Genomic DNA, 57,671 nt, shown 5'->3' with positions numbered 1-57,671 from the left:
ACGCGCTGAGGGCGGCGCGGCTGCGACCCCAGATCGAGGCCGAGCCGACGCCCCCGCCGAAGCGGCTCGCCCCTTACAGCTACGCGCTGGAGGCCGCGGTCGTCGACGGCGACCAGGACCTGGCCGACGGCCGGCTGGTGCTGCTGCACGACCCGGCCGGGCACGACGCCTGGCGGGGCACGTTCCGGCTGGTGACGCTGGTGCGCGCGGAGCTGGAGCCGGAGATGGCGGCGGACCCGCTGCTGCCGGAGGTGTGCTGGTCCTGGCTGACCGGCGCGCTCCAGACGCGCGGGCTGACGTACGGGGAACCGAGCGGCACCGTCACGCGCGCGAGCTCCCACTACTTCGGCGGGCTGTCCGCGCGCCCGGCCGCCTCGCAGATCGAGATCCGCGCGTCCTGGACGCCGCGCGAAGGCCTGGGCGGCGTACCGGACACGGCCGCCCATCTGGCGTCCTGGTGCGATCTGCTCGCCCAGATCGCCGGGCTGCCCCCGGCCGGGCCCGGGGACGCGTCGATCGTGACGCTGCCTCAGCGGCGAGGGCCGCAGTCCCGCTGATCGAACCCCCTGACCGCCCCGCACTGATCGACCTTGTGCGGGGCGGTCAACCATGTCCGGTCGACGATCACACCTGAGTCCCCCTCTTGGCCGAATCACTTTGTCGATACGGCCACTTTCGACCGCGTACCGACGCAGACCGAAACCGTTCGACCTTCGAGTGATCGACCGCGTGTCCGAATTGCACGGATTGTTATCACTGAATCGTGATCATTCTCTAAAGGCGGACGGGTTCGCTGCCGAAGACGACTGTGACCTTGAAAGCACGGTTCGTCCCGGCTTCACCCCCACGAGCCGGCCCCGTCCCGCACCCCAGGAGGCCTGGTGTCCGTTCTCCTCGAGCAGCCCGCAAGCCTGGTCGCCTACCGCCCGAACAAGCCGACCGCCATGGTGGTCGTGGCCGACCCGCGCGTCCGCTCCACCGTCACCCGCCACCTGTGGGCGCTCGGTGTGCGCGACGTCATCGAGGCCTCGTCCATCGCGGAGGCTCGTCCCCGCATCGGCAACCCCCGCGACATCTGTGTCGCCGACGTCCACCTGCCGGATGGCTCCGGCCTCACCCTGCTGTCGGAGACCCGCGCCGCGGGCTGGCCCAACGGGCTCGCCCTCTCCGCCGCCGACGACATCGGCGCCGTGCGCAACGCACTCGCCGGCGGGGTGAAGGGTTACGTCGTCACCGGCACCCGTACCAACGTCGGGCTCCCCACCCGGCCGGGCGCCGCCCCCATCGGCGCCGCCGCCGCGCGACTGCACCGCCGCCCCCCGGGCGCCCCGAGCCACCCGGGCGGCTATCGCGAACTGTCCGGCCGCGAGGTCGAGGTGCTGCGGCTCGTCGCGGAAGGCCAGTCGAACAAGGCGATCGGCGTCTCGATGGGCCTGTCCGCCCTGACCGTCAAGAGCCACCTCGCCCGTATCGCCCGCAAGCTCGGCACGGGCGACCGGGCCGGCATGGTCGCGGTGGCGCTGCGGACCGGGATCATCCACTGACCGACTCCCGCACGACCCTCAGTGATCATTCCTTCACGTGAACGGGACGGGACCCCGCTCCCGTTCCCAACACTCACGGTTCGTGAACCCGCCGCTTCCCCCGACATGACTGGTTTGCGACCCTCGGGCGCCCGTCGACGGAACGTTCCGTCGGCGGGCGCTGTCCATACATGGATACCCTTGACAGGTGACCGACGCCCACGACACCGCAGCAGACAGCTCACTGCGAACCACCGGAGGCGCTCCTCCGGACGACGGCGGATCTTCTGCTGAGGAGGCGCCGATCCCTTTGCTGGAACCGCGTGAGGGCATTCCGCCCGTCATCGCGGACGAGACCGCCCTGGCCCGGATGATCGCCGCCTTCGAGGCGGGGTCCGGGCCCGTCGCCGTCGACGCCGAGCGCGCGTCCGGTTACCGCTACGGGCAACGCGCCTACCTCGTGCAGTTGCGCCGCGAGGGCGCCGGAACGGCCCTGATCGACCCCGTGGCCTGCCCCGACCTGTCCGCCCTCGGTGATGCCCTGTCCGGCGTCGAGTGGGTGCTGCACGCCGCCACCCAGGACCTGCCCTGCCTGCGCGAGATAGGCATGGTGCCGACACGGCTGTTCGACACGGAGCTGGCCGGACGGCTCGCCGGGTTCCCCCGGGTCGGCCTCGGCGCGATGGTCGAGAGCGTGCTGGGCTTCGTCCTGGAGAAGGGGCACTCCGCCGTCGACTGGTCGACCCGGCCGCTGCCCGAGCCCTGGCTGCGCTACGCGGCGCTGGACGTCGAGCTCCTCGTCGACCTGCGCGACGCGCTGGAGAAGGAGCTGGACCGGCAGGGCAAGCTGGAGTGGGCCCGCCAGGAGTTCGACGCGATCGCCTCGGCTCCCCCGCCCGAGCCCCGCAAGGACCCGTGGCGGCGTACGTCCGGCATGCACAAGGTGCGCCGGCGGCGGCAGCTGGCCGTCGTACGGGAGCTGTGGCAGACCCGGGACCGGATCGCGCAGCGGCGGGACGTCTCGCCCGGCAAGGTGCTCGGGGACGCGGCGATCGTGGAGGCCGCGCTGGCGCTTCCGGCCAATGTGCACGCGCTGGCCGCGCTGAACGGTTTCGGGCACCGCGTGGGCAAGCGGCAGCTGGAGCAGTGGCAGGCGGCGGTGGACCGGGCGAAGGGGCTGAGCGAGGCGCAGTTGCCGCAGCCGGGGCAGGCGGTGACCGGGCCGCCGCCGCCGCGTGCCTGGGCCGACAAGGACCCCGCGGCCGCGGCGCGGTTGTCCGCGGCCCGGGCGGGGATCTCGGCGGTGGCCGAGCAGCTCGGCATGCCGCAGGAGAATCTGATCACGCCGGACACGGTGCGGCGGGTGTGCTGGGAGCCGCCGGCGGTGGTGGACACCCAGTCGGTGGCGGCCGCGCTGGCAGGGCATGGTGCGCGGCCGTGGCAGGTGGAGCAGGTGGCGCCGGTGCTGGTGGAGGCGCTGTCCGCGAAGGAGGCCTGACCGAAGGGCCGGCTACTTCGTGGCCCCCCGGGTGAAACCGTTGTAGATGAACCGCTGGAGGAACAGGAAGACGGCCAGAGTGGGGACGATGACCAGGATCGCTCCCGCCGAGATCGTCTCCCAGTGGGCGCCGAAGGGGCCCTTGAAGCGGAACAGCGACGTCGAGATCACGCCAAGATCTTCGGAGGGCATGTAGAGGAAGGGGATGTAGAAGTCGTTGTAGACGGTGATCCCCTTCACGATCACGACCGTCGCGATCGCCGGTTTCAGCAGCGGGAAGATGACCTTGCGGTAGACCGTGAAGGCGTTGGCGCCGTCGATGCGGGCCGACTCGTCCAGGGAGACCGGGATCGAGCGGACGAACTGCAGGAAGATGTAGATCGAGACGATGTCCGTGCCCATGTAGAGGGCGATCGGCGCCCAGAGACTGTCGAACATGCCGAAGCTGTTGACGATCTGGAAGGTGGCCACCTGGGTGGTCACGCCGGGGACCAGCGCGGCGACCAGGAACAGGGCCAGCACCGACGTGCGGAAGCGGAACCGGAACCGGTCGATGGCGTAGGCCGTCATCGAGCCGATGAGGACCGTGCCGCCGATGGCGACGACCAGGATGATCGCCGTGTTGGCGAAGGCCGAGAGCATCCGCCCGTCCTGGAACGCCGTCACGTAGTTGTCGAAGTGGAACGGGTCGCCGGGGAACTCGAGCGCTCCGCTGCCGTCGGCCATCTCCTTCTCCGACTTGAGGGAGGTCAGGAGCACGGCGGCCAGCGGGAGCAGGACCACCGCGGTCGCGGCGATCAGCGACAGGTACATGAGGACGCGGGTCACCGCGCGGCGCGTCATACGAGGTCCACCTTGTCGTCGGGGGCGAGGCGCCGCTGCACCCAGGTCACCGCCAGGACGATCAGCAGCAGCACGACCGCGGCCGCCGAGGCGAGCCCCGTCTTGTTGAACTGGAACGCCAGCTTCACGGTCTGGATGACGAACGTCTCGGTGCCGGTCGCGCCGCCGGTCATGATGTACGGGATCTCGAAGACCGACAGGGAGCCCGAGATCGACAGGATCACGGTGAGGGACAGGACCGGCTTGATGCCCGGCGCGATGATGTAGCGGAACTGGTGCCAGCGGTTCGCGCCGTCCAGTTCGGCCGCCTCGTACAACTCCCCCGGGATCGACTGGATCGCCCCCAGGAAGAGGACGAAGTTCAGGCCGAGGTAGCGCCAGACCGAGACGGCGGCGAGGGAGGTGTTCGCCGACGTCGGGGTGGAGAGCCAGGCGCGGTCGGTCTCCACGCCCAACAGGCTCAGCACCGAGTCGAGGGTGCCGCCGTCCTGGAAGAAGTAGAGGAAGACGAAGCCGATCGCCACGCCGTTGATCAGGTACGGGAAGAACAGCACGCCCTTGAAGAAGTTCCGGAAGCGGACGTTGAAGCTGAGGATCGTGGCGAAGTAGAGCGCGGCCACGATCTGGAACACCGACGCCGCCAGGTAGTAGCCGCTGACCCAGAAGACCTCGAACAGCTCGGAGCGGGTGAAGAGTTCGGCGTAGTTCTCGGTGCCCGTGTAGTGCAGCTCGGGGCTCACCCCGTCCCAGTCGGTGAAGCTGTACGCGACCATGTTGGCGATCGGCGCGTAGGTGAAGACGATCAGGAGGCCGAGCGGGGCGAGCAGGAAGAGCCAGGGGGTGGCCCCGCGCCACAGGAGTGCCGGGCGCGGGGCGGGAGCCGGGGTGGGGGCGGCGGCCGCCCCCGCGGCGGCCTTCACGGCCGCCGTTTCGGTCGTGCCCGTCATCAGTACCCCAGCGACTTCTGGGTCTCGGTCCACTTCTCACCGAGGCCGTCCAGGTAGTCGTCCGGGTCGCCCTTCCTCGCGCCGCGGGCCATGTCGACGAGTTCCTGGCGGTAGTCGGGCTTGTTGATGCCGACCTCGGACTGGTTCTCGATGGTCTTCACCTCGGCGCCCTTGCGGTCGTCGAGTTCGAGGAGCTTGACGCCCGCCTCCTCGTACGGCTTCAGGACACCGGGCAGCGGGGCGTCCTTGAGCGGGGACAGCGCCAGGTTGTCCTGCGCGTAGCCGGACTTCTCGGTGAACCAGTCGATCCAGGCCCGGGCGGCTTCCTTGTGCTCGGAGTGGATGTTGACGGCCTGGTTGTAGTCGGGCGACGTCACCGCGCAGAAGGTGCCGTCCTTCTGGGCGGGGAAGGGCATGAACCCGATGTCGTCCGGGTCGGCGCCGGCCTGCCTCGCCGCGCCCTGCATCTGGATGACCGCCCAGGAGCCGAGCCACATGGTGGCGATCTCGCCCTTGGCCAGCTTGGGCTTGGACGCCTCCCAGTTGGTGGTCGTCGGGTCCTTCTCGATGAGCCCCTCGTGCACGATGTCGTACAGCAGCGTGTCCGCCACCCGCAGATCGGCGCCCTCGGCCCAGGGGTTGCCCTCGGCCAGTCTGGTGGTGGCCTGCTCGTCGCAGCTGACCGAGCCGTTGACCCCCGTCCACTGGCTGAGCGGCCACTTGTCCTTGAAGTTGGTGTAGTAGGGGATGGCGTCGGTCTTCGACTTGACCGCCTTGAGGCCGGCGAGGAACTCGGCCGGTGTCGTGGGCCAGTCGGTGATCCCGGCCTCGCTCCACACCTTCTTGTTGTAGATGAACCCGGGGAGCGCGCCGAGCGGGCTCTGGCCGTAGGCCTTGCCGCCGACGGCGGTGAAGTCGGTGAAGCGGTACTTCTTGCTCCGCTCCTCCTGGCTGCCCAACGAGGCGAAGAACCTGGGGTAGTCCTTCTTCTGGATCACCGCGGGGATCATGAGGACGTCGCCGTAGTTCTCCGTGTTCATACGGATCTTGACTTCGCCCTCGTAGTCGGTGATGCCGTCGAACTCGACCTTCACCTTCGGGTACGTCTTGTTGAACTCGGCGGCGTACTTCTTCATCGTCCCGTCCTGCACGAGGTCGGTCCGGTGGGTGAGGACGGTGATGGTTCCGTCGACCTTGGCGGGATCGTCGGGCGCCTCGGCGTCGGCGCCCTTCGAGGAGCCACCGGTGCCGGTGCAGCCGGAGGCCAGCAGGGCGGCGCCCACTGCGAGGGCGAGGAAGGTACGGCGGTTCATGTGCGTCAGCTCCGTTCGCGGAGGGGAACTCGGGACGGACGAGCACGTGCGGTATGGCTGGTTCGGAACTCTGGCAGTGCGCGCTCAACCGGTAAAGTCCCAATCCCGCCAACGATGTGAAACCGTCACACGACTCTTCACTGAACCGGTTAAGGGAGTGCGCATGCTGGAGGCGACACCGCTCGGCGAGGAATGGATCCTGCGGCACGACTCGGACACGCTGCCGGCCGCCGTGCCCGGGTGCGTGCACACCGACCTGATGGCGGCCGGGGTCATCCCGGACCCGTTCCTCGGCCGGAACGAGACCGAGGTGGCGTGGGTGGGGCGCCGGGAGTGGACGTACGAGCGGGAGATCGGCGGCTCGTGGGGGCAGGAGCAGACCGACCTCGTCTTCGACGGGCTCGACACCGTCGCCGAGATCTCCCTGGACGGGCGGCTGCTGGGGAAGGTGCGCAACATGCACCGCTCGTACCGGTTCGACGTGACGGGCCTGTCCGGGCGGCTGTCCGTGCGGTTCGTCTCCGCCTACGCCGAGGCGGAGGCCATGCGGGGCCGGGTGGGCGAGCGGCCCGCCGCCTACGCCGAGCCGTACCAGTACCTGCGCAAGATGGCCTGCTCCTTCGGCTGGGACTGGGGGCCGACCCTGGTGACGGCCGGGATCTGGCGGCCGGTGCGCCTGGAGCACTGGTCGACGGCCCGGATCGCCCGGGTCCGCCCGCTGGTCACGGTCGAGGAGGGCGCGGGCGTCGTCGAGCTGGCCGTCGAGGTCGAGCGGACCCGGGTCGAGGCACCGCTCGCCGTGGAGGCGACCGTCGCGGGGGTGCGGGCGCGGGCCGAGATCGAGGGGGCCGGCGGGGTCGTACGGCTGCGGGTGCCGGACGCGGAGCTGTGGTGGCCGCGCGGGTACGGAGAACAGCCGCTGTACGACGTCGAATTGAGACTGCTGCACGGCGACGACGCCCTGGACGTGTGGCGGCGGCGGATCGGCTTCCGGACCGTGGAGCTGGACCGGCGGCCCGACGCGCACGGCACCGGCTTCACCCTCGTCGTCAACGGCGAGCGGCTCTTCGCGCGGGGCGTCAACTGGATCCCCGACGACGTCTTCCCGTCCCGGATCACCCGCGAGCGCTACCGGGAGCGGCTGGAGCAGGCGGCCGGCGCGGGCGTGGACCTCGTACGGATCTGGGGCGGCGGGATCTACGAGAGCGAGGACTTCTACGACGCCTGCGACGAGCTCGGCCTGCTGGTCTGGCAGGACTTCCCGTTCGCCTGCGCGGCCTACCCGGAGGAGCAGCCGCTGCGCGGCGAGGTGGAGGCCGAGGCGCGGGAGAACGTCGTACGGCTGATGCCGCATCCCTCGCTCGTGCTGTGGAACGGCAACAACGAGAACCTGTGGGGCTTCCGGGACTGGGAGTGGGAGCCCCGGCTGGCCGGGGACTCCTGGGGTGAGGGCTACTACCTGGGCGTCCTGCCGCGCGTGGTGGCCGAGTTGGACCCGACCCGGCCGTACACGGCGGGGAGCCCCTGGTCCGGGTCCTGGCGGCACCACCCGAACGACCCGGCGCACGGCACCCACCACTCGTGGGAGGTGTGGAACCGGGAGGACTACGCGGACTACCGGCTGAGCGTGCCGCGGTTCGTCGCCGAGTTCGGCTGGCAGGCACCACCCGCGTACGCCACGCTGCGCCGGGCCCTGCCCGGGGAGGAGCTCGCGCCGGACTCCCCCGGCATGCTGCACCACCAGAAGGCCGACGACGGCAACGGCAAGCTGGAGCGGGGGCTCGAGCGGCATTTCGCCGTGCCGGACGGGGACTTCGACCGGTGGCACTACCTCACGCAGCTCAATCAGGCGCGGGCGGTCGCGGCCGGGATCGAGCACTGGCGTGCGCACTGGCCGGTGTGCGCGGGCACGATCGTCTGGCAGCTCAACGACTGCTGGCCGGTGACGTCCTGGGCGGCGATCGACGGGGACGGCCGGGAGAAGCCGCTGTACCACGAGCTGAAGCGGCTGTACGCGGACCGGTTGCTGACGGTTCAGGGGGCGGCGGGCGGCAGGCTGGTGCTGGCCGCCGTCAATCAGGCGGCGCGGGACTGGACGAGCCCGCTGACCTTGCGGCGGATGTCCGTCGAGGGTGAGGTGCTGGGGCAGGCGGACGTGGAACTGGCGGCGGGGGCGAGGACCGTGGCGCGGGTCGAGGTGCCGCGCGAGCTGACGCCCGTCGGGCCGAAGGAGTTCCTCGTCGCCGACGCGTGGGGGTCCCCCCGCTCGGGCGAAGCCGAGAGTGTGGGAGGGCTGCGGGCGCTGCACTTCCCGGTGCCCGACCGCGACGTCGCCTACCCCGCCCCGCGGTTCGAGGTCGCGCCGGCCCCGGCCGGGATCACGGTGACGGCCCGCACCCTGGTCCGGGATCTGCTGCTCCAGGCCGACCGGCTGGAGCCGGGGGCGCGGGCCGACAAGGGGCTGGTCACACTGCTGCCGGGAGAAGAGGTGACCATCGGGGTGCGCGGCTGGAAGACTCCGGACGCGAAGACCGCCCGTTCGGCCCTGTACTGCGTGGAGCCCACCCGATGACGGCAACGCCGACCCCTCGCGTCACCATCAAGGACGTCGCCGCGCGCGCCGGTGTGTCCAAGGGTGCCGTGTCCCTCGCGTTCAACCACAAGCCGGGGCTGTCGGAGGCCACCCGGGACCGGATCTTCCTCGCGGCGCGGGAACTGGGCTGGTCGCCGAGCCTCACGGCGCGGACGCTGGCCGGATCGCGGGTGGACGTGGTGGGGCTGGCCGTGTGCCGGCCGGCGCGGGTGCTGGGGCTCGAGCCCTGGTACATGGAGTTCGTCTCCGGCGTGCAGAGCGTGCTGGCCGAGCACTCCAGCTCGCTGCTGCTGAGGCTCGTACGGAACATCGACGAGGAGGTGGGCGTCCAGGAGGCGTGGTGGCGGGGGCGGCAGATCGGTGGGTCGATCCTCGTCGACTTCCGCGCGGACGATCCGCGGGTGGCCATGACGGAGCGGCTCGGGATGCCGGTGGTCGCCGTCGGGCATCCCATCCTGACCGGGGGGCTCACATCGGTGTGGACGGACGACGCCACGGCCGTGACGGAGGCGGTGCGCTATCTGGCCGCCCTCGGGCACCGGCGGATCGCCCGGGTGGGCGGGGCGGCGGACCTCGGTCACACGACGATCCGGACGGCGGCGTTCGACGAGGCGGCGGGAGCCCTGGCGCTGGCCGGGGCGTGGCAGGTCGCGACGGACTTCTCGGGAGACGCGGGGGCGCGGGCGACACGCTCGCTGCTGACCGCGTCGTCGGCCGACCGGCCGACCGCGATCGTGTACGACAACGACATCATGGCGGTGGCGGGGCTGTCGGTGGCGGCGGAGATGGGGCTGCGGGTGCCGGAGGACGTGTCGCTGCTGGCCTGGGACGACTCGCAGCTGTGCCGGCTGACGCACCCGACCCTGTCGGCGATGAGTCATGACGTGCACGGTTTTGGAGCGGACGTGGCCAGGACCTTGTTCTCGGTGATCACCGGGGGTGAGGGCGGGTCCCATGCTGTCCCCACACCGGTGCTGACGCCTCGGGGATCCACAGCGCCGCCTCGGTAGGGGCCGTACGAGGGAGTGGGTGTCGTGGGTTGCTCGCACCCACGCGGCGGAGCCGCATATCGACACGGCCCCGCGCCCCTGACAGCGGGGGCGCCGCGCCAACCGGAGATGTGACCTTCACCGCTCCCCCCGCCAGGACTGTGCAGCTACGTTACTCATAAGTAGCATGGGTCCTGAGCGCGCGCTCAGCGCATCGCAGCAGCAATGCAGATCCTGACCCTGGAGGAGAGCCATCGTGCCTCGTACCGTCAGGGACGTCGTCTTCGTCGACGGCGTCCGCACCCCGTTCGGCAAGGCGGGCCCGAAGGGCATCTACCACGAGACCCGTGCCGACGACCTCGTCGTGAAGGCGATCCGGGAGCTGCTGCGCCGCAACCCCGGACTCGACCCCAAGAAGATCGACGAGGTCGCCATCGCCGCGACCACGCAGATCGGTGACCAGGGCCTGACCATCGGCCGCACCGCCGGGATCCTCGCCGGTCTGCCGCAGTCCGTCCCGGGCTACTCCATCGACCGCATGTGCGCCGGCGCCCTGACGGCCGTCACCGCGGTCGCCGGTTCCGTTGCCTTCGGCGCCTACGACATCGCCATCGCGGGCGGTGTCGAGCACATGGGCCGCCACCCGATGGGCGAGGGCGTGGACCCGAACCCGCGGTTCGTCTCCGAGAAGCTGGTCGACGAGTCGGCTCTCTTCATGGGCATGACCGCGGAGAACCTGCACGACCGCTACCCGCAGATCACCAAGCAGCGCGCCGACGAGTACGCCGTGCGCTCCCAGGAGAAGGCCGCCAAGGCGTACGCCAACGGCAAGATCCAGGCCGACCTGGTGCCGATCTCGGTACGCCGCACCTCCCCCGAGGCCGGTGAGACGGGCTGGGGCCTGGTCACCGCCGACGAGCCGATGCGCCCGGGCACGACTCTGGAGAACCTCTCCGGCCTGAAGACCCCGTTCCGTGTGCACGGCCGGGTCACCGCCGGCAACGCGGCCGGTCTGAACGACGGCGCCACCGCCTCGCTCATCGCCTCCGAGGACTTCGCGCGGGAGCACGACCTCCCCGTCAAGATGCGCCTGGTCTCCTACTCCTTCGTGGGCGTCGAGCCGGAGGTCATGGGCTACGGCCCGATCCCGGCGACGGAGAAGGCGCTGGCCCAGGCGGGCCTGTCCATCTCCGACATCGGCCTGTTCGAGATCAACGAGGCCTTCGCCGTCCAGGTCCTGGCCTTCCTCGACCACTACGGCATCGCCGACGACGACGAGCGCGTCAACCAGTACGGCGGCGCCATCGCCTTCGGCCACCCGCTGGCCTCCTCCGGCGTCCGCCTGATGACGCAGCTGGCCCGCCAGTTCGAGGAGCAGCCGCACGTCCGCTACGGCCTGACGACCATGTGCGTCGGCTTCGGCATGGGCGCGACGGTCATCTGGGAGAACCCGCACTTCGAGGGGGACAAGTGAGCACCACCGCCGAGCTTCTCAAGCAGGCTTCCGAGCTGTTCCCGGACGAGGTCGTCACGAGTGCGCACGTACGCCACTTCGACCTGCCCCTGGGCGCCGGCCGCTTCGCGCTGATCACGCTGGACAACGGCCACGACCACACCAAGCCGACCACCTTCGGCCCGGCCTCGCTGGCGAACCTGAACGCCGCGATCGACCAGGTCGAGAAGGAGGCGGCGGACGGCGAGATCATCGGCGTCGGCATCACCGGCAAGCCGTTCATCTTCGCGGTCGGCGCCGACCTCAAGGGCGTGGAGATCCTCAAGGAGTACGAGCACGCGCTCGCCATCGGCAAGGGCGGCCACGAGGTCTTCAAGCGGCTGTCGAAGCTGGCCGTGCCGACCTTCGCGTACTACAACGGCGCCGCGATGGGCGGCGGTGTCGAGGTCGGTCTGCACTGCACCTACCGCACCGTCTCCGCGGCCCTCCCGGCGTTCTCCCTGCCCGAGGTCTTCCTCGGCCTGGTGCCCGGCTGGGGCGGCTGCACGCTGCTGCCGAACCTGATCGGCCCCGAGAAGGCCGTCTCGGTGATCATCGAGAACAGCCTCAACCAGAACAAGCAGCTCAAGGGCAAGCAGGTCTACGACCTCGGGATCGCCGACGCGATCTTCGAGGGCGCCGACTTCCTGGAGCAGTCGCTGATCTGGACCGCGGCCGTCCTCAAGGGCGAGCTGGAGATCGAGCGCCCTGTGATCGACCGCGGCGAGGCCTGGGACCAGGCCGTCGCCAAGGGCCGTTTCATCGCGGACTCCAAGGTGCACGGCGCCGCCCCGGCCGCCTACCGCGCCCTGGACATCATCGCCGCCGCCAAGAACGGCGACCTCCAGCAGGGCTACGACGCCGAGGACAAGGCACTCGCCGACCTCATCATGGGCGGCGAACTGCGCTCCGGCATCTACGCCTTCAACCTGGTGCAGAAGCGCGGCAAGCGCCCCGCCGGTGCCCCGGACAAGTCCCTGGCCCGCCCGGTCACCAAGGTCGGTGTCGTCGGCGCCGGTCTGATGGCCTCCCAGCTCGCGCTGCTGTTCCTGCGCCGCCTGGAGGTGCCGGTCGTGCTGACCGACATCGACCAGGAGCGCGTCGACAAGGGTGTGGGCTACGTCCACGCCGAGATCGACAAGCTGCTCGGCAAGGGCCGTGTCAACCAGGACAAGGCCAACCGCCTCAAGGCGCTGGTGTCCGGTGTCCTGGACAAGGCCGAGGGCTTCGCGGACGCCGACTTCATCATCGAAGCGGTCTTCGAGGAGATCGGCGTCAAGCAGCAGGTGTTCGCGGAGGTCGAGGCGGTCGCCCCGGCGCACGCGATCCTGGCCACCAACACCTCCTCGCTGTCGGTGTCGGAGATGGCGTCGAAGCTTAAGCACCCCGAGCGGGTCGTCGGCTTCCACTTCTTCAACCCGGTCGCGGTCCTCCCGCTGCTGGAGATCGTGCGCGGCGAGAAGACCGACGACGCCTCCCTGGCCACGGCGTTCGGTGTCGCCAAGAAGCTGAAGAAGACCGCGGTCCTCACCAAGGACGCCCCGGCGTTCGTCGTGAACCGCATCCTGACCCGCTTCATGGGCGAGATCCAGAACATCATCGACGAGGGCACGCCGGTCGAGGTCGCAGAGAAGGGCATCGAGCCGCTCGGTCTGCCGATGTCGCCGCTGGTCCTGCTGGAGCTGGTCGGCCCGGCGATCGGCCTGCACGTCTCCGAGACGCTCAACAGGGCGTTCCCGGACCGCTTCACGGTCTCCCCGAACCTCAAGGCGGTCGTCGAGGCGGGCAAGCGCGGCTTCTACGTCTACGACAGCGGCAAGCCGGAGCTCGACCCCGAGGTCGCCGCGCTGCTGAAGCAGGGCGACAGCGTCCTGACGGAGGAGCAGGTCCGGGAGCGCGTCCTGGACGCGGTGGCGCAGGAGATCGGCATCATGATCGACGAGGGCGTCGTCGCCGAGGCGCAGGACATCGACCTGTGCCTCATCACGGGCGCCGGCTGGCCCTTCCACCTGGGCGGCATCACGCCGTACCTGGACCGCGAGGGTGTCTCCGAGCGCGTGAACGGCAAGAGGTTCCTGGCCCAGGGCGTCGCGAGCGTCCCGGCGTAACACGCAACCTCTGAGGGGGGTGGGGCGTGCGGTAACAATCCGTGCACCCGCCCCCCTTTCTGTATGCCGCCACAGATAGGATCCTCACACAATCCGACCATTGTTTACCTCACCCTGACGGTCTCCACCCCGGACCGCCGGGTGTCCTCGAAGGAGTCCTGCGTGGCGTCCCCTCGTCGCCGAACACCCCGACGCCGGGTCTGGCCCAAGATCAGGCTCCTGCTCCTCGTGGCGGTCGTCGCCGCCGGCGGCACCGCGCTCTATCCCGTGTGGAAGGCCGCGAACCCGGACCCGCCCGAGCTGAAGGTCCGCTACCGGACCGACACCCCGGCGACGGCAACCGCGGCCAAACCGTCGTTCGAAATCTTCAACGACACGGACAAAGCACTGCCGTTGAGCGATGTGACGCTCAGGTACTGGTTCACGGCCGACGGCGCGGCGGGCCCCTCGTCGTACGCCTTCAACTGCGTCAACGTCGTCTTCGGCTGCTCGAACGTGGCCGGGCGGATCGTCGCGATGGACAAGCCCACCGACACCGCCGACCACTACCTGGAGGTCCGGTTCACGGCCGCCGCGGGCGATCTGAAGCCCGGCGCCAACAGCAAGGGCATCGACCTGCAGCTGTTCCGCACCGACCACAAGAAGCTGAAGCAGTCCGACGACCGCTCCTTCGACGCGGAGATGACCAGCTACAAGGCGGCGGAGAAGGTCACCGCCTACAAGCGGGGCGTCCTCGCCTGGGGCGAGGAGCCGGACGGCACCAAGGCGAGCGACGACAAGAAGGCCACGGCGAAGGGCTCGGCGCCCGACCCGGTTCCGGCCCCTCCGGCCGGGGTGCTGTTCGACGACTTCACCTACCAGGGACCCAAGGACCCGGCCCTGTTCAAGCACGGCTGGCTGGTCCGCACCAGCAAGGGCGGCCCGGGCGTCGAGAACACCTGGTCGGCACAGGGCGTCAGCTTTCCCACCGCCGAGGGCTCCCACGCCGACGGCCAGGTGCTCAACCTGCGGGCGAGCACGGACGGCACCAAGGCCGGGACGAAGCAGGCGAGCCTCGGCACGGCAGCGAGCAAGTTCCGCGACGGCACCTACGCGGCCCGGATCCACTTCAGCGACGAGCCGACCACCGGGGACGCCGGCGACCACGTCAACCAGACCTTCTACACCATCGGCGGCAAGGGCTCGAAGTACAGCGAGCTGGACAACGAGTACATGCCGAACGGCGGCTGGGGCCGCTCCGGCCCCAAGCTCGACACCGTGACCTGGTTCGACCACAAGACGAACGACCGGGTCTACGAGACCACGAACAAGAGCCTCGACACCTGGCACACCGTGCTGATCAGGGTGAAGGACGGCGTCGTCGCCTACTGGCTCGACGGCAAGAAGCTCTTCCTCAGCAACGGCAAGTACGCCCCCCGCGCGGACATGTCCGTGAACTTCAACCACTGGTTCATCGATCTGCCGTTCAAGGGCGACCGCGCCTGGGACATGAAGGTGGACTGGCTCTACTACAACGCGAACGACACCCTGTCGGCGAAGCAAGTGCAGTCCGCTGTCGAGGGCTTCACCGACGAGGGTATGAACTACTTCGACACGGTTCGGGAGTCCCGGTGAGGAACAGTCGGTCCGGCGCCCACAGGCACGCCGCCGAGGCAACGGAGAACAAGCCGGTGGTGAGCAGGCGCTCCGCTCTGCTGATGGGCGGTACAGGAGGCGTCGCCATGGCCGGCGGCGGCGCGTGGCTGGGCAAGGTGGTGGCGCAGCCCGCCGCCGCCCCGGCCGCCGAGGCAGGCATCGGAGGCCTCACCACGCCTCCCCTCTACGCCCCCTCCGGCCGCCGCCCCAAGTACCGCCGGGCCACTTGGTCCCAGCAGTTCCAGTCCGGCCACGGCTGGACCCCCGGGGGCGCGGGTACGGCGTCGGCCGAGGCGAACGACAAGTCCGTCTTCGTCCGCGGCACCCAGTCGGTCCGGGTGACCACGAGCGGCACCGGCAAGCAGAGTTACGTCCGCAAGACGGGCATGCCGGCGATGAGCCTGACGGGCAAGATGATCCGGCTCGTCTTCCGCGTCGAGGACGTGACGAACCTGGCCAAGCTCGTCTTCTACCTGGGCAGCGGCTCCCTCGCGAACCACTTCGCCTGGACGCACCACGTCCACTCCAAGACCTCGGCCAACTACGTCCAGTCCGGCGAGTGGGTGACCGTCCACCTCCAGTGGGCCGACGTCAACGCGGCGGCCGGCACGTACTCCATCGGCACCGGCGGCAAGCCGTCCACGAAGACCGGCTTCACCGACATGTCGTTCGCCGTGTACGACAACGCCGGCGGTCCGGTGACCTACCGGCTCCAGGCCGTCGAGCTGATACCGGACACCGTCTCGGTCTTCCCAAAGGGCGTCGTCTCCCTCACCTTCGACGACTCCCACAAGTCGATCCACGACCTGGCCCGGCCGGTCATGGACCGCTTCGGCTTCCCCGGCACGGTCTACAACATCGCCGACGCCATCGGCACCGGCAGCTTCCTGACACTGGGCCAGATGCGGTCGATGCAGGACTTCTCCGGCTGGGAGATGGGGGGCCACTCGTACGCGAACGCCGTCCACACGGCCAGCTACCCCAAGCTCACCGCCGAGCAGGCCGACGACGACTTCCGCAAGCTGCGCGAGTGGCTGGTGTCCAACGGCTTCACCAGCGAGCACTTCGCCTATCCGCACGGCGCGTTCCAGAAGACGTCCGACGGGGTCCCGGTCGACCAGATCGCGAGCCGGCACTTCACCACGGCCCGGTCGATCATCTCCGAGACCATCGAGTCGTTCGCCCCGGCGATGCCGTACCGCCTCAAGGCGCTGACGGGCATCAACGACGGCACCGGCATCGGCGGTACGGCCCTGTCGAAACTCACGGGCGCGGGCGGCAAGCTCGACCGGTGCGTGAACAACGGCGACTGGCTGATCCTGTGTCTGCACAAGGTCGTCGACGGCGCCCCCAAGACGAGCACCGAGATCGGCACCGCGGGCCTGGAGACGCTGATGAAGGCGATCGACGACCGGGACATCCCGGTGCTGACGGTCGAGGAGGCCATGGCCTCCTACACCTGAGGCCCGAACGCACAAGAGAGGGGCGGCCCCCCGGCCGCCCCTCTTCGTTCTCCTACGGCTCTACCAGCCGCCCTGCCCGTAGCCCTGGCCCTGCTGCCACGACGGGTCCTGGGGCGGATAGCCGCCCTGCCGGCCCTGGCCCGGGTACTGCTGCTGGTACGGGTCGGGGGGCCCGGGGTGCCCGCCCTGCCACTGCGGCTGCCCGGCCGGCGCCGGCGCCCCCCAGCTCACGCGCTGCTGCGGAACGGCCGCGTGCTGCTCCTCGTCGTACCCGGGGATCGGCTGCGGCTGGGAGGGGATGCCGCCCGCCGGGCGCGGCCGGGTGCGCAGTGCCACGCCCTCCAGACGCATCAGCTGGAGCGTCTCGGTGACCTTCTTGTCGGAGTACGGGTCCTCTTCCTCGAAGATCTCCGTCACGTCGCTCTCGTGGTCCCCGGCCACGGACACCTCGACACCGCCCTGGCGGGTGCCCCAGCTGCCCTTGTGGAGGGTGAACAGGGCGTAGAAGCGCAGCGGGGTCAGCAGCGTCAGCTGGATCACACCGTAGATCGGCGCGAGCAGGAACATGCCGAACCGCTTGATGAAGCCCATGCCGCGGCGCGGGAAGTCGAGGTAGCGCACGTTGCGCAGATAGCCCATCAGCACCATGAAGATGAGGTAGTCGCCGATGTGGTTGACGAACTGCTCGGGCTTGATGATGGGCAGGATGACCATCGAGTAGAACATCGCCGAGCCGAAGACCAGCCACAGCGCGAGTTCCATGCAGGTCAGCCAGAAGGCCGGCCGGTACTTCTTCTGGTGCCGGAACGCCCACAGCGACTCGCGGAAGAAGGACTTGTTCCAGCGCACCTGCTGGCGCAGGAAGTGCGGCAGCTTCTCGGGCACGGCGGTGTAGCCGACGGCCGTCTCCTGGAAGACGACCTGGCCCTCCATCAGGCAGTAGTTGGTCATGCGGCGGTCGTCACCGAAGACGGCCGGCTTGCCCAGGAACTGCTGGTTGAGGAAGTCCGGCAGGTACTTGCGCACCAGCGTGCCGCGGTACGCGGAGAGCGCGCCGCAGCAGCACAGCACCGACTTCAGCCGCGAGTAGGCGGCCCGCTCGAAGAGGAACGAGTTGCCGTAGCGCAGGTCCTGCAGGCGGGTGAAGATGTTGCTGTCGTGGTTGAGCGCCAGCACCATGCCGGTGGAGGCCATGATCTTCTCGTCGGCCAGCGGCAGCAGCAGCTCGCGCACGGTGTCCCGGGACAGCACGGTGTCCGAGTCGACGCACAGGAAGATGTCGGAGTACGGCGCGGCCTCGAAGCCCAGCGCCAGCGCCTCGCGCTTGCCCTTGTTCTCGGGCTGGACGCTGACGGTGTACTTGACGCCCTTGGCCTCGAACTCGCGGCGCATCTTCTTCGCCGCGCGGATGCCGGAGTCGTTGGCGCTGGCGTCGTCGATGATGTGGATCTCGTTGGGCAGGCGGCTCTGCGCGAGGAGGCTGCGCATGCCCTGCTCGAACATCACCGGGTCCTCGTTGTAGATCGGGATGACCGCGGTGACCCAGGTGCTCTCCAGGTACTCCAGCTCCTCCCGCCCGGCCTTGGCCGGACGGTAGAAGAGGGCGCCGAACATCTTCAGGGCCAGCAGGCCCATGGCGCCCATCGAGTAGAGGTGCAGCGAACCGGCGTCGAGCCGGGTGGCGATCAGCGCGGCCAGGCCCAGGAAGACAAAATACGAGACCTTCAGATGCCGCCGCTTCCGGTGCGCTCGACGCCCACCGGAGTCGACGGCACCGGGTATGAACGTATCTTCGGAAGTCACAGCTTGACCACCCGCGGGTGGTCGGCGGATTTGCCCCGGGTGTCGAAGAGCGCCCGGGCACGGTCGGCCAGCTCGTCGAGGTCTATCTCGCGGTGCGGCTGGAGCAGGATGGTGAGGTCCGCGGCCTCGGCGGCGGCGAGGTAGTCCTCGGCCCGCTCGACGGGCTCACCGCCGACGCGCCAGTCCTCGACGCGCGGGTCGAAGTAGACGAGTTCGGCACCGCGGGCGAGGAGGTTCTCCGCGACGGCCAGGGCCGGGCTCTCGCGCTGGTCGGAGATGTCCGGCTTGTAGGTCACACCGAGCAGCAGGACCCGGGAGCCGCGCACGGCCTTGCCCTGGTCGTTGAGCAGATCGGCGGCCCGGTTCACCACGTGCACGGGCATCCGCTGGTTGATCTCCTGCGCCAGCTCCACGAACCGGAACGGGATGCCCAGCGAACGCACCTTGTACGACAGGTAGTTGGGGTCGATCGGAATGCAGTGCCCGCCGACGCCGGGGCCCGGGTAGAACGGGGCGAAACCGAAAGGCTTGGTGGACGCGCACCGAATGGCATCCCACAGATCGACGCCGATCTCACGGCAGAACATCGACATCTCGTTGACGAGCGCGATGTTGACGTGCCGGTACGTGTTCTCCAGCAGCTTGGCCATCTCGGCCTCGCGGGTGCCCTTGGCCTCGACGACCCGGTTCACGAACCGCTCGTAGAGGGCGCGGGCGGCCTTGGTGCAGTCGGCCGTGATGCCGCCGACGACCTTGGGCGTGTTCTCCAGGCCGAAGGAGGCGTTGCCCGGGTCGATGCGCTCCGGGGAGAAGGCGAGGTGGAAGTCGATGCCGACCCGCAGGCCCCCGGCCTCCAGACGCGGCCGGACGACCTCGTCGGTCGTACCCGGATACGTCGTCGACTCCAGGACCACGAGCGTGCCGGCGGTGAGGTGGGCGGCGATGTCGTCGACGGCGGCGTGCACCGCGCCGAGGTCCGGGGCGCCGTGATCGGTGAGCGGCGTGGGAACACACACCACGACAGCGGCGGCGTCCGCGATCACGTCGGCCCGGTCGACGGCCTCGAAGCCCTGCTCCAGCATGGCGCGCACTTCGGCGTCGGTGATGTCGTCGACGTGTGAACGTCCGGCGTTCAGTCCGTCGACCACCCGGCGGCTACGGTCGAGACCGACCACCTTCAGACCCGCGGCGGCGGCGGACCGGGCCAACGGCAGTCCCACGTAACCGAGTCCGACAACGACAAGATCCACCGTGGAGGATCTGCTCACGACATCATTCCCCAACCCCGTTGCCACGGCGTCGGCCAGACGCAGCAGCAACCGGCCCCCCGAGCAAAATCGAACAAGTCCGAGGAGGTTAACAAGACCTTCACTTTTTGACCATGTTCACCCGAGGTGCGCCTTGTCACGCACACATCTCTACAACCGTTGACACACTTCGTGTGTCTGGAGCGACAAGAGCCTCAAGTTGAAAGGGCCGGTTCCCCTTCTGGTGGGGCTCAGATCTCCCGCCAGGCCTCCAGCGCGAGCCCCGGCTCGTCCTTGCGGCGGGTGAGCAGCACGGTCCCGGTGGACGGTGACTGGGAGGCCGCGACGACCTCCTCGTGCTCGTCGAGCGCCACCGACACCATGGCGTCGGCTGGCAGCTGGGGCCCGGACTCGGTCCACCAGGCACCGGCCGACTCCTGCTCGGTCGGATACGCGGCGAAGGCGACCCGGCCACTCGCCGACCGCTGCGCGAGCACGGTGCAGTCGTGCCCCTCGATCTCACACCGTACGGCGGAGACCGGACCGGGGCCGGCGGACGTGAGGAGGGTCGCCGGCTTCTCACCGGGGCGCCAGGCGCACAGGTCCCCGGAGCTGTCGGTGAAGAACAGGGTGGTGTGCTCGGCGGACGTGGCGAGCGCGCGCAAGGTCCCCGGACGGACGGGGGCGTCGACGCCCTCGGTCCGCACCGGCTTCTTACCGTCCCCCTCCTGCCGCCAGTGCAGGATCCCGCCGGGCACGCAGGCGTACACCTCCACCAGCCCCGACTCCCCCGTGACGGCGGCCAACTCCCCCTCGACGTCATGCCCTTCGAGGTCCAGCCAGCCGCCCCAGCCGCCCTTGACCTTCTGGTTGCGCAGGCTCACCCCGCCGCTCTTGTTCCGGACGAAGACATAGCCCCGCCCCGCCCCGTCGACGGCGACGGCCGGCCGGCCCGTCCGGTCGCCCTTCTGGTCCGGGTGCCCGATCGGGACCCAGTCCAGGGGCGCGAGGCCGGGCCGGAAGTGCGTGGAGTGCACGAGCCCCGACTCCCCCGGCACGGTGGGCCGCCAGGCGGCCAGGTGGGCGTACCCGTCGGTGCCCTGGCCGACCGCCGCGTCCGGGTGCAGCTTCTGACTGCCGCCGACGGTGCGGGGGGCGTCCTCCCAGAGGCCGGCGGGTCCGCGTTCCGCACGGCACCGGACGGCGTCGCCGGAGGGCAGGTAGACGGTGAGGCGGCCGTCGCGGCCGCGGATGAGCCAGTCGCCGTTCACCTGTTCACTTTATGCGGCCGACGGGCCCGGCGCGCCCGCCCCGCCCTGCCTGGCGGGCATCTCCCGTGCGACCCTGGCCACATGAACGCCAACCCGCCCGTCCTGGTCGTCGTCGACGCCGCGAATGTCGTCGGGTCGGTGCCGGACGGATGGTGGCGGGACCGTCGGGGTGCGGCGGAACGGCTGCGGGACCATCTGGCATCGGAGGGGGTTCCCGCCGTGTCCGGCCCGGTGGAGATCGTCCTGGTGGTGGAGGGGGCGGCACGCGGGGTGGAACCCGTGCCAGGGGTACGGGTGTCGTCGGCGCCGGGCAGCGGAGACGACCACATCGTCGAGGTCGTCGCGTCGGCCGGTGACCGTTCCGTCCTGGTGATCACGGCGGACCGGGAGCTGCGGAGGCGGGTCGGGGAGCTGGGGGCCGAGGTGGCGGGACCGCGGTCTGTTCGTCCCTAGCCAGCCGGGCGTGGGGGCCGGGGTGGGCCCGCAACCCGGCGGAGCGGGGTACCGCTGCGGGCACGGAGGGCGTTGAGCGTGCTGTGAGGACCGCAGGGCTCGGCGTCGCTGCTGGTGCCGGGTGGGTGCGCAACCCGGCGCAGCGGGGTGCCGCTGCGCCCACCCGTGCCGCCCTTAGCGGCACTCATGCCCGCAGCGGGGGCGGCCCGCACCCGCCGTCGTACGCAAGGGGCCGTGTCGGGGGGTGTCCGCCCGCAGCGGTTGGCGCGTCAACGAACAGTCAGTCGGCGTGAGACCCCATCGCGCCGTTCCGAGGACGGACACCCCCCGACACGGCCCCGACCCACCACCCGGCGACCAGGCGCAGCCACGCGAGCAGCCGGGGCCGCAGTCACCTACGGCGTGCCGCCGCCGCCCGCGCTCGGCTGTTCCTCTGCCGCTTCGCCGCGCGCGAGACGGCTGTGGGTGCGGCCGTAGAGGAAGTACACGAGGAAGCCGGCGGCCATCCAGATGGCGAAGCGGACCCACGTCTCGGCGGGGAGGTTGATCATCAGCCACAGAGAGGCGCAGACCGACAGGATCGGGATGACCGGAACCCACGGGGTGCGGAAGGCCCGGGGCAGGTCGGGGCGGCTCTTGCGGAGGATGATCACGCCGATGGCGACGACCACGAAGGCGAACAGCGTGCCGATGTTCACCAGCGCGGCGAGCTCCGTCAGCGGTGTGAACCCGGCGAGGACCGCGATGACCACGCCGAGCAGGATGGTCGGCCGGTGCGGCGTCTTGAACCGCGGGTGGACGCGCGAGAAGAACCGCGGCAGCAGCCCGTCCCGGCTCATCGCGAAGAACACCCGGGTCTGCCCGAGCAGCAGGATCATGCACACCGTCGTCAGGCCGACCGCGGCGCCGAAGCTGATGAAGCCCGCGAACCACGGATGCCCGGTGGCCTTGAACGCGTCGGCGAGCGGGGCGTCGACGGACAACTCGCTGTAGTGCTGCATGCCGGTGACGACGATCGACACGAGGACGTACAGCGTCGTGCAGATCACGAGGGAGCCGAGGATGCCGCGCGGCATGTCGCGCTGCGGGTTCTTGGTCTCCTCCGCGGCCGTGGCCACGACGTCGAAGCCGATGAAGGCGAAGAACACGACCGAGGCGGCGGTGAAGATGCCCATCACGCCGAAGTTGGAGGGCGCCCAGCCGAACATGAGCTGGATCAGCGGGGAATCGAGACTGGACCCGGCCGGTACGGGCTTCTCCTTCGGGATGAACGGGTCGTAGTTGTCGCCCTTGATGAGGAACGCGCCCGCGATGATCACGACGAGGACGACCGTCACCTTGATGGCGACGACGATCGACGTGATCCGCGCGGACAGCTTCATGCCGACCACGAGGATGCCGGTGAGGACGAGGACGAGCGCGGCGGCGAGGATGTCGAAGCCGAAGGCGTCGGCGCCCTCGCGGCTGCCCAGGCCCGCGGGCATCGTCCAGCCCGCGTTGTCCATGAGCGACTGGATGTAGCCGGACCAGCCGACGGCCACCACCGCCGTCCCGAGCGCGAACTCCAGGACCAGGTCCCAGCCGATGATCCAGGCGGGCAGTTCACCGAGAGAGGCGTACGAGAACGTGTAGGCGGACCCGGCGACCGGGACCGTGGAAGCGAACTCGGCGTAACACAGCGCGGCCAGGGCGCAGGCGACGCCGGCCGCGACGAACGCCAGAGCCGTCGCGGGCCCGGCGTTGTCCTTGGCGACAGTGCCGGTGAGGACGAAGATGCCGGTGCCGATGATCACGCCGACGCCGAAGACGGTCAGATCCAGCGCGGACAAGGACTTCTTGAGCGCGTGCTCCGGCTCTTCGGTGTCGCGGATGGACTGTTCGACTCTCTTCGTCCGGAAGAGGGTGCTGCTCACGGGGTACCTCCCACGCTTGTCGTCCTCGACATGATCGAGAGGGGGCACCATCCGTATGCCCCAGCGGGGAAGGATTCACGCCAATGGGCCGGTTTCACCACCCTTCACGGTGGCGGAACCGGCCCATTCAGCGGTGTCAGTCGCGCGCGGGCTCCACCGAGTCCACGGCGTCCGCGGCGCCGCGTTCGGTGGGGAGGCCGTCCAGCTTGGCGACCAGCCCGGTCACCTGCCGGGCGATGTCCGGCGCGGTGAGACCGATCTCGGCGAGAACCTCGGCACGGGAGGCGTGATCGAGGAAGCGCGGCGGGATGCCGAAGTCCCGCAGCGGCACGTCCACTCCCGCGTCGCGCAACGCCTGGGCGATCGCCGAGCCGACACCGCCGACCCGGCTGTTGTCCTCGACGGTGACGACCACGCGGTGCTGTTCGGCGAGCGGGGCCATGGCCTCGTCGACGGGCTTGACCCAGCGCGGGTCGACGACGGTCGTGGAGATGCCCTGCTTGTCGAGCAGTCCGGCGATCTCCAGGCACATCGGCGCGAGGGCGCCGACGGAGACCAGCAGGACGTCCGGCCGGTCGGTGCCGGGTTCACGCAGGACGTCCATGCCGCCGACGCGGCGCACGGCGGGCACGGCCGGGCCGACGGCGCCCTTGGAGAAGCGGACCACGGTCGGCGCGTCGTCGACGGCGACGGCCTCGCGCAGCTGGGCGCGCACCTGGTCGGCGTCGCGCGGCGCCGCCAGCCGCAGACCCGGGACGACCTGAAGGATCGACATGTCCCACATGCCGTTGTGGGAGGCCCCGTCGGTGCCGGTGACGCCGGCCCGGTCGAGCACGAAGGTGACGCCGCACTTGTGCAGGGCCACGTCCATCAGCACCTGGTCGAAGGCGCGGTTGAGGAACGTGGCGTACACGGCGAACACCGGGTGCACGCCGCCGGTGGCCAGGCCGGCCGCGGAGACGGCGGCGTGCTGCTCGGCGATGCCGACGTCGTAGACCCGCTTGGGGAAGCGCTTGGCGAACTTGTCCAGGCCCACCGGCTGGAGCATGGCGGCCGTGATGGCGACGATGTCCTCGCGCTCCTCGCCGAGCTTGACCATCTCCGCGCCGAAGACGGAGGTCCAGTCGGCGCCGGAGCTGGCGATCGGCAGGCCCGTGTCGGGGTGGATCTTGCCGACGGCGTGGAAGCGGTCCGCCTCGTCCTGGAGGGCGGGCTGGTAGCCGCGGCCCTTCTCGGTGAGGCAGTGCACGATGACCGGCCCGCCGAACCGCTTGGCCTTGGCGAGCGCGGACTCCAGGGCTTCCAGGTCGTGCCCGTCGATCGGCCCGACGTACTTCAGGCCGAGGTCCTCGAACATGCCCTGCGGGGCGATGAAGTCCTTCAGGCCCTTCTTGGCGCCGTGCAGGGTGTCGTAGAGCGGCCGTCCCACGACGGGGGTGCGCTCCAGGACCTCCTTGGTGCGGGCGAGGAACCGCTCGTAGCCGTCGGTGGTGCGCAGGGTCGCCAGGTGGTTGGCGAGGCCGCCGATGGTCGGTGCGTAGGACCGCTCGTTGTCGTTGACGACGATGACGAGCGGGCGGTCCTTGGCGTCGGCGATGTTGTTCAGCGCCTCCCAGGCCATGCCGCCGGTCAGCGCGCCGTCACCGATCACGGCCACGACGTGGTCGTCGCGTTCGAGGATCTGGTTGGCCTTGGCGATGCCGTCGGCCCAGCCGAGGACGGTCGAGGCGTGCGAGTTCTCGATGACGTCGTGCTCGGACTCGGCCTGTGAGGGGTAGCCGGACAGTCCGCCCTTCATCTTCAGCTTCGAGAAGTCCTGGCGGCCGGTGAGCAGCTTGTGGACGTAGGACTGGTGGCCGGTGTCCCAGAGCACCTTGTCCCGGGGCGAGTCGAAGACCCGGTGCAGGGCGATGGTGAGCTCCACCACGCCGAGGTTGGGGCCGAGGTGACCGCCGGTCTTGGAGACCGCTTCGACGAGGAAGCTGCGGATCTCCTCCGCCAGCTGGTTCAGCTCCTCCAGGTTGAGCCGGTCCAGATCGCGCGGTCCCCTGATACGGGTCAGCAGCGGCACCCGTGCCTCCTTGCAGTAGAGCTGTTGCCGGGCTTGTCGAGTCTAATGTTCCGCCTTCGCGGGCGGCGCCGAGGCTGTGCGTCGTACGTCACGCGTTCGGCTGTACCCATGGTGCGCCACGCCCATGACACAGCTGTGCCCGGTACCTGGGAGGTACCGGGCACAGGGGGTGTTCCTCGGCGCTACGCGCGCCCTGCGGTCTTCTGCGTCTTACGGGTGACGGCGTCGATGACGACCGTGGCCAGCAGCACACCACCGGTGATCATGTACTGCACCGGGGAGGCGATGCCCTCCAGGGCGAGGCCGTACTGGATCGACACGATCACGAGGACACCGAGCAGCGCGTTCCAGGTGCGCCCGCGGCCGCCGAACAGCGACGTGCCGCCGATGACCGCCGCGGCGATCGCGTTCATCAGCAGGTCACCGCCACCGGCTCCCTGGTTCGCCGCGGCGATCTTGGAGGCGATGAACAGGCCGCCCACCGCGGCGAAGGTCCCGGAGATCGCGAACACCGAGATCCGGACCATCTCCACGTTGATACCGGCGCGGCGCGACGCCTCGACGCTGCCGCCGAGCGCGAACACCTTCCGGCCGTACGCCGTGCGCCGCAGCACGAAGTCCGTGACCAGCAGCACCGCGATGAAGATCACCACGGCGAGCGGCAGGCCCTTGTACTGGTTGAAGACGATGGCGACGGTGAAGGCGAGCACCGCCAGCAGCACGGTCCGCACGATGGTCTCGCTCAGCGGCCGCGACGGCACGCCCGCGGCCTCGCGGCGCCGGTTGCCGAGGAAGGAGCTGAGGAAGAACCCGGCGGTCACCACCGCGGCCAGACCGTACGCGGCGGCCACGTCGGAGAAGTAATAGCTGGTCAGTTGGGCCACGACCCCGTCCGGGTCGAGGTTGATGGTGCCGTTGCTGCCCAGGATCTGGAGCATGAAGCCGTTCCAGAACAGCAGACCGGCCAGGGTGACGGCGAACGCGGGCACGCCGATCTTCGCGAAGAAGAAGCCGTGCAGCGCGCCGGCGACCGTGCCGGTGAGGATGGCCAGCACGAAGGCGAGCCACTCGTTCATGCCGTTGGTGACGTTCAGCACCGCGAAACTCGCGCCCGCCACACCGGACACCGAACCGACCGACAGGTCGATCTCGCCGAGCAGCAGCACGAACACGATGCCGACGGCGATCATGCCCGTGCCGACCATGGCGACGGACATGTCGGACAGGTTGCCCGCGGTGAGGAAGTTGGAGTTCAGGCTCGTGAAGATGAGCCAGATGATCGCCAGGCCGATGACGACCGGGATGGAACCCAGGTCGCCGGACTTCATCTTGCGCTTGAACTCGCTGACGTAGCCCTTGAGGCCCTGCTCGCGCACCAGCAGCCGGGGGTCGACGACCGTGACGGCGGCCTTGGCCGCCTCGGGGTTCTCCACGACGTGGTCGTCCGGAGCCGCGGAGGTCTTGTCGATGCTCACTTGGAAACCTCCCCGTTCGTGCGCGCCGCACGGCGGGTCACGGCGTTGTCGGTGGCGCCGGTGATGGCGGAGATGATCTCTTCCTGCGAGGTCGACTTGACCTCGAAGACGCCGTTGTTGCGCCCGAGGCGCAGCACGGCGACCTTGTCCGCGACGGCCTTCACATCGGCCATGTTGTGGCTGATGAGGATCACTGCGTGGCCGCGCTCGCGCAGCCGCTCGACCAGGTCGAGGACCTGTGCGGTCTGCTCGACGCCGAGGGCGGCGGTGGGCTCGTCGAGGATGACCAGCTTGGGCTCCCCGAGCATGGAACGGGCGATGGCCACGGTCTGGCGCTGACCGCCGGAGAGCGAGGCGATCGGGATGCGCACGCTGGGGATGCGGATCGACAGCGTGTCGAGCAGCTCGCGGGAGCGGCGCTCCATCTCCACCTCGTCCAGGACGCCGCGCTTGCGGATCTCCCGGCCCAGGTAGAGGTTGCCGACGACGTCGATGTTGTCGCAGAGCGCGAGGTCCTGGTAGACGGTCGCGATGCCCAGGTTCTGGGCGTCGTGCGGCTTGTTGATCTGGACGGACCTGCCGTCCCATTCGATGACGCCCTCATCGATGGGGTGCACGCCGGCGATCGTCTTGACCAGCGTGGACTTTCCGGCGCCGTTGTCGCCCACCAGGGCGACCACTTCACCGGCGTGGACCTCAAGCTCTACGTCGGTGAGCGCCTGAACGGCACCGAACCGCTTGGAGACCCCGCGCAACGCCAGCACGGGCGTAGCGGACACGTGAACCATCTCCTTCGCCGCCTGACCCGGCGGGAGGTTGTGCAGAAGTGTGGGAGGAGTGATCCGTCCGGCGCCCCGCGGAGCTTGCGGGGCTGATGTGGCGGGGCGCCGGAGGAACTCGGGGGCGACCGGTCCCCGCACGGGAGTCACGGGAGTCCGGTTCGGACTCCCGTGTCCCTCAGGGGACTTGGCGGTTGCCTAGTTGAGGCCGATCTTGTCGCAGGCGGCCTTGTACTTGCCCGCGCAGATCTCGTTCACCGTGTAGATGCCGTCCTTGATGACGGTGTCCTTGATGTTGTCCTTCGTCAGCGAGACGACCGGAACGAGGACGGAGGGGATGGCCTTGGTGGTCGGGCTGTCGACCTTGTCCTTGGCGATCGAGTCGAGCGACTTGCCCTGGGCGAGGGCGACGGCCATCTCGGCCGCGACGTCCGCCTCCTGCGGGTAGGGCTTGTAGACGCTCATGTACTGCTCACCGGTGACGATGCGCTGCACACCCGCGAGTTCGGCGTCCTGGCCGGTGACCGGGATGTCGGCGATGCCGGCGGCCTTCAGGGCCGTGATGATGCCGCCCGCCATGCCGTCGTTGGCGGAGTACACGCCGACGATCTTGTCCTTGCCGAGGGCGGAGATGGCGCCCTCCATGTTGGAGTTGGCGTTCTCCGGCTTCCACTCCTTGGTGTCGTACTCGCGGCCGATCTTCACCTTGCCGTCGAGGACGGAGTGCGCGCCCTGCTTGAACTGGGCGGCGTTCGGGTCGGTGGAGGACCCGTTCATCATGACGATCTGGCCGTCCTTGGCCTTGTCGCCGAGGGCCTTCAGCAGGGCTTCGCCCTGGGTCTTGCCGACGGTGACGTTGTCGAACGAGGTGTAGGCGTCGATCGGGCCCTCGGCCAGGCGGTCGTAGGCGACGACGGGGATGCCCGCGTCCTTGGCCTTCTTCACCGAGCCGGCGATGGCCTTGGAGTCCACCGCGTCCACGATCAGCACGTCGACCTTGTTGGTCACCATCGTGTCGACCTGCTGGTTCTGCGTGCTGGCGTCCTGCTTGGCGTTGGCGTAGACGACCTCACCCTTGCCGTTGGTGAGCTCCTTGACCTTCTTCTCGATGAGCACCCGGTCGAACTTCTCGTAGCGCGCGGTCGCGTTCTCCGGAAGGAGCAGGCCGACCTTGATGTCGTCGCCCTTCTTGGCGGACCCGGTGGAATCGGCGTTGTCGCCCGACTCCTTGGCGCTGCCACAGGCAGCAAGCGAAACGGCCATCGCACCGGCGGCAATAGCAACAGCGGCGCGACGCATACGCGTGTTCACTTCAGAAACCTCCCTGACGAGGCCGCGACATTGCGGCCGAGGTGGCTGGAAGTCAACTCGGCCACACGTGCGACGTCAAGAAGTAAATCCTTAACGAGATGGCAACGGTGCCATCCGTTCTCTAAGTGAAGGCAGGGGTGACTGCCTGCAGTACGCCTGGAGCAGTTCCGTCCAGAAGGGTCGAATCGCCCATCTCGCTGAGGGCGAGCGCGAGCGCTCCGAGCACCTCCGCACGGCCGCCGAGGGCACCGGGGAGAACGGACAACTGGCGTGCCGCACTGGGGATGGCATAGCGGCCGACGGACTCCCGGATCGGCCCGAGCACCAGCTCGCCGGCCTCGGCGAGATCACCGCCGAGGACCACGCGGCTCGGGTTCAGCAGATTGCAGAGATTGGCCACTCCACTGCCGATGTGGCGGCCGACGTCGGCGATCACCCGACGGCAGCCCGGGTCTCCGTCCCGGGCGAGCCGTACGACGCCTTCCATGGTCAGATCGGTGCCGTGACTGGACTGGAGGAGCGGGAGCACGTAGCGCGCGGCCGCGAAGGTCTCCAGGCAGCCGCGATTTCCGCAACGGCAGACCGGGCCGGATTCATCGAGTGTAATATGTCCGATTTCTCCGGCAGTGCCGCCGGGGCCGCGGTAGATTTTGCCGCTGATCACCAGGCCCGCGCCGACGCCGCTGGCGACCTTGATGTAGGCCAGGTCGCGGACGCCTCGGCCGCTGCCCCAGACCATCTCGCCCAGGGCACCGAGATTGGCGTCGTTGTCCACGTGCACGGGGACGCCGAGGCGGTCGCGCAGCTCCTCGGCGGGCTTGGTGCCGGTCCAGCCGGGGAGGATGGCGGTCGAGCCGAGGGTGCCGGACTCGACGTCGATCGGGCCGGGGACGCCGAGGCCCACGCCGGCGATCTTGGAGCGGTCGACGCCGGTGGCTTCGATCAGGCGGGTGACCAGCTGTTCCGCGCGGTCGAAGCCCTGGGCGGACGAGGCGTCGACGTCGAGGGGCTCGGACTCCTCCGCCAGGACCTGGTGGGCGAGGTTGCCGATGGCGACGCGGAGGTGGGTGTGGCCGAAGTCGACGCCTATGACGATGCCGGCGTCGCCGCTCAGCGACACGCTGCGGGCCCTGCGGCCGCCGGCGGAGGTCGGCGTGACCTCCACGGTGCCGCCGTCCTTCAACTCCCGGACGATGTTGGAGACCGTCGCCGCGGACAGACCTGTCGTCCGCGCGATCTCGGCCTGGGTGAGGGAGCCCGCCAGGCGCACGGCTCGTACGACCCGCTCCAGGTTGGCTCGGTGCAGCGATGACTGCGACCCCGGAGTCTCCACGACGACCTCCTGCGCACGGGGCCGCTTCGATGAGACCCCGTCTATGTCCAACTAGTGAACTCTAAGCTGAGCTGTTCGGGTTGCCTCCCGTCAAGAGGTTGAACTGATTCCGGGGGGTGTACGGGTGGTTGCGGAGTGCTACGTGGTGGTTCGCGCTTTCTGTCTGTGCGGCTGTGGCCGGGGTGCGCGTCCTCGCCTGATCGTCGGTGGTGGGTCGGGGCCGTGTCGGGGGGTGTCCGTCCTCGGAACGGCGCGATGGGGCCTCACGCCGACTGACTGTCCGTTGACGCGCCAACCGCTGCGGGCGGACACCCCCCGACACGGCCCCTTGCGTACGACGGCGGGTGCGGGCCGCCCCCGCTGCGGGCATGAGTGCCGCTAAGGGCGGCACGGGTGGGCGCAGCGGCACCCCGCTCCGCCGGGCTGCGGGCCCACCCGGCAGCGGCGGCCAGGGGCTACTTCAGCGCCCCCGCAGTAAGCCCTTGCACCACCTGCCGCTGGAAGATGATGTACGCCGCGAGCACCGGCAGCATCGCCATCACCAGGCCCGCGAAGAGGCCCGACCAGTCGCCCTTGTAGCCCTGGCTGACCGCCAGCTGGACCAGGCCCTGGGTGAGGACGCGTTTGTCGGGGTCGGTGTTGAGGACCGTGGGGAGCATGTACTGGTTCCACTGGCCCAGGAAGTTGAAGATGCCGACGCTGATCAGGCCCGGCTTGGCCATGGGGATCATGATCTGGAAGAACGTGCGGCTGTGGGACGCGCCGTCCACGAAGGCCGCTTCGGCGATCGACGTCGGCAGCGTGCGGAAGAACGCGGTCAGGAAGAACACCGTGAACGGCAGCGAGTAGGCGATGTAGACCAGGATCAGGCCGTGGATGGTGTTCAGCAGGCCCATGTTGTTCACGACGTAGAACAGCGGGACCAGCGCGAGCATGATCGGGAAGCTCATGCCGCCGATGAACAGGTAGTAGATGAAGCGGTTGCCCGGGAAGTCGAAGCGGGCCAGGACGTAGGCCGCCATGGAGCCGAGGACCAGGGTGCCGATGAGTGAACCGCCCACCACGAGGACCGTGTTGAGGAAGTAGTCGCTCATGTTGGCCTGGGTCCACGCCCGCGACCAGTTGTCGAAGTGCAGGGAGTCCGGGAGTGACCAGGGGGAGCTGAAGATGGAGCGGTCGTCCTTGAAGGACGTCATGACCGCCCAGAGCAGCGGCAGGACCACCATGAACGCCCAGACGACCAGGACGCCGTGGGAGAAGACGTTGAGGACCGTGCCTTCCTTCTTCTCCTTCGGGGGCGCGGGCGGGCGGACGTCCGTCTTGGTGATGGGTGCTCCGGACTCGGCCGGGAGCGGAGCGGGGGTTTCGGTCGTCTTCATCGATCAGTACTCCAGCCGCTCGCGACGGCCCAGCCGCATCACCACGGCGGCGAAGGCCAGCGTGACGACGAGCAGGGCGACACCGATGGTGGTGGCGTAGGCGGCCTGCCCGTCACGGAACGCCTTCTGGTACACGTACAGGACCATGACGGTGGTCGAGTAGTCGGGGCCGCCCGGCCCGGTCGTCATGATCTGCACGACCGCGAACGACTCGGCGCCCAGGGCGAGGATGCCCATGTAGACCCAGCCGGACTGCACGGTGTCCCACAGCAGGGGCAGGGTGACCCGGAAGAAGGTGGTGACGCGGTTCGCGCCGTCCAGGAGCGCGGCCTCGTACATCTCCGCCGGGATGGAGGCCATGCCGGCGGAGAAGAGGACGACGAAGAAGCCGACCGTCGACCAGACGAGGACCGCCATCACCGCCCACAGTGCGAGGTCGGGGTCGCCCAGCCACAGGGGCTGGAGGTCGTCCAGGCCGATGCCGCGCAGGAGCGAGTTGATCGCGCCGCTGTCCGGGTTGTACGCGAACGCGAACAGCAGCGCGACGATGGCGATCGAGAGGACCTGCGGGAAGAAGTAGACGATCTTGTAGAACGAGGAGCCTCGGACGCCGGTGATCACGGGGCCGTTCTTTCTCTTTCTGCCGCCCACATTGATCATGAAGGCGAAGAACAGCGCGAGGCCGATCGTCACCACCGGCAGCAGGAGGGCGAACAGCAGGCTGTGCTGCAACGACTTCCAGAAGATGTCGTCGTCGAGCATCCGGCTGTAGTTGTCGAAACCGACCATCTTGAATTCGGGGCTCAGGCCGGTCCAGTCCGTGAACGAGTAATAGATGGACTGGATGAACGGCCAGACCACGAAGAGCGCGTACAGGCCGAGGGGCAGTGCCAGGAAGCCCACGATGAACCGGTACTTGCCGTGCTGCATCGCCACTCCGGTGCCGTTTCGGAAATCGATTTCCTGTGCTGTTACTGGTGCTTGTAGTGCTTGATGGAGTCGTCCTTGGCCGCCTCGTCGGCAAAGCCCTGGATCTTCTTGATGGCCTCGGCCGGGGTGAGGCGGCCCGCCATCATCTCGCCCAGACCGGACACGCCGATCTTCTCCTTCTGCAACTGCACGTACCAGTCCTGGAGACGGGGATTCACCACGTTCTCGCCGGCCTTGTCCAGCGCCGCGACACCCGACTTCAGACCGGGGGTGAGGGCGACGCCGTCGGTGCCGCCGTCGTACGCGGTCAGCGACTTCACCTTGCCGGTGAAGTTCTTCGAGGAGGCCTCGCTGAGCATGATGCGCAGCTGCTCCATGCCGCCGGGGGCGTTCTTCGCCTTGGCCGGGACGATGAAGGGCTCACCGCCGGAGGCCCAGATGGTGCCGAAGGGCATCTTGTCGGAGGAGTCGAGGCCGGTGGGCGCGGAGACGGCCAGGTCGAAGTCCTCGGGGATGACGTTGGCCGACTCGTTCTCCACCCAGGAGCCGTTCGGGATGAACAGCGCCTTGCCCTCGGCCCAGGCGGTCTGCGACTGGATGTGGTCCAGGCCCGGGGTGCCCTTGAGGACGTAACCCTTCTTGTAGAGCTCGTAGTACGCGTCGAAGCAGGCCTTGACGGCCGGGTGCTTCCAAGCGTTCGGCTCCAGGTTGTCGATCGCGTCGAGGACCTCGCGGCCGCCGACCTTGCCGATCATCGGGTAAAGCGAAAAGGGGAGGTAGTACGGGTATTTGCCCGCGTACGTCCAGCCCGCCATGCCCTTCTTCTTGGCCTTCGCGCAGACCGCGAGCATCTGGTCCCAGGTCTCGGGGTACTGCTCGTCGAGCGAGGCCAGGGCCTTCTGCGAGTACCAGACGCCGTACACCGTGTAGGCGTAGTAAAGGATCCAGACCTTCTCGCCGTCGAACTGGCCCATCTCCACGATGCCGGGGCGCAGCGTGTCGCGGACCTTCTTGTCCGGGTCGTCGTAGGAGGGCGCGTCCAGCAGCGGGGTGAGGTCGGTGAGCTGGTTCTTGCCGACCAGGACACCCATGTCCATCTGCTCGGCACCGGAGTTGTCGATGAGGTCCGGCGGGGTGCCCTGGTTGAAGCGGGGCTGGAGCGTGGACTGGATCTTCTGGGTGGCGGAGAACTTCACCGTCGCCTCGGGGAAGTTCTTCTCGTAGATCTTCACGGCGTCCTCGGCGTACTCCTTGCCGAAGCCGCCGTCGAACAGGACGAATTCCATACCGGCCGTGTCATTGACGGCGAGCGGGTTCTTCGCGGTCTTCTTGCCGGCCTTGGCCTTGTCCCCGCTGTCGTCGCCGCCGCTGCTGGCGCAGGCGGACAGAAAACTCATGGTGGGGACGGAGATCAGCCCGAGCGCGGCAGACCGTTTGATCAGATCACGGCGGCCGACACCTTCGGTGCCGTGGTTCTCGGCGGAAGTGGATCCCATGCTCAAGTCCTCGCCTTCTCCAGGACTCAGGCGGTGAACCGGATCCTTCCCGGCACCGCGATCGGGTCAAGCTGGGTCGTGCAGGGAAGTGCGGGTGGTGACGTGCGGATCGTGTGAATCGCCCGACAGGTATAGTCCACTTCCCGCCAGCGGATCAAGATCGAACACAAGGTTGGCCCTGGGTCTTATCCGAGTTGAGACCTCGCGGAAGTATGAGCGGCCTGCGGGTGCTCCGCCGGAAATATCCCGGCCTCCACGCCCGAATGCCACAGGCAACACCCTTGACACTCCTCGCCACTTGGGCAACTACTGGTCCTTGCGCATCGAAGGTGACAACGTTGTCCACTGCGCAGGGAGGGTACCCGTTGATGCAGCGGAAAGCTCGGCACAGATGGGGTTCGGCGGTCGTGTCGGCGACCGCCTTCGCTTTGGCCCTGGGTTCGCAGGGCGTTGCGGTCGCACTGCCAGAAACCCCTGAGAGACCCGATCGGGGGTTCGCGTCCTCGTTCGAGGCGGACGACCCTGTTCCGGACTGGGTGAACACCGTCGACACCACCCCCGGCGGCACCAAAAGGGCCTCGGGCGTCGACGGCGGCTACAGCAGCGGCATACCGGGCAATGTGACCGACCAGGTCACCGACGTCCGGGCCAGTGCCGAGAACACCGGCGGCGGTGAGGTGAAGGAGAACCTCGTCGACGGCGAACCGAGCACCAAGTGGCTCGTCTTCGAGCCCGCCGGCTGGGTCGAGTTCGAATTGGGCAAGTCCATCAAATTGGTGCGCTATGCACTGACATCGGCCAATGACCACGACGAGCGCGACCCGAAGGACTGGGCCCTGAAGGGCTCCTCCGACGGCAAGGACTGGAAGACCCTGGACACCCGCTCCGGCGAGTCCTTCTCCGAGCGGTTCCAGACGAAGACCTACGACCTGGCGGAGCCCGGCGAGTACCGGCACTTCCGGCTGGACGTCACCGGGAACAACGGCGGCGACATCCTCCAGCTCGCCGACCTCCAGCTGTCCACGGGCGGCACGGACGGGCCCGTCCCGCAGGACATGCTCTCCCTGGTCGACCGGGGCCCGAGCGGCTCCCCCACCGCCAAGGCGGGCGCCGGGTTCACCGGAAAGCGGGCCCTGCGTTACGCCGGCCGGCACACCGCCGACGGGCGGGCCTACTCGTACAACAAGGTCTTCGACGTGAACGTGGCCGTCGGCCGGGACACGCGGCTGTCGTACCGGGTCTTCCCGTCGATGGCGGACGGCGACCTCGACTACGACGCGACGAACGTCTCCGTCGACCTGGCCTTCACCGACGGCACCCATCTGAGCGACCTGCGCGCCACCGACCAGCACGGTTTCCCGCTGACCCCGCAGGGGCAGGGCGCGGCGAAGATCCTCTACGTCAACCAGTGGAACAACGTGGCCTCGCGGATAGGGTCGGTCGCGGCCGGGAAGACCGTGGACCGGATCCTGGTGGCGTACGACTCCCCCGGGGGTCCGGCGAGGTTCCGGGGCTGGCTGGACGACGTGACCATCGAGACCGCCGCCCCCGAGCGGCCGAAGGCGCATCTGTCGGACTACGCGGTGACGACCCGGGGCACCAACTCCAGCGGCGGCTTCTCCCGCGGCAACAACTTCCCGGCGACCGCGGTGCCGCACGGCTTCAACTTCTGGACGCCGGTGACCAACGCGGGTTCGCTGAGCTGGCTGTACGACTACGCACGTGCGAACAACGCGGACAACCTGCCGACGATCCAGGCGTTCAGCGCGAGCCACGAGCCGAGCCCCTGGATGGGTGACCGGCAGACCTTTCAGGTGATGCCGTCCGTCGCGGCAGGGACGCCCGAGCTGGGCCGGGAGGCGCGGGAGCTGGCCTTCCGGCACGAGAACGAGGTCGCGCGGCCGTACTACTACGGGGTGCGGTTCGAGAACGGGCTGAAGGCCGAGATGGCGCCGACCGACCACGCGGCCGCGCTGCGCTTCACCTATCCCGGTGACGACGCGAGCGTCCTCTTCGACAACGTGACCGATCAGGCGGGGCTGACCCTGGACCAGGAGAACGGGGTCGTCACCGGTTACTCGGACGTCAAGTCCGGGCTGTCGACGGGCGCGACCCGGCTGTTCGTCTACGGCGAGTTCGACCAGCCGGTGAGCGAGGGCTCCTCGGCCGGTGTGAAGGGCTACCTCCGCTTCAAGGCCGACGACCGGACCGTCACGCTGCGTCTGGCGACCTCGCTGATCGGCCTCGACCAGGCCAAGGACAATCTGCGCCAGGAGATCCCGGAGGGCAGGTCGTTCGAGGCGGTGAAGAAGAGCGCCCAGCGGCAGTGGGACCGGCTGCTCGGCAAGGTCGAGGTCGAGGGCGCGACCCCCGACCAGCTGACGACGCTGCACTCCAGCCTGTACCGGCTGTATCTGTACCCCAACTCCGGTTTCGAGAAGGCCGGCGGGAAGCACCGGTACGCCTCGCCGTTCTCCCCCATGCCGAACCCGGACACCCCGACGCACACCGGCGCGAAGATCGTCGACGGCAAGGTGTACGTGAACAACGGCTTCTGGGACACCTACCGGACGACCTGGCCCGCGTACGCGTTCCTCACTCCGTCCCGGGCGGGTGAGCTGGTCGACGGGTTCGTGCAGCAGTACAAGGACGGCGGCTGGACGTCCCGCTGGTCCTCCCCCGGCTACGCGGACCTCATGACGGGCACGTCCTCGGACGTGGCGTTCGCGGACGCGTACGTCAAGGGCGTCGACTTCGACGCGAAGGCGGCGTACGAGGCGGCCGTGAAGAACGCGACGGTCGTACCGCCGAACCCCGGCGTCGGCCGCAAGGGCATGGCCACCTCCCCCTTCCTCGGCTACACGAGCACCGAGACCCACGAGGGCCTGTCCTGGGCGCTGGAGGGCTACCTCAACGACTACGGCATCTCCCGCATGGGCCGGAAGCTGTACGAGGAGACCGGCGAGCGGCGCTACAAGGAGGAGTCGGATTACTTCCTCAACCGCGCCCAGGACTATGTGAACCTCTTCGACGCGAAGGCCGGGTTCTTCCAGGGCCGCGACGCCGAGGGCGACTGGCGGGTCGAGTCCTCCACGTACGACCCGCGGGTGTGGGGGCACGACTACACCGAGACCAACGGGTGGGGGTACGCCTTCACCGCGCCGCAGGACAGTCGCGGCCTCGCGAACCTCTACGGCGGCCGGAAGGGCCTCGCCGACAAGCTCGACGCGTACCTCTCCACCCCGGAGACGGCCTCCCCCGAGTTCGTCGGCTCCTACGGCGGTGTCATCCACGAGATGACCGAGGCGCGGGACGTGCGGATGGGCATGTACGGGCACTCCAACCAGGTCGCCCACCACGCCCTCTACATGTACGACGCGGCCGGGCAGCCCTGGAAGACGCAGAAGAACGTCCGCGAGGTGCTGTCCCGGCTGTACACGGGCAGCGAGATCGGGCAGGGCTACCACGGCGACGAGGACAACGGCGAGCAGTCGGCCTGGTACCTGTTCTCCGCGCTCGGCTTCTACCCGCTGGTGATGGGCAGCGGCGAGTACGCGATCGGCTCGCCCCTGTTCACGAAGGCGACCGTGCATCTGGAGAACGGGCGCGAGCTGGTGGTGAAGGCGCCCAGGAACAGCGCGAAGAACGTGTACGTGCAGGGGCTGAAGGTCAACGGCCGGACCTGGACGAAGACCTCGCTGCCCCACTCGCTGGTCGCCAAGGGTGGTGTCCTGGAGTTCGACATGGGTCCGAGACCCTCGTCCTGGGGCACGGGCGGGCACGCCGCGCCCGTGTCGGTCACCCGGGACGACAAGGTGCCGGCGCCGCGCGCGGACGTGCTGAAGGGTGACGGCGCACTGTTCGACGACACATCGGCGACGGACGCCGCCGTGACCTCCGTGGACCTGCCCGTCTCGAAGGGTGCCCAGGCGGTCCAGTACACGCTGACGTCGTCGGCGGACCGGGCGAAGGCGCCGGCCGGATGGACGCTCCAGGGCTCCTCCGACGGCACGACCTGGCGGACGCTGGACCGGCGCTCCGGGGAGGCTTTCGCCTGGGACAGGCAGACCCGCGCGTTCTCGGTGAGGTCACCGGGTACGTACGAGAAGTACCGCCTGGTCCTCGACGGTGAGGCGACACTGGCGGAGGTCGAACTGCTCTCCTGAGCAGCCGAGTTGGGGGTCCGATGCCGCTTCCCGTGCCCGTCCTGCCCGAGGGTGTCGACCCGGCCTGGCTGCCGTCCGCCGCCTTCCGGGCGGTCGGCGGCCGGCGGACGCTGATCCGCGGCTCGGGTCCGCTGGCGGAGACGGTGCACGGGGAGGTGGCGGAGGCTTGCCGGCGGTTCGGGGGCCGGGTCGTGCGGGACGCGTCGGACGACGGCCCGTACGACCTGGCCCTCTGCCTCGGTGCCGACGGTCCGGAACACCTGGGCGAGGAGGGTTTCACCCTCGCGCGTGAGGGCGGCACGACGACCGTCACCGCCGGCGGTGGACGCGGGCTGCTGTACGGGCTGTTCCATGTCGTACGGCTCGGGGAGGCGGCGTTCAGCGGTGAGCGGCCGCCTCGGACGCATCGCCCGGCGCTCGCCCTGCGCATGCTCGACCACTGGGACAACGTGGCCGTGCACCCGGTCATGGGCCAGGTGGAGCGCGGGTACGCGGGCGGCTCGCTGTTCTGGCAGGACGGGCGGGCACGCGGCGACCTGGAGCGGGTGCGGGCGTACGGCAGGCTGCTCGCGGCCTGCGGGGTCAACGCGATCTCGGTGAACAACGTCAATGTGCACGCGACCGAGGCGCGTCTGCTGACCGACCGGATCGGTGAAGTGGCCGATATCGCCGAGGCGTTGCGGCCCTACGGCATCCGCACCCATCTGTCGGTCTCCTTCGCGGCACCGCTCACGCTGGGCGGGCTGTCCACCGCCGATCCGCTGGACGAGGCGGTGCGCGGCTGGTGGGCCGAGGCGACGCGGCGGGTGTACGAGGCGATACCCGACTTCGGCGGGTACGTGGTGAAGGCCGACTCGGAGGGGCAGCCGGGGCCGTTCGCGTACGGCCGCAGTCACTCCGAGGGCGCGAACCTGCTGGCGGCGGCAGTGGAGCCGTTCGGCGGCACGGTGCACTGGCGGGCGTTCGTCTACGACCACCGCCAGGACTGGCGGGACCGCACGACGGACCGGGCCCGGGCCGCGTACGACCATTTCGTGCCGCTGGACGGGGAGTTCGCGGCCGGCGCCGTGCTCCAGGTGAAGCACGGGCCGATGGACTTCCAGGTGCGTGAGCCGGTCTCGCCGCTGATCGGGGCGATGCCGCGGACCAGGCTGGCGGTGGAGCTGCAGGTCACCCAGGAGTACACCGGGCAGCAGAGGCATGTGTGCTGGCTGGGGCCGATGTGGAGCGAGGTGCTGCGGTTCCGGCACGAACCCGGGCTCCCCGTGGGCGAGTCGGCGCGGGGCGGGCTCGTCGCCGTGTCGAACGTCGGGGACGACCCGTTCTGGACCGGGCATCCCCTCGCCCAGGCGAACCTCTACACCTTCGGGCGGCTGGCCTGGCGGCCCGATGCCGAGCCGGGCGAGGTGCTCGACGAGTGGATCGGGCTCACCTTCCCGGAGGCCTCAAAGCGCCTGTTCGCCGGGCTGCACGCGGTGCTCGACGGCTCGTGGCGGACGTACGAGAAGTACACCGCTCCCCTGGGCGTCGGCTTCATGGTGCAGCCGGGGCATCATTACGGGCCGAGCGTGGACGGGTACGAGTACAGCCGGTGGGGACCTATCACTTCGCCGACCGGGACGGGATCGGCGTCGACCGCAGTGTGGCGAGCGGCACCGGGTTCGCCGGGCAGTACGGCACACCGTGGGCCGGGCTCTACGAATCGCCGGACACCTGCCCGGACGAGCTGCTGCTGTTCTTTCACCATGTGCCGTACGGGCATGTGCTGACGAGCGGGAAGAGCGTGATCCAGCACATCTACGACACGCACTTCGAGGGTGTCGAGGAGGTCGAGCAGGCCCGGTCGGTGTGGGCCTCCCTGGCCGGGCTGGTGGATCCGGCGCGCCACGCCCGGGTGGCGGAACGCTATGAGGAGCAGCTCCGCGGTGCCCGCGAGTGGCGCGATCAGCTCAACAGCTACTTCCTCCGCAAGTCCGGGGTGCCGGACGGGCGGGGGCGGCGGATCTACTGAAGGATCGCCACGCCGAGCGGGTCGAGGACCAGGGGTTCGCCCTGGTCCAGCCGCTTGCCGGTGAGCAGGTCGGTCGCGGTGGCGTGGGCGGTGAGGCGGGCCGGTCCGGGGGCGTGGTTGAGGAGGAAGAGCAGGCGGGTGCCGTCGGGGGCGACGCGGGTCGCCGTCTCGACCGCCGGGTGGTCGGCGTAGGGGCCGAGCAGGTCGTGGCGGGCCAGGATCCGGCGGACGACCTCGTCGACGCCCGGCTGGTCGAGGGCGGTGGCGACGTACCAGGCCTCGCCGTCGTTCTCGCCGAAGGGGTTGCGGGTCACGGCCGGGGTGCCCGCGTAGAAGTCGGTGCCGTAGGTGGCGACCGGTTCGGCGCCGCGCGGGAGCACGATCTCGAAGACGAGCCGGGCCTTCGCCCCCAGCTCGGGGACGGTCTGGGTGAACTCCGGCGGGCGGGCGTCCCATTCGTCCACGCGGACGCCCATGAGGGGTGCCAGCGGGCCGGGGACGTCGGTGAGGAAGGCCCGGTCGTGTTCGTCGACGCGGCCGGAGAGGAAGGTGGCCAGGACCGTGCCACCGCGGGCGGCGACGGCTTCGAGGCGGGGGGCGAGGTCGCCCTTGACCATGTGCAGGGCGGGGGTGAGGACCACGTCGTAGGGCGTGAGGTCGGCGGTCTGCGGGAGCACGTCCACGTCTGCGCCGGCCTCGCGGGCGGCCCGGTAGTAGGCGTGGACGACGTCCGGGTACTTCACCAGCCGGGAGGGGCCGTCGGAGATCTCCAGGGCCCACCAGCTGTCCCAGTCGAAGAGGAGGGCGGTGCGGGCGGGGGTGCGGGCGCCGAGCGTCCGGTCGCCCAGGGCCTGCAGTTCCCTTCCCAGTTCGGCGACTTCGCGAAAGACGCGGGTGTCGTCGCGGCCAGCGTGGCCGATGACCGCCCCGTGGTACTTCTCGCAGGCGCCCCGGGAGGCGCGCATCTGGAAGTAGAGGGCGGCGTCCGCGCCGTGGGCGATCGCCTGGAAGGTGGCGAGGCGGAGTTCACCGGGCCGCCGGAGCGGGTTGACGTCACGGCAGGCCGTCGTCGACGGGGTCTGCTCCATCAGCCAGAAGGGGGCGCCGTCCTTCAGGCCGCGCATCAGGTCGTGGGCGAGGGCGGGCCGGGTCGGCGGGGCGTCGAGGGGCGGGTAGTTGTCCCAGGAGGCGAAGTCCAGGTGGGGCGCCCAGCGGTGGTAGTCGAGGGGGCGAAAGGTGCCCATGAAGTTGGTGGTGACGGGCGTGTCCGGGTCGTGGGCGCGGATCACCTCCTTCTCGGCCAGGAAGCAGCCGAGGAGGGCGTCGGTGGTGAAGCGGAAGTAGTCGAGGGTGATGCCCTGGAAGGCGGTGTGGTCGGGGCCGCGCCAGTGCTCGGTGAGGGCGTTCGGCGGCTCGATCTGGCCCCAGTCGGTGTAGCGGTGGGACCAGAAGGTGGTCCACCAGGCGTCGTTGAGCGCGTCGAGGGTGCCGTGCCGGTCCCGGAGCCAGTCCCGGAACGCCTCGGCGCACAGCTCGCAGTAACAGGCGCCGCCGTACTCGTTGTTGATGTGCCAGGCGAGCAGGGCGGGGTGGCCGGTGTACCGCTCGGCGAGGCGGGCGGCCAGCGCGGTGGCGTGTGCGCGGTACGCCGGTGAGCTGGGACAGAAGGTGTGGCGCTGGCCGTAGCGGTGGCGGCGGCCCTCGAAGTCGGTGCGGTTGACCTCGGGGTGCCGCTTGGCGAGCCAGGGCGGGAGGGCGGCGGTGCCGGTGGCCAGGCAGACCCGGCGTCCCTCGGCGGAGGCCCGGTCCAGAACGCGGTCCAGGATCGTGAAATCGTAGGTGTCCGGGGCCGGCTGGGTGAGGGACCAGGTGAAGACGCCGACGGTGAGGGTGTCGATGCCGGCCCGGGTGAACAGCCGGTGGTCCTCGTCCCAGACCTCCTGAGGCCACTGCTCGGGGTTGTAGTCGCCGCCGTAGCGGATCTTGTCCGTCATGCGGTGAAGTCCTTCCGCGTCTCGGCGATCACCGGGCGGCTGCCGTGCAGCAGGGACAGCAGCAGCGGGGCGGCCAGCAGGGCGGGCAGGGCCTCGGTCAGCAGGGCTGCCGACGCCGCCGTCAGGACCAGCAGGGAGAGGACGGCGAGGGTGGTGCGGCCGTGCCGGAACAGGAAGTACGCGGCGAGGCGGGCGGTGTCCCGGGCGCGGAAGGCGAAGAGCGAGGTGAGGACGAGGGCGTGCGCGCCCCACAGGAGGGAGCCGGCGCCGATCGCCGCGAGCAGCAGCGCCCACCAGCCGGGCAGGCCGGTGGCGGAGAAGTGCGTGAGGGTGAAGGCGATGACCGTCAGCCAGGCCAGCAGGGGGGTCCAGAGCCTCAGCGCCGGTACGGCGTTGAGCCGCCAGCCGCGCAGGTAGGCGCGGGCCGGGTGCAGTTCGGTGAGGTCGCGGCTGCGGTGGTGGAGGGCGTAGAGCGCGGCGGACAGGGCCGGTCCGAGGGGCAGCAGGCACAGGGCCGCGAGGGGGAGGTTCGCGGGGTCGGGGCCGAGCAGGAGCAGTCCGGCCAGGCCCGGGGAGGCGGCGAGGAGGAGCAGCGCCTCGACGGTCAGGAGGGTGTGGATCAGGGCGGAGGCGCGGGAGAGGGTTCCGGTGCCGAAGCCGGTGGTGCCTACGGTGCTCATGCGGGGGCCTCCAGGCCGAGCAGGTGCCGCTCGTCCTGCCAGGGCGAGTCGGGGACGCGGATCACCCGTTCTCCTTCTTGAACCGCTCGTACGCCTTGTTGTGCAGGTCGACGAGCTGCTGCATGTTCTTCGCCTCCAACTCGGCGACGTACGCGTCCCATTCGGACAGCGGGCGCTTACCGAGGACGAACTGGAGGGTGTTCTGGATGACGTGGTCCTTGAGCGGGGTGTCCCAGAGGGTCGCCTGCTCCTGCTCGAACGACTGCAGCGGGTGGGCCGGGTCGACGGGCAGTTCCTCGCGCTGGGACATGGCGTCCTCGAACTTCTTCTCGTCCGGGCTGAAGGTGGAGGACACCAGCTCCCAGCTGCCGCCGTAGGTGAACACGCCGTTGAAGAAGCCGTAGTCCTTCTGGAGGTCCTTCGGGGCGTCGGGGTCGGAGCCCATCAGTGTGATCCCCGGCTTCAGCCGGTACGTGCCGCCGGACTCGGTGTACGTGACGTCCTTGACGCCCCACTTGCAGAACTTCTGGCCCTCGTCGGAGTACCAGAGCCAGTCCACGAACTGCATCATCGCGACGAAGTCGGCACTCTTGAGGGCCTCGCTGGAGATCATGACGCCGTTCTCCAGCCGGATGCCGCTCAGGAGGACCGGGCCGGCCGGGCCGAGGGGCACCGGGACCATCTCGATCTTCGAGCCCTTGACCTGCTTGCCGAGGTTGTAGCGGTAGTTCTGTACCAGTTCCTGCGGATTGGCGCTGATCACGTAGGACTTCTCGGCCAGCAGCTTCTGGACCGCCTGGTCGTCCTGCTGGGTGAAGCTCTCGGGGTCGAGGAGCTTCTCGGCGACGAGTCTGCGCAGGTACTCGATCATCTGCCGGTAGGCGTCCTGGGTCGCGGTGAAGACGAACTTCTGCGTCTTGGTGTCGAAGCTGATGTTGTCGTACGTCCAGCCCGCCTTGACGCCGTACGCCTGGCCGAGATAGCGGAACAACGCGCCGCACGGGAAAGGGGTGTTGGTGCTCCAGCGGTCGCTCCACGGGTATGTGTCGGGGTACTCCTCCTTGAGCGCCTTGAGGACGTCGTACACCTCGTCCCAGGTGGTGGGCAGGCTGAGGCCGAGCCGGTCGAGGACGTCCGTGCGGAAGGAGAGCGAGTAGCCGGACTTGGCCTTCTCGTGCAGGCCGGGCAGCAGGTAGTACTTGCCGTCGGACTGGCGGATGGAGTCGAGCTCGGGCTCCAGCTTCCACTTGCGCACCTTGTCGCGGAAGTTGGGCATCAGCTTGACGTAGTCGCTGACCGGGAGGATCGCGCCCGAGGAGACGAAGGCCACCTCGGAGGGGTGGTACGTCTTGGGGATGAGAAGGGGCGCGTCGCCCGCGCCGATGAGCACACTGCGCTTCTTCTCGTAGTCGGCCAGCGGGACGTCGACCGGCTTGAGCGTCACGCCGGTGCGCTTGGTCAGTTCCTTCCAGAACAGCCAGCCGTTCTTCATCGGATACACCGGGTTGTTGTTGTGCAGCACCGAGAAGGACAGCGGCTTGGAAGCCTTGAACTGCTGTCCGGCCCGGTAGTTCTTCATCGCCCCGTCCTGTTTCTTGGACAGGTCCTTGCCGTCCCCGTCGTCGTCCCCGCTGCCGCAGCCGGTGACGGTGGCGAGGCCGATGAATCCGGCGGCGGCGAGTATCTGGCGCCGCGACAGCTGTCCTGCGTTCTTCACGGGAACCCCCTTGTTCCGTAGGCCAGTTGGTGGGAGGTGCGGCGGTCAGCCCTTGACCGCGCCGAGCATCACGCCCGAGACGAAGTAGCGCTGGACGAACGGGTACACGCAGAGGATCGGCAGGGCGGTGAGGACGATGGTGACCGCCTGGATGTTCGCGCCGACCTGGCTGAGCTGCTCGGTTCCGGCACCGGCGTTGCCGCCGCCGGTGGCGCCCTGGATGAGGTTGCGCAGGTAGACCGTGACCGGCATCAGGTCGGTCCGGTCCATGTAGAGGAACGCGCTGAACCAGGAGTTCCAGAACGACACCGAGTAGAAGAGCACCATCGTCGCCACGACCGCCTTGGACAGCGGCAGCACGATCCTGAGCAGGACGCCGTAGGTGTTCAGGCCGTCGATCTGCGCGGCCTCCTCCAGATCCGTGGGCAGATTCTCGAAGAAGGCCTTCATCACCAGCAGGTTGAAGACGCTGATCGCGTTCGGCAGGGCGATCGCCCACACGCTGTTCTTCAGGCCGAGGCTGGTGACCAGGATGTAGTTCGGGATCAGGCCGCCGGTGAAGAACATGGTGAACACGGCGATGCCGACGAGTACGCCGCGGCCCTTGAGGTGCTTCTTCGACAGGACGTAGGCGTAACAGGTCGTCAGGACCATGGCGATCACCGTGGCGACGACCGTGTAGAGCACGGTGTTGCCGTAGTTCCGCCAGAACATCGAGTCCTGGAACACGATCTCGTACGTGGTGAGGTTGAACCCCTTGGGCAGCAGGGTCACCTCACCGGCCCTGATCTGCCGCTCCCCGCTGAAGGACCGCGCGAGGATGTTGACGAAGGGGTAGAGGGTCACCAGCACGACGATCGTGAGGATCACCCCGTTGACGCCCTGGAAGACCCGGTAGGAGCGGCTCGGCTTCACCACAGGCTCGTCCCCACTGTGCGGCGCGAGAGCTGATTGGCGGACGTGATGAGGACCAGGCCGATGATCGCCTCGAACAGGCCGATGGCGGCGGCGTAACTGAAGCTGTTGGACTCGACGCCGGCCCGGTAGACGTACGTCGAGATCACGTCGGCGGTGGGATACGTGAGCGCGTTGTACAGCAGCAGTACCTTCTCGAAGCCGACCGCCATGAACGTGCCGACGTTGAGGATCAGCAGCGTGATCATGGTGGGGCGGATGCCGGGCAGGGTGACGTGCCAGATCTGCTGCCAGCGGTTGGCGCCGTCGATCCGGGCCGCCTCGTACAGGTCCTCGTCGATCGTGGTGAGCGCGGCGAGGTAGAGGATCGTGCCCCAGCCGGCGGTCTGCCAGATCTCCGAACCGACGTAGACGGTGCGGAACCACCCGGGTTCCTGGATGAAGCGGACCGGGTCGTGGCCGAGCAGGCCGAGGACGTGGTTGACCGGGCCGTCGCTCGCCAGCATCTGCATCGTGATGCCCGCGACGATCACGACCGACAGGAAGTGCGGGAGGTACGACACCGACTGCACGAACCGCTTCAGGGAACGCCGCCGCACCTCGTTCAGCAGCAGCGCCAGCACGATCGGGATCGGGAAGCAGAAGACGAGCGTGAGCCCGCCCAGCCACAGGGTGTTGCGGAACACCTGCCAGAAGGTGGGGTCGCTGAGGAACATCCGCACATAGCGCAGCCCCACCCAGTCCTCGCCGAAGATCGAACCTCCGGGCTCGAAGCGCCGGAAGGCGATCACGTTGCCGATCATCGGCAGATAGCGGAAGACCAGGAAGAACAGCAGCGGCAGGATCGCCAGCGAGTACAACTGCCAGTCGCGGCGCAGCGCCCGCCGCCAGCCGGTCCGGGCGGGTGCCCGCTTGCCGCGGCGGGGGGCGGCCCGGGCCGGAGGCTGATCCTGGGTGCCCGGCGGGGCCGATGTGGTGGACGTGCTCATTGCTCGGGCCTCCCGTGGGCATGGGACGCGGAACCGAAACTTTCGAGCTCTTACCGGTAACTTGCGGCAACTTATGGGCCCCAGAAAGCGCTGTCAATGGGTACTGCGGCACTCGGACGGGACGCCTGGGACGCGTTGGAACGTCGTCGAAGCTGGGTAGACCCCAGAGGCCGACAGCCCTGCCCCCGTCGCAAGTTTCTGGATGACCACCGACTCCTGCGAGGTGCCGCCGTGCCCGCGTTCGACCTGCCGCTGACGGAACTGGAGCGCCACCGCCCGGACATCGGGGAGCCCGCCGACTTCGACGCGTTCTGGACGAGCACGCTGACGGAGGCCGGGCAAGCGGACCCCGTGGTGTCGGTGCGGCCGGTGGAGACGGGACTGCGGCTGACGCAGACCTGGGACGTGACGTTCCGGGGCTTCGCGGGTGACCCGGTGCGAGCGTGGTTCAGCCGGCCTGCCGGGGCGGAGGAACTACTGCCCGTCGTGGTCGAGTTCGCCGGTTACGGGCGCGGGCGCGGGCTTCCGCACGAGCGCCTGACATGGGTCAACGCCGGCTACGCGCATCTACTCATGGACAACCGCGGCCAGGGCGACCAGTACGGGTGCGGCGGTGACACGGCCGATCCGCACGCCGCCGCGCCGGGCGGGCCCGGGCCGGCGGTGCGGGGGCTGCTCACCGCCGAGGACTACCACTACCGGCGCCTGATCACGGACGCGGTGCGTGCGGTCGCGGCGGTGCGGGGGCTGCCGGGTGTCGATCCGGAGCGGACCGTCGCCGTCGGCAACAGCCAGGGGGGCGGGGTGGCCCTGGCGGTCGCGGGGCTCGTCCCGGACCTGGCGGCCGTCCTGGTCACCGCCCCGCTCCTGTGCGGCATCCGCCGCGCCCTCGACCTCACCGACGCGGGCCCCTACGGCGAGATCGCCGCGTACCTGTCGGTCCACCGGGGTGCCGAGCACGCCGCCCGTCGCACCCTCTCCTACGTCGAGGGTGTCTCCTTCGCCCGCCGCGCGCAGGCTCCGGCCCACTTCGGTGTCGGCCTGCGGGACGCGATCTGCCCGCCGAGCGGCGCGTACGCCGCCTTCAACCGTTACGCCGAACTGACCGGCACCGACCCTCACAGGGAGATCCACGCCTATCCGTTCAACGGACACGAGGGTGGCGACGCGGTGCAGGTGCGCCGTCAACTGACCTGGGTGCGATCGGTGCTGGACGGCCGGCGCGGCTGATCGCACCGGTCGTGGTGGCGCAAGCCCGGGCTGCGCTCCAGTTGGAGTGGTGCAGGCCGGGGCGGACCGCCGGGACGGCCTGCCGGGGCCGCCCCGCCCGGGCTACTTCGTGATCGGGGACTCCGCGGTGCAGCCGCCGGCGGTCACCAGGCCGTCGGCACTCTGCTCCTCGAGCACCTTGCCCTTGTGGATGATCTTGCAGGTGACCTGGGCGCCCTCGGGGTCCGCGGCGACCGGCATGACCGCCGCGGGCATGATGCCGCGCAGCGTGACCGTCTTCTTCCAGGGCAGCTCGGGCTTCGACACCGACTCGATCTTCGGCTCCATGGCCTTGCCACCGCCGCCGTGGAATTCGATCGAGTCGACGTTCTTGCCCGTGACCTCGTAGGTGACCTCGTACGTCTCGTTCACGGCCTTGTCGACCTGGTCGACCGCCTCGGAGCAGGAGCTGAGGCCGAGCGCGAGAGCGGTGACTGCGACGGAGCAGACGGCTGCGCGGACGGTGCGGTTCAAAGGGATCCCCCCGGATCATGCTGGTCGGATCCGCAGCCAACCGCAAAGGTAAAGCAAAGTCAACTTCCGCTGTGCGGCCGCCTCATGGGCGGGACCGGTGGAGACATCCGGTGCGGTCGACGTTCCACTTCGAGCAGCTCGGCATGGCGACCACCGGCTGCCGATCCCTGCGCCCGTCGGACCGGGCGCCCGTCCACGGCCCCTTTCGCGCGAGCCGTTTACATCTGTGCCACCGAGCGCTAGCTTCCGCAACAGGCGGGATGGGAGCGCTCCCATGACGGTGGACCGGAACCCGCCCTCGAATCGCTCCCATCCCGCGCATCAGCGCACACACATCCGCAGGCCGTACCCCCACGAAACGGATGATGCTGTCATGATCCTGACAAGAAAGCCGGGAGGATCCACGATGCCCCGCTTAGCGCTCCCCACCCGGGCCAGAGCTCTCTTCCTCGTCCTGCTCTCCCTCCTCGTCACGGTCCCGGCCATCGGTCTGGTCATGACGGCCGGTGGCGAGGCGGAGGCGCACGGCACCCCCATGAAGCCCGGCAGCCGCACGTTCCTGTGCTGGCAGGACGGGCTGACCGACACCGGTGAGATCAAGCCGGTGAACCCCGCCTGCCGGGGTGCGCAGCAGGTCAGCGGTACCACGCCGTTCTACAACTGGTTCTCGGTGCTCCGCTCGGACGGCGCCGGCCGCACCAAGGGCTTCGTGCCGGACGGCGAGCTGTGCAGCGGCGGCAACACCAACTTCACCGGGTTCAACACGCCCAGCAAGGACTGGCCGCTCACCCATCTCACCTCGGGCGCGACGGTCGACTTCTCGTACAACGCCTGGGCGGCGCACCCGGGTTGGTTCTACGTCTACATCACCAAGGACGGCTTCGACCCGACCAAGACGCTCACCTGGAACGACATGGAGGAGCGGCCGTTCCTGAGCGTCGACCACCCGCCGCTGAACGGCTCCCCGGGCACGGTCGAGGCCAACTACTCCTGGGCCGGCAAGCTCCCCGAGGGCAAGTCGGGCCGCCACATCATCTACATGGTCTGGCAGCGCTCCGACAGCCAGGAGACCTTCTACTCCTGCTCCGACGTCGTCTTCGACGGCGGCAACGGCGAGGTGACCGGCATCAAGGAGCCGGGCAACCCGTCCGAGCCGGTGCCCGGCACCTGCACGGCCACCCGCAAGACCACGGGCACCTGGAACGGCGGCTACCAGTCCGAGGTCACCGTCACCAACACCGGCACCGTCCCGATGCTCGGCTGGATGGTCGACTGGACACTCCCGACGGGCCAGAAGGTGGAGAGCCTGTGGAGCGGCAGCGCCACCTACAACGGCCAGGCGGTGATGGTCCACAACTCCAACTGGAACGGCTCCCTCGCCCCGGGCAAGAGCACGACGTTCGGTTACGTCGTCTCCGGGCCGGGGGGTGACAGTACGAGCGGTCTGCCCTGCCGGGTGGGCTGAACCGCCGCACGGGGCGGGCCCGGTGACCGGAGGCCGGGCCCGCTGCGCGGCCCTGCCCGTAGTGGCCCGGTCCCCTATCGGCCGGCCGTGGCGACCAGTCGGTGCAGTGCTGCCTCGGCCGGTGGGCCCCAGGTCGGTTTGCCGCCGGGGCGGCCCTGGTCGCCGGCCTCCGCGATGAGGAGGCAGGTGACGGCACGCAGGAGTGCCCAGCCGCGGGCGCGGCGCAGGGTCGCGGGGTCCGGGGTCGGCCGGCAGGCGCGAAAGAAGCGGTCGGCGGCGCCGTCCGGGAGCAGGATCCAGGCCGCCGCGAGGTCGCAGGCCGGGTCGCCCGCGCAGAGGTCGCCGAAGTCGATCACGCCGCAGAAGGTGCCGTCCGCGGTGAGGATGTTGGCCGGATGCAGGTCACCGTGCAGCCAGAGGGCCGGTCCCGTCCAGTCGGGTGCGGTGACGGCGTCCTGCCAGATCGCGCGGACGGCGTCGGGGTCGGGGATCAGGCCCGCTTCCGTGGCCGTGGCCAGCTCCCGGGTGAGGTGTTCCTCGACCTGCTCTCCCAGAGGGCCGCCGCGGCCACGGCCGACGGGTGCCTCCGCGGGGGCCGGGCGGTGAAGAGCCGTCAGGAAGGCGGCCAGGGCGTCGGCCGACTCGGCGGCGCGGGTCGCGGGAGCCCGGTCGGCAGGGGCGCCCTGGACCCAGGTGGTGACGATCCACGGCCGCGGAAACCGCTCGGAGGGCTCGCCCAGGCGCTGTGGGACGGCGACGCGCAGCGGGAGGTGCGGGGCGAGGGCGGGCACCCAGGCGTGTTCCTTGCGCAGCAGCGCGTCCGCGGACTGCGTCGCCCAGGGCAACCGGACGGCCAGGTCGTCCCCGAGCCGCCAGAGCTGATTGTCCCAGCCGCGGGCGCCGAGCCGCACCGGGCGATCGGCCAGGTCGGGGTGCTGGTCGCGCAGCAGGTCCCGGACCAGTTCCGCGGTGATCTCGATCTCCGTAGGTGCCATGCGGCGCCACGTTAGCCGAGCGGTGTCCCGGGTCGCCGGGTGCGTGATCAGAACCAGCCGGTTGTGCTGACCGAGCCGGTTCCTCCGCCCCATATGTCGCTGTTATCCAGGTGTGCGATTCTGTTTGTGGGTGCCCTGCCGCTCATGAGCGGCGTGGATCCGCCATGGGAGGCGCGACCCCGCGCCGCCGGTCCCGTGCCCGCGTCGTCGTCGCCTGAGTTCCGGGGACTCCCACCTGCCGGTGGCTGCGGCATGGACGGGAGGTGGATGCGGACATGCCCCATGACGGCGATGCCCGGGCCGCGGTCCCCGGTCTTCGGGCGCCGGGGAACGGGGGCGCCGGTCCGCCTCGTCCCGCTCCGGAGCCGGCCGCCGCGCGAGCGCGTCTGCTGGCGTTCGCGGGGGTGGCGCTGGCGGCGGTGTACGTGCGCGGTGAGGACGGGACGGAGCTCCGGCTGGTGGAGTCGGCCGGGGCGGCGTCCGAGCAGCGGTACCAGGTGCCGGGGCGTGTGGCGGTCCCGGTGTCGGGGGGATCTCCTGGCGCGGGGTCGAGCGCCTCCCCCGGGCCGGAAGCACCGGCCGCTTCCCAGGGCGCCCCCCTCTCGGTGTCTGCGGGCGAGGCGGACACGGGAGGCGGTTGCCCTGCCGTCGCCGAGGCCTACCTGCGGGGGCGGGCCGTGTGGCTCGCGGGTGTGGTGCTCGCCGGGCGCGAGGAGGCCGCAGCCGCCTCCGCTCCGCTCGGGGCGTTGCCGCTGGGGGCCGCGGGCGGGTGGCTGGGATGTCTCGTCGTGGTGGGAGAGGCCGGGGAGGGTTTCGGGACCGAGCAGCGGGAGTTTCTGGAGCGGTACGCCAAGGCCGTCGCCGAGCGGCTGCGGGGCGAGGCCGACCGGTCGGCGCCCTCGCTCTTGCTGGATTCCGCCCAGCGCGCCATGGGGGTCGGTTCCTTCGCCCTGTCGCCCGGCACCGGGCTGGTCGAGACGGACCCGGCCCTGCTCGAACTCGTCGGCATCCCCGAGGGCGGTTTCGACGGCAAGACCGACACCCTGCTCTCGTGCAGCGTCCCGGAGGACGTCCCGGCGCTGATGTCGGTCATCGAGCCGTCCGCGCAGACGCCGGGCCGCCGTGAGCTGGAGTTCCGTATCCGCCGGCCGACCGGTGAGCTGTGCTGGCTGCGGCTGAGCTGCCGGGTGCTCAAGGGACCCGACGGCGCGCCGGAGCGGGTGCTGGGTGTGGTGAGCGCGGCGCCCGTGCTGCGCCGCAGCGCCAGCGACGTCGCCCGGATCCAGTGGCTGACGGCCGCGCTCGACGACGCCACGACCGTCCGGGACGTCAGCCGTGTGGTGGTCGCCGCGCTGCGCGAGCCGCTGGGGGCCGACCGGGTGGCGCTCGCCGAGTTGCTGGAGGACCGGCTGGCGGTCAGCGTGCTCGATCCGCCGGGTGCGGGTGCCTGGCCGGAGCTGTGGCGACGCGAGTGGCGCTCGGAGTGGCCCGACGCGCCGGTCACCGCCCTGCCCACGCTCCAGGCGGCCCTGCGGGACGGGCGGGTGAGCCTGTGGCCGGTTGGTTCGGAACTGGAGCCGGGGCTCGCGGGGATCGGTCCCGGCGGGCTCGCGGTGCTGCCGCTGCCGGCCAAGAACGGGGTGGCCGGGGTGTGCCTGGTCGGCTGGGACACTCCGCACGAGTTCGCCCCCGAGGAGCGGGCCCTGCTGACCGCCACCGCGGGCCTGGTCGGTCAGGCCCTGAAGCGTGCGCACGCCTACGACGCCGAGCAGGAGCTCGCGACGATGCTCCAGCGCAGCCTGTTGCCGCGCCGGCTTCCGCGGCTGCCCGGCGGCACCGCCGTGGCCCGCTATCTGCCCGCCCGGCGCGGTCTCCAGGTGGGCGGCGACTGGTACGACGTGATCGCGCTGTCGGAAAGCAAGGTGGCGCTGGTCATCGGGGATGTGCAGGGGCACAGCGCCGGGGCCGCCACGATCATGGGGCAGATGCGTACGGCGGTCCGGGCGTACGCCGTGGAGGGGCATCCGCCGGACGTGGTCGTCGCGCACGCCAACCGGCTGCTCGTCGGCATGGAGACGGACCTGTTCGCCACCTGCTGCTACGTCGAGCTGGACATGGAGGAGGGCAACGCGCTGTTCGTGCGGGCCGGGCATCTGGCGCCGCTGGTGCGGCATCCCGACGGCGGCACCGCGGAGATCGCGGTCGAGGGTGGGCTCCCGCTGGGCGTCCTCGCGGACGCGGAGTTCCCGCTGACGGCACTCGCGCTCGCCCCGGGCTCGGTGCTCGCGCTGGTGACGGACGGTCTGGTCGAGTCGGCGGATCTGCAGTTGGACGAGGGTATGCGGCTCGTACGCCAGGCACTCGCCACGGCCGATCCCGCCGACCCGGGGCGGATGGCCGACGAGCTGCTCGGCGAGGACGGGCGCCGTGAGGACGACGTGGCGGTGCTGCTGCTGCGCTACGACGGGATGCGGGTACGGCCGGTGCGGGCGGGCTGGGTGGTGTGGCGGCTGCCGGACGCGGTGATGCATGCCCGCCGGTTCAGTGCGCGCACGCTGCGTTCGTGGGGCCTCTCGGCCGAGGCCGACACCGTCCTGCTGGTGGTGTCGGAGCTGGTCACCAACGCGCTGGTGCACACGCAGGGCGCCGTCCGGGTGGAGCTGACCCTGGCGGCGGACCGGCTGCGGGTGAGCGTGAGCGACTCCTCGCCCCGGGCGCCGGCCAAGCCGGTGGTCGTGGACTGGGAGTCGACGGGTGGCCGGGGGCTCTTCCTGGTCGAGGCCGTGTCGGCGGCCTGGGGCTCGGTACCGGTGGGTGGCGGCAAGCAGGTGTGGAGCGAGATCGTCGTCACCCGTCCGGAACGGGAAACGGAACCCGGCGAGGAGCCGGACGAGGAACCGGAGGCCGAGCCGGAGGAGGAGCGGAAGCCGGGCCGCGTCTGGGGCCTGGGCCGGGACCGAAGCTGGGGTCTGGGCCGCAACCGGGACCGCCGCAAGACCCGCGACCACGACCCGCACCGCGACGACGACCGGGCCAGGGACCGCACAGGCGCCCGGGCCACGGACCACGACGGCGACCGGCCCACGGACCGCCACGACGACCAGGCCCCGGGCCGCGCAGGCGACCGGGCGACGGACGACAATGACGACGCGACCCCGAACGGCACCCCGGGCCCGGTCCCGGGCCCGCCCCCGTACCAGAACCGGAACCCTGACCGGAGTACAGGCGCGGTCGCCCGTCCGGGTCGGCTCCCCGAGGGAGGTCCCTGATGCGTGGCCTCGGTGTGCGTGGCGCCGCCGGGCTGCTGGCGGTCCTCCTGGCCGTGTCCCTCGCCGGGTGTACCGACAGCGGCGACGAGAGCGGGAGTGGTCCGGCCATCGGGCTGCTGCTGCCGAGCCGGGCCGTGCCCCGCTGGGAGAAGTCCGACAAGCCCCTGATCGAGAAGCGGGTGAAGGAGCTGTGCTCGGACTGCACGGTCGTGTACGCCAACGCCGAGAACGACGCGGCGAGCCAGCGGCAGCAGATGAACTCCATGATCACCCGGGGCGTCTCCGCCCTGATCCTGGACGTCGTCGACCCCAAGGCCCTGCGTTCCTCGGTCCGCGCGGCGCAGCGCGAGGGTATCCCGGTCGTCGCCTACGACCGGCTCGCCGAGGGCCCGATCTCGGGTTTCGTCAGTTTCGACGGCGCCCAGGTCGGCAGGCTGCAGGGCCAGGCGCTCCTGAAGGGCATGGGCGCCAGGGCCGACGGCGGCGGAGTCGTCATGGTGAACGGCGACCCGTCCAGCCCCAACGCCGCCTGGTACGAGGGCGGGGCCCGGGCCGTCCTGCGGGACGAGGTGCGGATCCTGAAGTCGTACAACACCCTGGGCTGGCGTACGGAGAACGCGCACGACCACATGTCCGCCGCGATCAGCGCCCTCGGCCCGGGCCGGATCGACGGGGTGCTCGCCGCGAACGACTCGATCGCCGCCGGTGTCATCTCGGCGCTCAAGAGCGCCCGCGTCTCCCCGCTGCCGCCCGTCACCGGGCAGGACGCCGACCTCGACGCCGTGCAGCGCATCGTCAAGGGCGAGCAGTACATGACCGTGTACAAGCCGTTCCGGCTGGAGGCCGAGGCGGCCTCCGCGATGGCCGTCGCCCTGGCGCGGGACAACGACATCAACGCCCTGGTCACGACGACGGTGGACAGCCCCACGACGGAGGACGTCCCGGCGATCCTGCTCGACCCGACCGCCGTGACGCGCGAGACGATCGGCCGGACGCTCGTCCGGGACGGTGTCTACACACTCGACCAGATCTGCACCCCGAAGCTCCGCTCGGCCTGCGACCGGGCCGGGCTCACCCGGTGAGTGAGGTGGTCACCGTGGCCCATCCACCCGTACTGGCGTTGCGCGGCATCACCAAGCGGTTCGGCGGTGTCCAGGCGCTCGTGGACGTCGACCTGCGGATCCGGGCCGGTGAGGTCGTGGCCCTGGCGGGCGACAACGGAGCGGGCAAGTCCACGCTCGTCAAGGTGATCTCCGGGGTCAGCCCCGCCGACCGGGGCGTCATCGAGTGGGAGGGCCGCCTCGTGCAGATCAAACGCCCGCACGACGCTCACGCCCTGGGCATCGCGACCGTGTACCAGGATCTCGCCATGTGCGACAACCTGGACGTCGTCGGCAATCTCTTCCTCGGCCGCGAGATCGACCGGGTGGGCATCCTCGACGAGGTCGAGATGGAGCGCCGGGCCCGTGACCTGATGCGCGCCCTGTCGATCCGCATCCCCGACGTGCGGGTGCCGGTCGCCGCGCTGTCGGCGGGGCAGCGGCAGGCCGTCGCGATCTCCCGTTCGCTCATGGGCGCCCCCAAGGTGCTGCTGCTCGACGAGCCCACCGCCGCCCTCGGCGTGGAGCAGACCAGCCATCTGCTCGACCTGATCGAGGAGGTGCGCGACCGCGGTATGGCGATCATCCTCATCAGTCACAACATGGGCGACATCAAGGCCGTGGCGGACCGGGTGGCCGTGCTGCGGCTGGGCCGCAACAACGGACTGTTCGACGTGAGCACGGTGACCCAGGAGCAGATCATCTCCTCCGTCACCGGGGCGGCGGACAACGCCGTGGCCCATCGCTCGAAGGGCGACGAGGAGGCGTGGCCGTGAGCCGCGGCGGGCCGCACCGGGACGGCGGACCGGCCGGGCCGGGCAGCGCCGGGCCGGTCACCACCGGCGGCGGGCAGCGCACCCGGGGCTGGCAGGACAACCTGCGGGAGTACGCCCTGGACGTCCGCGGCAGTGTGCGCGACGGCGAGCGGGGGCCGCTCCTGGTCATCGCCGGGCTGATCGTGATCTGGATCGTCTTCCAGGCGCTGGACGACAAGTTCCTCTCGCCGCGCAACCTGTCCAACCTCAGCGTGGACATCGTCGGGACCGGGCTGGTCGCCGTCGGCATCGTGTTCGTCCTGCTGATCCGCGAGATCGATCTGTCGGTGGGCTCGGTCAGCGGCCTGGCGGGGGCGGCGTTCGCCGTGCTGAACGTGAACCACGGGGTGCCGGAGTGGCTGGCGGTGATCGTGGCGGTGGCAGCGGGGACGGCCGTGGGCGCCTTCCACGGGTTCTTCCACGCCCGGCTCGGTGTGCCGGCGTTCGTGGTGACGCTGGCCGGGCTGCTGATCTGGAACGGCCTGACGCTCTACCTGCTGGGGGCCAGCGGCACGATCAACATCGACGAGGAGGGCCTGGTCGCCTCTCTGACCAGCCGCCACTTCGGCAACGACCTGGCGGCGTACGCGCTCGCGGCGCTCGGCACGGCCGGGTACGTCCTAGCCGCCCACCGCCGGCGCAGCCGTCACCGGGCGGCCGGGATGCCCTACCGGCCCGAGGGCGAGATCTGGCTGCGCACCGGTCTCCTCGCGGTGCTCGCCTTCGCCGCGGCCTCCACCCTCAACCGGTTCCAGGGGCTGCCGCTCGCGCTGCTGATCTTCCTGGTGGTCCTGGTCGTCTCGGACTACGTGCTGCGCCGCACCCGCTACGGGCGGCGGGTGTACGCGCTCGGCGGCGGGGTCGAGGCGGCGCGGCGGGCCGGGATCGGGGTGGAGCGGGTGCGGGTCGCGATGTTCATGGTGTCGGGGACGCTGGCCGCGGTCGGCGGGCTGTTCGTGGCGTCCGGGCTGACCTCGGCGAGCCCCACGACGGCGCGTGCCGCCGGTTCGGGGATGCTGCTGATCAACGCGATCGCGGCGGCCGTCATCGGCGGGACGAGTCTGTTCGGCGGGCGGGGCTCGCCCTGGTCGGTGCTGCTCGGTGTGGTGGTCATCCAGTCGATCGCCTCGGGCATGGGGCTGCTGGGGGTCGAGGACGCCGTGCAGTTCATGATCACCGGCGGGGTGCTGCTGGCCGCCGTCGCGGCCGACGCGCTGTCCAGACGCGCCCAGGCCAGACGCGGTCGGCCGTGAGCGGTGACGCGGCGGAATTCCTCGTTAATCCGTTTCATACGAAATGCCTAACAAATGGCAAAGGTGGGTATGGGGCGAGATGTCATGAAACGTAGCCGCCTCGCCCAGGCGGCCGTGACCGTCACGGCCGCCGCCGGTCTGGTTCTCGCCGGGTGCGGTGACACGGATCTGCCGAGCGGCGAGGAGCAGGCCGACCTCAGCGTGCTCGCGACGGACGTGCCGCAGATCCAGACCCTCACGAAGCTCACCAAGAAGCACTTCACGGCGGAGACCGGCATCACCGTCGACTACACGGTGCTGCCGGAGAACGAGGCGCGGGAGGCGATGAACCGCGAGTTCGCGACCCAGGCCGGCCGCTACGACGTGGCCAGCGTCAGCGCCTACGAGGTGCCGATCTACGCGGACAACGGCTGGCTCGCCCCGCTGGACTCGTATGTGAAGGCCGACGAGGACTTCGACCACGACGACGTCTTCCCGAACCTGGCGTCCTCGCTGACCGGGGAGGACGGCAAGCTCTACGCCGAACCTTTCTACGGCGAGGGCTCCTTCCTGATGTACCGCAAGGACCTGTTCCGCAAGGACGGGCTGACCATGCCGCCGAAGCCGACCTGGAAACAGGTCGCCGCCCTCGCCGCCCGGGTCGACGGAACCGACGGCGCGAGCGGCATCTGCCTGCGCGGCCTGCCCGGCTGGG

Annotated in this window: 40 protein-coding genes and 1 pseudogene (2 of these 41 running past the window's edge); 19 read left to right on the top strand and 22 right to left on the bottom strand. The window is 69.9% G+C overall.

Features of this window, described 5'->3' with window-relative positions; translation table 11 throughout:
• The 3 genes from CEB94_RS31110 to CEB94_RS31100 form a co-directional block, all read left to right on the top strand.
• Positions 1-557: the 3' portion of a DUF3000 domain-containing protein gene (locus tag CEB94_RS31110; protein ID WP_175435329.1), read on the top strand. 118 nt of this gene lie to the left of the window's left edge; the window shows 557 of its 675 coding nt (coding positions 119-675); its start codon lies off the left edge, out of view; it ends in the stop codon at positions 555-557.
• A gap of 324 nt (positions 558-881) precedes the next feature.
• Positions 882-1,544, top strand: coding sequence for a response regulator transcription factor (locus CEB94_RS31105; RefSeq protein ID WP_003993737.1), 663 nt, complete (start codon positions 882-884; stop codon positions 1,542-1,544).
• A gap of 187 nt (positions 1,545-1,731) precedes the next feature.
• Positions 1,732-3,021: a ribonuclease D gene (locus CEB94_RS31100; protein ID WP_175435328.1), complete on the top strand. Its 1,290-nt coding sequence runs from the start codon at positions 1,732-1,734 to the stop codon at positions 3,019-3,021.
• A gap of 12 nt (positions 3,022-3,033) precedes the next feature.
• On the opposite strand, the gene CEB94_RS31095 is transcribed toward CEB94_RS31100, so the two are convergent.
• From CEB94_RS31095 to CEB94_RS31085, 3 genes are read right to left on the bottom strand one after another with little or no spacing between them, the layout of a single operon-like run.
• Complete coding sequence (locus tag CEB94_RS31095) at positions 3,034-3,864, bottom strand: carbohydrate ABC transporter permease (RefSeq protein ID WP_175435327.1); 831 nt, start codon at positions 3,862-3,864, stop codon at positions 3,034-3,036.
• Positions 3,861-4,811, bottom strand: a complete 951-nt coding sequence (locus tag CEB94_RS31090; RefSeq protein WP_175435326.1) for a carbohydrate ABC transporter permease — start codon at positions 4,809-4,811, stop codon at positions 3,861-3,863. Before CEB94_RS31090 ends, CEB94_RS31095 begins: the two co-directional genes overlap by 4 nt.
• A complete protein-coding gene (locus CEB94_RS31085; RefSeq protein WP_175435325.1) occupies positions 4,811-6,124 on the bottom strand; it encodes an ABC transporter substrate-binding protein in 1,314 nt (437 codons plus the stop codon). Before CEB94_RS31085 ends, CEB94_RS31090 begins: the two co-directional genes overlap by 1 nt.
• A 163-nt stretch (positions 6,125-6,287) precedes the next feature.
• On the opposite strand from CEB94_RS31085, the gene CEB94_RS31080 reads away from it, so the two are divergent.
• The 6 genes from CEB94_RS31080 to CEB94_RS31055 all read left to right on the top strand — a co-directional run bounded on the left by CEB94_RS31080 (position 6,288) and on the right by CEB94_RS31055 (position 16,404).
• The gene (locus CEB94_RS31080) at positions 6,288-8,696 is read left to right on the top strand and encodes a glycoside hydrolase family 2 protein (protein ID WP_175435324.1); all 2,409 of its coding nucleotides are present in this window, start codon (positions 6,288-6,290) and stop codon (positions 8,694-8,696) included.
• Complete coding sequence (locus CEB94_RS31075; protein ID WP_175435323.1) at positions 8,693-9,727, top strand: LacI family DNA-binding transcriptional regulator; 1,035 nt, start codon at positions 8,693-8,695, stop codon at positions 9,725-9,727. Before CEB94_RS31080 ends, CEB94_RS31075 begins: the two co-directional genes overlap by 4 nt.
• Before the next feature lie 235 nt (positions 9,728-9,962).
• Complete coding sequence (locus CEB94_RS31070) at positions 9,963-11,180, top strand: thiolase family protein (RefSeq protein WP_175435322.1); 1,218 nt, start codon at positions 9,963-9,965, stop codon at positions 11,178-11,180.
• The gene (locus CEB94_RS31065) at positions 11,177-13,306 is read left to right on the top strand and encodes a 3-hydroxyacyl-CoA dehydrogenase NAD-binding domain-containing protein (protein ID WP_175435321.1); all 2,130 of its coding nucleotides are present in this window, start codon (positions 11,177-11,179) and stop codon (positions 13,304-13,306) included. Before CEB94_RS31070 ends, CEB94_RS31065 begins: the two co-directional genes overlap by 4 nt.
• Before the next feature lie 162 nt (positions 13,307-13,468).
• A complete protein-coding gene (locus tag CEB94_RS31060; RefSeq protein ID WP_175435320.1) occupies positions 13,469-14,920 on the top strand; it encodes a cellulose binding domain-containing protein in 1,452 nt (483 codons plus the stop codon).
• Entirely contained in the window at positions 14,917-16,404 is a 1,488-nt protein-coding gene (locus tag CEB94_RS31055) for a polysaccharide deacetylase family protein (protein WP_246111963.1), read from the top strand. Before CEB94_RS31060 ends, CEB94_RS31055 begins: the two co-directional genes overlap by 4 nt.
• 60 nt (positions 16,405-16,464) lie before the next feature.
• Here the strand turns inward: CEB94_RS31055 and CEB94_RS31050 are convergent, their stop codons facing one another.
• The 3 genes from CEB94_RS31050 to CEB94_RS31040 form a co-directional block, all read right to left on the bottom strand.
• Positions 16,465-18,207, bottom strand: coding sequence for a glycosyltransferase (locus CEB94_RS31050; RefSeq protein WP_175435319.1), 1,743 nt, complete (start codon positions 18,205-18,207; stop codon positions 16,465-16,467).
• Complete coding sequence (locus tag CEB94_RS31045) at positions 18,204-19,475, bottom strand: nucleotide sugar dehydrogenase (RefSeq protein ID WP_175435318.1); 1,272 nt, start codon at positions 19,473-19,475, stop codon at positions 18,204-18,206. The genes CEB94_RS31050 and CEB94_RS31045 overlap by 4 nt, the downstream gene beginning before the upstream one ends.
• A gap of 230 nt (positions 19,476-19,705) precedes the next feature.
• Positions 19,706-20,725, bottom strand: coding sequence for a PLL family lectin (locus tag CEB94_RS31040; protein WP_175435317.1), 1,020 nt, complete (start codon positions 20,723-20,725; stop codon positions 19,706-19,708).
• Between the two features lie 81 nt (positions 20,726-20,806).
• Here CEB94_RS31040 and CEB94_RS31035 point away from each other — a divergent pair, with 81 nt between their 5' ends.
• Positions 20,807-21,178, top strand: a complete 372-nt coding sequence (locus CEB94_RS31035; protein WP_175435316.1) for a PIN domain-containing protein — start codon at positions 20,807-20,809, stop codon at positions 21,176-21,178.
• A 395-nt stretch (positions 21,179-21,573) separates the two neighbouring features.
• Here the strand turns inward: CEB94_RS31035 and CEB94_RS31030 are convergent, their stop codons facing one another.
• The 9 genes from CEB94_RS31030 to ngcE all read right to left on the bottom strand — a co-directional run bounded on the left by CEB94_RS31030 (position 21,574) and on the right by ngcE (position 33,865).
• On the bottom strand, positions 21,574-23,091 hold the full coding sequence (locus CEB94_RS31030; protein ID WP_175435315.1) for an amino acid permease: 1,518 nt from the start codon (positions 23,089-23,091) through the stop codon (positions 21,574-21,576).
• A 136-nt stretch (positions 23,092-23,227) separates the two neighbouring features.
• Positions 23,228-25,162, bottom strand: a complete 1,935-nt coding sequence (gene dxs, locus CEB94_RS31025; protein WP_175435314.1) for a 1-deoxy-D-xylulose-5-phosphate synthase — start codon at positions 25,160-25,162, stop codon at positions 23,228-23,230.
• Positions 25,163-25,344: 182 nt separating this feature from the next.
• Positions 25,345-26,637, bottom strand: a complete 1,293-nt coding sequence (locus CEB94_RS31020) for a sugar ABC transporter permease (protein WP_175435313.1) — start codon at positions 26,635-26,637, stop codon at positions 25,345-25,347.
• Entirely contained in the window at positions 26,634-27,425 is a 792-nt protein-coding gene (locus tag CEB94_RS31015; RefSeq protein ID WP_010033972.1) for an ATP-binding cassette domain-containing protein, read from the bottom strand. The genes CEB94_RS31020 and CEB94_RS31015 overlap by 4 nt, the downstream gene beginning before the upstream one ends.
• Before the next feature lie 189 nt (positions 27,426-27,614).
• Positions 27,615-28,715, bottom strand: a complete 1,101-nt coding sequence (locus CEB94_RS31010; protein WP_175437223.1) for an ABC transporter substrate-binding protein — start codon at positions 28,713-28,715, stop codon at positions 27,615-27,617.
• Positions 28,716-28,848: 133 nt separating this feature from the next.
• Entirely contained in the window at positions 28,849-30,060 is a 1,212-nt protein-coding gene (locus CEB94_RS31005) for an ROK family transcriptional regulator (protein WP_175435312.1), read from the bottom strand.
• 455 nt (positions 30,061-30,515) lie between these two features.
• Entirely contained in the window at positions 30,516-31,439 is a 924-nt protein-coding gene (locus CEB94_RS31000; protein ID WP_175435311.1) for a carbohydrate ABC transporter permease, read from the bottom strand.
• A 3-nt stretch (positions 31,440-31,442) separates the two neighbouring features.
• Positions 31,443-32,369 (bottom strand): carbohydrate ABC transporter permease, encoded by a 927-nt coding sequence (locus CEB94_RS30995; protein ID WP_175435310.1) that lies wholly within the window; start codon positions 32,367-32,369, stop codon positions 31,443-31,445.
• 41 nt (positions 32,370-32,410) lie between these two features.
• The gene (gene ngcE / locus CEB94_RS30990; protein WP_175435309.1) at positions 32,411-33,865 is read right to left on the bottom strand and encodes an N-acetylglucosamine/diacetylchitobiose ABC transporter substrate-binding protein; all 1,455 of its coding nucleotides are present in this window, start codon (positions 33,863-33,865) and stop codon (positions 32,411-32,413) included.
• A gap of 368 nt (positions 33,866-34,233) precedes the next feature.
• Between ngcE and CEB94_RS30985 the strand changes: the two genes are divergently transcribed.
• Both CEB94_RS30985 and CEB94_RS30980 read left to right on the top strand, forming a co-directional pair.
• Positions 34,234-38,031, top strand: coding sequence for a GH92 family glycosyl hydrolase (locus tag CEB94_RS30985; RefSeq protein WP_175435308.1), 3,798 nt, complete (start codon positions 34,234-34,236; stop codon positions 38,029-38,031).
• A 20-nt stretch (positions 38,032-38,051) separates the two neighbouring features.
• Positions 38,052-40,042, top strand: a pseudogene (locus CEB94_RS30980) (alpha-glucuronidase).
• Here the strand turns inward: CEB94_RS30980 and CEB94_RS30975 are convergent.
• From CEB94_RS30975 to CEB94_RS30955, 5 genes are all read right to left on the bottom strand, one after another.
• On the bottom strand, positions 40,036-42,036 hold the full coding sequence (locus CEB94_RS30975; RefSeq protein ID WP_175435307.1) for a beta-galactosidase: 2,001 nt from the start codon (positions 42,034-42,036) through the stop codon (positions 40,036-40,038). The pseudogene CEB94_RS30980 and the gene CEB94_RS30975 overlap by 7 nt on opposite strands.
• A complete protein-coding gene (locus CEB94_RS30970) occupies positions 42,033-42,716 on the bottom strand; it encodes a hypothetical protein (RefSeq protein ID WP_175435306.1) in 684 nt (227 codons plus the stop codon). The genes CEB94_RS30975 and CEB94_RS30970 overlap by 4 nt, the downstream gene beginning before the upstream one ends.
• Before the next feature lie 61 nt (positions 42,717-42,777).
• Positions 42,778-44,433, bottom strand: a complete 1,656-nt coding sequence (locus CEB94_RS30965) for an ABC transporter substrate-binding protein (RefSeq protein WP_175435305.1) — start codon at positions 44,431-44,433, stop codon at positions 42,778-42,780.
• A 45-nt stretch (positions 44,434-44,478) separates the two neighbouring features.
• Entirely contained in the window at positions 44,479-45,351 is an 873-nt protein-coding gene (locus CEB94_RS30960) for a carbohydrate ABC transporter permease (RefSeq protein WP_175435304.1), read from the bottom strand.
• Positions 45,345-46,337 carry an ABC transporter permease gene (locus tag CEB94_RS30955; RefSeq protein WP_175435303.1) on the bottom strand — a complete coding sequence of 331 codons (993 nt, stop codon included), beginning with the start codon at positions 46,335-46,337 and terminating at the stop codon, positions 45,345-45,347. The genes CEB94_RS30960 and CEB94_RS30955 overlap by 7 nt, the downstream gene beginning before the upstream one ends.
• Before the next feature lie 231 nt (positions 46,338-46,568).
• Here CEB94_RS30955 and CEB94_RS30950 point away from each other — a divergent pair, with 231 nt between their 5' ends.
• Positions 46,569-47,567, top strand: a complete 999-nt coding sequence (locus CEB94_RS30950) for an acetylxylan esterase (protein ID WP_175435302.1) — start codon at positions 46,569-46,571, stop codon at positions 47,565-47,567.
• A gap of 102 nt (positions 47,568-47,669) precedes the next feature.
• Here the strand turns inward: CEB94_RS30950 and CEB94_RS30945 are convergent, their stop codons facing one another.
• Positions 47,670-48,080 carry an MmpS family transport accessory protein gene (locus tag CEB94_RS30945; RefSeq protein WP_175435301.1) on the bottom strand — a complete coding sequence of 137 codons (411 nt, stop codon included), beginning with the start codon at positions 48,078-48,080 and terminating at the stop codon, positions 47,670-47,672.
• Positions 48,081-48,486: 406 nt separating this feature from the next.
• On the opposite strand from CEB94_RS30945, the gene CEB94_RS30940 reads away from it, so the two are divergent.
• A complete protein-coding gene (locus CEB94_RS30940) occupies positions 48,487-49,545 on the top strand; it encodes a lytic polysaccharide monooxygenase auxiliary activity family 9 protein (protein ID WP_175435300.1) in 1,059 nt (352 codons plus the stop codon).
• A 74-nt stretch (positions 49,546-49,619) separates the two neighbouring features.
• On the opposite strand, the gene CEB94_RS30935 is transcribed toward CEB94_RS30940, so the two are convergent.
• Positions 49,620-50,540: an aminoglycoside phosphotransferase family protein gene (locus CEB94_RS30935; RefSeq protein ID WP_175435299.1), complete on the bottom strand. Its 921-nt coding sequence runs from the start codon at positions 50,538-50,540 to the stop codon at positions 49,620-49,622.
• Between the two features lie 275 nt (positions 50,541-50,815).
• Here CEB94_RS30935 and CEB94_RS30930 point away from each other — a divergent pair, with 275 nt between their 5' ends.
• The 5 genes from CEB94_RS30930 to CEB94_RS30910 form a co-directional block, all read left to right on the top strand.
• Complete coding sequence (locus CEB94_RS30930; protein WP_246111962.1) at positions 50,816-53,809, top strand: SpoIIE family protein phosphatase; 2,994 nt, start codon at positions 50,816-50,818, stop codon at positions 53,807-53,809.
• Positions 53,809-54,891 (top strand): sugar ABC transporter substrate-binding protein, encoded by a 1,083-nt coding sequence (locus CEB94_RS30925; RefSeq protein WP_175435298.1) that lies wholly within the window; start codon positions 53,809-53,811, stop codon positions 54,889-54,891. The genes CEB94_RS30930 and CEB94_RS30925 overlap by 1 nt, the downstream gene beginning before the upstream one ends.
• A gap of 14 nt (positions 54,892-54,905) precedes the next feature.
• A complete protein-coding gene (locus tag CEB94_RS30920; protein ID WP_175435297.1) occupies positions 54,906-55,685 on the top strand; it encodes an ATP-binding cassette domain-containing protein in 780 nt (259 codons plus the stop codon).
• Positions 55,682-56,977, top strand: coding sequence for a sugar ABC transporter permease (locus CEB94_RS30915; protein ID WP_246111961.1), 1,296 nt, complete (start codon positions 55,682-55,684; stop codon positions 56,975-56,977). Before CEB94_RS30920 ends, CEB94_RS30915 begins: the two co-directional genes overlap by 4 nt.
• Positions 56,978-57,061: 84 nt before the next feature.
• Positions 57,062-57,671, top strand: the start of a protein-coding gene (locus CEB94_RS30910) for an ABC transporter substrate-binding protein (protein WP_175435295.1). 746 nt of this gene lie beyond the right edge of the window; 610 of the gene's 1,356 nt are visible here — the first part of the coding sequence; the start codon lies at positions 57,062-57,064; its stop codon lies beyond the right edge, outside the window.

Origin of the sequence: Streptomyces hawaiiensis, from assembly GCF_004803895.1 — a bacterium.
In the GTDB taxonomy this organism is placed as follows: domain Bacteria; phylum Actinomycetota; class Actinomycetes; order Streptomycetales; family Streptomycetaceae; genus Streptomyces; species Streptomyces hawaiiensis.
This window is presented reverse-complemented; position numbering and strand designations above follow the sequence as displayed.

What these genes read in the sequence shown, in the direction of transcription:
- CEB94_RS31095 (WP_175435327.1), bottom strand. Translation starts at nt 3,864, where the DNA reads ATGACGCGCCGCGCGGTGACCCGCGTCCTCATGTACCTGTCGCTGATC.
- CEB94_RS31090 (WP_175435326.1), bottom strand. Translation starts at nt 4,811, where the DNA reads ATGACGGGCACGACCGAAACGGCGGCCGTGAAGGCCGCCGCGGGGGCG.
- CEB94_RS31085 (WP_175435325.1), bottom strand. Translation starts at nt 6,124, where the DNA reads ATGAACCGCCGTACCTTCCTCGCCCTCGCAGTGGGCGCCGCCCTGCTG.
- CEB94_RS31080 (WP_175435324.1), top strand. Translation starts at nt 6,288, where the DNA reads ATGCTGGAGGCGACACCGCTCGGCGAGGAATGGATCCTGCGGCACGAC.
- CEB94_RS31075 (WP_175435323.1), top strand. Translation starts at nt 8,693, where the DNA reads ATGACGGCAACGCCGACCCCTCGCGTCACCATCAAGGACGTCGCCGCG.
- CEB94_RS31035 (WP_175435316.1), top strand. Translation starts at nt 20,807, where the DNA reads ATGAACGCCAACCCGCCCGTCCTGGTCGTCGTCGACGCCGCGAATGTC.
- CEB94_RS31015 (WP_010033972.1), bottom strand. Translation starts at nt 27,425, where the DNA reads ATGGTTCACGTGTCCGCTACGCCCGTGCTGGCGTTGCGCGGGGTCTCC.
- CEB94_RS31010 (WP_175437223.1), bottom strand. Translation starts at nt 28,715, where the DNA reads ATGCGTCGCGCCGCTGTTGCTATTGCCGCCGGTGCGATGGCCGTTTCG.
- CEB94_RS31000 (WP_175435311.1), bottom strand. Translation starts at nt 31,439, where the DNA reads ATGAAGACGACCGAAACCCCCGCTCCGCTCCCGGCCGAGTCCGGAGCA.
- CEB94_RS30995 (WP_175435310.1), bottom strand. Translation starts at nt 32,369, where the DNA reads ATGCAGCACGGCAAGTACCGGTTCATCGTGGGCTTCCTGGCACTGCCC.
- ngcE (WP_175435309.1), bottom strand. Translation starts at nt 33,865, where the DNA reads ATGGGATCCACTTCCGCCGAGAACCACGGCACCGAAGGTGTCGGCCGC.
- CEB94_RS30985 (WP_175435308.1), top strand. Translation starts at nt 34,234, where the DNA reads ATGCAGCGGAAAGCTCGGCACAGATGGGGTTCGGCGGTCGTGTCGGCG.
- CEB94_RS30975 (WP_175435307.1), bottom strand. Translation starts at nt 42,036, where the DNA reads ATGACGGACAAGATCCGCTACGGCGGCGACTACAACCCCGAGCAGTGG.
- CEB94_RS30970 (WP_175435306.1), bottom strand. Translation starts at nt 42,716, where the DNA reads ATGAGCACCGTAGGCACCACCGGCTTCGGCACCGGAACCCTCTCCCGC.
- CEB94_RS30955 (WP_175435303.1), bottom strand. Translation starts at nt 46,337, where the DNA reads ATGAGCACGTCCACCACATCGGCCCCGCCGGGCACCCAGGATCAGCCT.
- CEB94_RS30940 (WP_175435300.1), top strand. Translation starts at nt 48,487, where the DNA reads ATGCCCCGCTTAGCGCTCCCCACCCGGGCCAGAGCTCTCTTCCTCGTC.
- CEB94_RS30935 (WP_175435299.1), bottom strand. Translation starts at nt 50,540, where the DNA reads ATGGCACCTACGGAGATCGAGATCACCGCGGAACTGGTCCGGGACCTG.
- CEB94_RS30930 (WP_246111962.1), top strand. Translation starts at nt 50,816, where the DNA reads ATGCCCCATGACGGCGATGCCCGGGCCGCGGTCCCCGGTCTTCGGGCG.
- CEB94_RS30925 (WP_175435298.1), top strand. Translation starts at nt 53,809, where the DNA reads ATGCGTGGCCTCGGTGTGCGTGGCGCCGCCGGGCTGCTGGCGGTCCTC.